Origin of the sequence: Corynebacterium tuberculostearicum (assembly GCF_046097465.1) — a bacterium.
Lineage (GTDB): Bacteria > Actinomycetota > Actinomycetes > Mycobacteriales > Mycobacteriaceae > Corynebacterium > Corynebacterium tuberculostearicum_I.
In genome coordinates this window covers 912,349-968,389 of sequence record NZ_CP175799.1, presented here as the reverse complement: position 1 = coordinate 968,389, position 56,041 = coordinate 912,349, and the positions used below count along the sequence as shown (strand labels likewise).

The 56,041-nt window shown below is 59.0% G+C and carries 50 protein-coding genes, 1 tRNA gene and 3 pseudogenes (1 of these 54 cut by a window edge); 25 read left to right on the top strand and 29 right to left on the bottom strand.

Annotated features, from left to right (window positions below; translation table 11 throughout):
- A protein-coding gene (locus ACKFRX_RS04680; RefSeq protein ID WP_250411120.1) for a GNAT family N-acetyltransferase crosses the window boundary here: on the top strand, window positions 1–290 show its 3' portion. Its footprint begins 211 nt before the window's first position; the window shows 290 of its 501 coding nt (coding positions 212–501); the start codon falls outside the window, past its left edge; it ends in the stop codon at window positions 288–290.
- A 127-nt stretch (window positions 291–417) separates the two neighbouring features.
- On the opposite strand, the gene metG is transcribed toward ACKFRX_RS04680, so the two are convergent.
- The 3 genes from metG to rsmI form a co-directional block, all read right to left on the bottom strand.
- On the bottom strand, window positions 418–2,250 hold the full coding sequence (gene metG, locus ACKFRX_RS04675; RefSeq protein WP_150850737.1) for a methionine--tRNA ligase: 1,833 nt from the start codon (window positions 2,248–2,250) through the stop codon (window positions 418–420).
- A 152-nt stretch (window positions 2,251–2,402) separates the two neighbouring features.
- A complete protein-coding gene (locus ACKFRX_RS04670) occupies window positions 2,403–4,259 on the bottom strand; it encodes a BCCT family transporter (RefSeq protein WP_408919048.1) in 1,857 nt (618 codons plus the stop codon).
- A 247-nt stretch (window positions 4,260–4,506) separates the two neighbouring features.
- On the bottom strand, window positions 4,507–5,361 hold the full coding sequence (gene rsmI / locus ACKFRX_RS04665; RefSeq protein WP_408919049.1) for a 16S rRNA (cytidine(1402)-2'-O)-methyltransferase: 855 nt from the start codon (window positions 5,359–5,361) through the stop codon (window positions 4,507–4,509).
- 24 nt (window positions 5,362–5,385) lie between these two features.
- Between rsmI and ACKFRX_RS04660 the strand changes: the two genes are divergently transcribed.
- The gene (locus ACKFRX_RS04660; RefSeq protein WP_408919050.1) at window positions 5,386–7,005 is read left to right on the top strand and encodes a dolichyl-phosphate-mannose--protein mannosyltransferase; all 1,620 of its coding nucleotides are present in this window, start codon (window positions 5,386–5,388) and stop codon (window positions 7,003–7,005) included.
- A gap of 17 nt (window positions 7,006–7,022) precedes the next feature.
- Here ACKFRX_RS04660 and ACKFRX_RS04655 read toward each other — a convergent pair whose 3' ends face one another.
- Window positions 7,023–7,724 (bottom strand): zf-HC2 domain-containing protein, encoded by a 702-nt coding sequence (locus ACKFRX_RS04655; RefSeq protein ID WP_200435998.1) that lies wholly within the window; start codon window positions 7,722–7,724, stop codon window positions 7,023–7,025.
- Window positions 7,711–8,124, bottom strand: a complete 414-nt coding sequence (locus ACKFRX_RS04650) for a DoxX family protein (RefSeq protein ID WP_049379053.1) — start codon at window positions 8,122–8,124, stop codon at window positions 7,711–7,713. Before ACKFRX_RS04650 ends, ACKFRX_RS04655 begins: the two co-directional genes overlap by 14 nt.
- Before the next feature lie 158 nt (window positions 8,125–8,282).
- Here ACKFRX_RS04650 and ACKFRX_RS04645 point away from each other — a divergent pair, with 158 nt between their 5' ends.
- On the top strand, window positions 8,283–8,999 hold the full coding sequence (locus tag ACKFRX_RS04645) for a DNA-3-methyladenine glycosylase I (protein WP_179386233.1): 717 nt from the start codon (window positions 8,283–8,285) through the stop codon (window positions 8,997–8,999).
- Between the two features lie 14 nt (window positions 9,000–9,013).
- Here the strand turns inward: ACKFRX_RS04645 and glpR are convergent, their stop codons facing one another.
- The 4 genes and pseudogenes from glpR to ACKFRX_RS04625 all read right to left on the bottom strand — a co-directional run bounded on the left by glpR (window position 9,014) and on the right by ACKFRX_RS04625 (window position 13,535).
- Window positions 9,014–10,390: a gephyrin-like molybdotransferase receptor GlpR gene (gene glpR / locus ACKFRX_RS04640; protein WP_408919052.1), complete on the bottom strand. Its 1,377-nt coding sequence runs from the start codon at window positions 10,388–10,390 to the stop codon at window positions 9,014–9,016.
- 143 nt (window positions 10,391–10,533) lie between these two features.
- Window positions 10,534–11,244 carry a GNAT family N-acetyltransferase gene (locus ACKFRX_RS04635; RefSeq protein WP_005329133.1) on the bottom strand — a complete coding sequence of 237 codons (711 nt, stop codon included), beginning with the start codon at window positions 11,242–11,244 and terminating at the stop codon, window positions 10,534–10,536.
- Window positions 11,244–12,553, bottom strand: a pseudogene (glp, locus tag ACKFRX_RS04630) (gephyrin-like molybdotransferase Glp). The gene ACKFRX_RS04635 and the pseudogene glp overlap by 1 nt, the downstream one beginning before the upstream one ends.
- Window positions 12,554–12,608: 55 nt before the next feature.
- Window positions 12,609–13,535, bottom strand: a complete 927-nt coding sequence (locus ACKFRX_RS04625; protein ID WP_408919053.1) for a UTP--glucose-1-phosphate uridylyltransferase — start codon at window positions 13,533–13,535, stop codon at window positions 12,609–12,611.
- A gap of 67 nt (window positions 13,536–13,602) precedes the next feature.
- Between ACKFRX_RS04625 and ACKFRX_RS04620 the strand changes: the two genes are divergently transcribed.
- From ACKFRX_RS04620 to mscL, 3 genes are all read left to right on the top strand, one after another.
- The gene (locus tag ACKFRX_RS04620; protein WP_005329136.1) at window positions 13,603–14,178 is read left to right on the top strand and encodes a 5-formyltetrahydrofolate cyclo-ligase; all 576 of its coding nucleotides are present in this window, start codon (window positions 13,603–13,605) and stop codon (window positions 14,176–14,178) included.
- Between the two features lie 48 nt (window positions 14,179–14,226).
- Window positions 14,227–14,934 (top strand): SAF domain-containing protein, encoded by a 708-nt coding sequence (locus ACKFRX_RS04615; RefSeq protein ID WP_373366763.1) that lies wholly within the window; start codon window positions 14,227–14,229, stop codon window positions 14,932–14,934.
- A 111-nt stretch (window positions 14,935–15,045) separates the two neighbouring features.
- Complete coding sequence (mscL, locus tag ACKFRX_RS04610; protein ID WP_040425139.1) at window positions 15,046–15,537, top strand: large-conductance mechanosensitive channel protein MscL; 492 nt, start codon at window positions 15,046–15,048, stop codon at window positions 15,535–15,537.
- Window positions 15,538–15,646: 109 nt separating this feature from the next.
- Here the strand turns inward: mscL and ACKFRX_RS04605 are convergent, their stop codons facing one another.
- The 7 genes from ACKFRX_RS04605 to ACKFRX_RS04575 form a co-directional block, all read right to left on the bottom strand.
- A complete protein-coding gene (locus tag ACKFRX_RS04605) occupies window positions 15,647–15,865 on the bottom strand; it encodes a hypothetical protein (protein ID WP_005329139.1) in 219 nt (72 codons plus the stop codon).
- Between the two features lie 16 nt (window positions 15,866–15,881).
- Window positions 15,882–16,490, bottom strand: a complete 609-nt coding sequence (locus tag ACKFRX_RS04600) for a molybdenum cofactor biosynthesis protein B (protein ID WP_005329140.1) — start codon at window positions 16,488–16,490, stop codon at window positions 15,882–15,884.
- An 85-nt stretch (window positions 16,491–16,575) separates the two neighbouring features.
- Complete coding sequence (locus ACKFRX_RS04595) at window positions 16,576–18,042, bottom strand: trypsin-like peptidase domain-containing protein (RefSeq protein ID WP_408919054.1); 1,467 nt, start codon at window positions 18,040–18,042, stop codon at window positions 16,576–16,578.
- A gap of 109 nt (window positions 18,043–18,151) precedes the next feature.
- A complete protein-coding gene (locus ACKFRX_RS04590; protein WP_236587063.1) occupies window positions 18,152–19,516 on the bottom strand; it encodes a HAMP domain-containing sensor histidine kinase in 1,365 nt (454 codons plus the stop codon).
- A 191-nt stretch (window positions 19,517–19,707) separates the two neighbouring features.
- Window positions 19,708–20,406 (bottom strand): response regulator transcription factor, encoded by a 699-nt coding sequence (locus tag ACKFRX_RS04585; protein ID WP_005323792.1) that lies wholly within the window; start codon window positions 20,404–20,406, stop codon window positions 19,708–19,710.
- 166 nt (window positions 20,407–20,572) lie between these two features.
- Window positions 20,573–20,746, bottom strand: a complete 174-nt coding sequence (gene rpmF / locus ACKFRX_RS04580) for a 50S ribosomal protein L32 (protein WP_005279913.1) — start codon at window positions 20,744–20,746, stop codon at window positions 20,573–20,575.
- Window positions 20,747–20,761: 15 nt separating this feature from the next.
- Window positions 20,762–21,031 carry a type B 50S ribosomal protein L31 gene (locus tag ACKFRX_RS04575; RefSeq protein WP_005323793.1) on the bottom strand — a complete coding sequence of 90 codons (270 nt, stop codon included), beginning with the start codon at window positions 21,029–21,031 and terminating at the stop codon, window positions 20,762–20,764.
- Window positions 21,032–21,504: 473 nt separating this feature from the next.
- Between ACKFRX_RS04575 and rpmB the strand changes: the two genes are divergently transcribed.
- The 6 genes and pseudogenes from rpmB to ACKFRX_RS04545 all read left to right on the top strand — a co-directional run bounded on the left by rpmB (window position 21,505) and on the right by ACKFRX_RS04545 (window position 24,326).
- On the top strand, window positions 21,505–21,741 hold the full coding sequence (gene rpmB, locus ACKFRX_RS04570; RefSeq protein WP_005279911.1) for a 50S ribosomal protein L28: 237 nt from the start codon (window positions 21,505–21,507) through the stop codon (window positions 21,739–21,741).
- Between the two features lie 2 nt (window positions 21,742–21,743).
- On the top strand, window positions 21,744–21,908 hold the full coding sequence (rpmG, locus tag ACKFRX_RS04565) for a 50S ribosomal protein L33 (protein WP_005279910.1): 165 nt from the start codon (window positions 21,744–21,746) through the stop codon (window positions 21,906–21,908).
- 3 nt (window positions 21,909–21,911) lie between these two features.
- On the top strand, window positions 21,912–22,217 hold the full coding sequence (gene rpsN, locus ACKFRX_RS04560; RefSeq protein WP_005279906.1) for a 30S ribosomal protein S14: 306 nt from the start codon (window positions 21,912–21,914) through the stop codon (window positions 22,215–22,217).
- 15 nt (window positions 22,218–22,232) lie between these two features.
- Window positions 22,233–22,487 carry a 30S ribosomal protein S18 gene (gene rpsR / locus ACKFRX_RS04555; protein ID WP_005279904.1) on the top strand — a complete coding sequence of 85 codons (255 nt, stop codon included), beginning with the start codon at window positions 22,233–22,235 and terminating at the stop codon, window positions 22,485–22,487.
- Between the two features lie 241 nt (window positions 22,488–22,728).
- Window positions 22,729–23,507, top strand: a pseudogene (locus ACKFRX_RS04550) (putative nucleotidyltransferase substrate binding domain-containing protein).
- 102 nt (window positions 23,508–23,609) lie between these two features.
- Window positions 23,610–24,326, top strand: coding sequence for a TetR/AcrR family transcriptional regulator (locus ACKFRX_RS04545; protein ID WP_408928192.1), 717 nt, complete (start codon window positions 23,610–23,612; stop codon window positions 24,324–24,326).
- Between the two features lie 16 nt (window positions 24,327–24,342).
- Here the strand turns inward: ACKFRX_RS04545 and ACKFRX_RS04540 are convergent, their stop codons facing one another.
- The 5 genes from ACKFRX_RS04540 to ACKFRX_RS04520 are packed head-to-tail and all read right to left on the bottom strand — an operon-like array spanning window position 24,343 to window position 29,632.
- Complete coding sequence (locus ACKFRX_RS04540; protein WP_049359251.1) at window positions 24,343–24,975, bottom strand: hypothetical protein; 633 nt, start codon at window positions 24,973–24,975, stop codon at window positions 24,343–24,345.
- A gap of 24 nt (window positions 24,976–24,999) precedes the next feature.
- Window positions 25,000–25,947, bottom strand: coding sequence for a hypothetical protein (locus ACKFRX_RS04535; protein ID WP_408928191.1), 948 nt, complete (start codon window positions 25,945–25,947; stop codon window positions 25,000–25,002).
- A 15-nt stretch (window positions 25,948–25,962) separates the two neighbouring features.
- Window positions 25,963–27,495, bottom strand: coding sequence for a bifunctional phosphoribosylaminoimidazolecarboxamide formyltransferase/IMP cyclohydrolase (purH, locus tag ACKFRX_RS04530; RefSeq protein WP_250411697.1), 1,533 nt, complete (start codon window positions 27,493–27,495; stop codon window positions 25,963–25,965).
- Window positions 27,496–27,522: 27 nt separating this feature from the next.
- The gene (gene purN / locus ACKFRX_RS04525) at window positions 27,523–28,131 is read right to left on the bottom strand and encodes a phosphoribosylglycinamide formyltransferase (protein ID WP_408928268.1); all 609 of its coding nucleotides are present in this window, start codon (window positions 28,129–28,131) and stop codon (window positions 27,523–27,525) included.
- A gap of 22 nt (window positions 28,132–28,153) precedes the next feature.
- Window positions 28,154–29,632, bottom strand: a complete 1,479-nt coding sequence (locus ACKFRX_RS04520) for a DUF6350 family protein (RefSeq protein WP_408928190.1) — start codon at window positions 29,630–29,632, stop codon at window positions 28,154–28,156.
- A gap of 647 nt (window positions 29,633–30,279) precedes the next feature.
- On the opposite strand from ACKFRX_RS04520, the gene ACKFRX_RS04515 reads away from it, so the two are divergent.
- On the top strand, window positions 30,280–31,029 hold the full coding sequence (locus tag ACKFRX_RS04515) for a M23 family metallopeptidase (RefSeq protein WP_408928189.1): 750 nt from the start codon (window positions 30,280–30,282) through the stop codon (window positions 31,027–31,029).
- Between the two features lie 632 nt (window positions 31,030–31,661).
- Window positions 31,662–32,420 (top strand): M23 family metallopeptidase, encoded by a 759-nt coding sequence (locus ACKFRX_RS04510; RefSeq protein ID WP_408928188.1) that lies wholly within the window; start codon window positions 31,662–31,664, stop codon window positions 32,418–32,420.
- Here ACKFRX_RS04510 and pcrA read toward each other — a convergent pair.
- Entirely contained in the window at window positions 32,417–34,930 is a 2,514-nt protein-coding gene (gene pcrA / locus ACKFRX_RS04505; RefSeq protein ID WP_408928187.1) for a DNA helicase PcrA, read from the bottom strand. The genes ACKFRX_RS04510 and pcrA overlap by 4 nt on opposite strands.
- A 97-nt stretch (window positions 34,931–35,027) precedes the next feature.
- On the opposite strand from pcrA, the gene ACKFRX_RS04500 reads away from it, so the two are divergent.
- The 3 genes from ACKFRX_RS04500 to pgi all read left to right on the top strand — a co-directional run bounded on the left by ACKFRX_RS04500 (window position 35,028) and on the right by pgi (window position 38,469).
- Window positions 35,028–35,351, top strand: coding sequence for a chorismate mutase (locus tag ACKFRX_RS04500; RefSeq protein ID WP_086588683.1), 324 nt, complete (start codon window positions 35,028–35,030; stop codon window positions 35,349–35,351).
- Window positions 35,352–35,398: 47 nt separating this feature from the next.
- Window positions 35,399–36,745, top strand: coding sequence for a Na+/H+ antiporter family protein (locus ACKFRX_RS04495; RefSeq protein WP_408928186.1), 1,347 nt, complete (start codon window positions 35,399–35,401; stop codon window positions 36,743–36,745).
- An 86-nt stretch (window positions 36,746–36,831) separates the two neighbouring features.
- The gene (pgi, locus tag ACKFRX_RS04490; RefSeq protein WP_408928185.1) at window positions 36,832–38,469 is read left to right on the top strand and encodes a glucose-6-phosphate isomerase; all 1,638 of its coding nucleotides are present in this window, start codon (window positions 36,832–36,834) and stop codon (window positions 38,467–38,469) included.
- A 163-nt stretch (window positions 38,470–38,632) separates the two neighbouring features.
- On the opposite strand, the gene ACKFRX_RS04485 is transcribed toward pgi, so the two are convergent.
- Genes ACKFRX_RS04485 through ACKFRX_RS04475 form a run of 3 tightly spaced genes read right to left on the bottom strand, consistent with a single transcriptional unit; the run spans window position 38,633 to window position 44,707 of the window.
- A complete protein-coding gene (locus ACKFRX_RS04485; protein ID WP_023021991.1) occupies window positions 38,633–39,046 on the bottom strand; it encodes a YccF domain-containing protein in 414 nt (137 codons plus the stop codon).
- Between the two features lie 24 nt (window positions 39,047–39,070).
- Window positions 39,071–39,889, bottom strand: coding sequence for a DNA-formamidopyrimidine glycosylase family protein (locus ACKFRX_RS04480; protein ID WP_408928184.1), 819 nt, complete (start codon window positions 39,887–39,889; stop codon window positions 39,071–39,073).
- An 18-nt stretch (window positions 39,890–39,907) separates the two neighbouring features.
- Window positions 39,908–44,707, bottom strand: coding sequence for an ATP-dependent helicase (locus ACKFRX_RS04475; RefSeq protein ID WP_408928183.1), 4,800 nt, complete (start codon window positions 44,705–44,707; stop codon window positions 39,908–39,910).
- 35 nt (window positions 44,708–44,742) lie between these two features.
- Here ACKFRX_RS04475 and ACKFRX_RS04470 point away from each other — a divergent pair, with 35 nt between their 5' ends.
- The 6 genes from ACKFRX_RS04470 to ACKFRX_RS04445 all read left to right on the top strand — a co-directional run bounded on the left by ACKFRX_RS04470 (window position 44,743) and on the right by ACKFRX_RS04445 (window position 49,722).
- Entirely contained in the window at window positions 44,743–45,501 is a 759-nt protein-coding gene (locus ACKFRX_RS04470) for a 3'(2'),5'-bisphosphate nucleotidase CysQ (RefSeq protein WP_408928182.1), read from the top strand.
- A complete protein-coding gene (locus ACKFRX_RS04465; protein ID WP_408928181.1) occupies window positions 45,464–46,309 on the top strand; it encodes a thymidylate synthase in 846 nt (281 codons plus the stop codon). Before ACKFRX_RS04470 ends, ACKFRX_RS04465 begins: the two co-directional genes overlap by 38 nt.
- Window positions 46,309–46,839 (top strand): dihydrofolate reductase, encoded by a 531-nt coding sequence (locus ACKFRX_RS04460; protein WP_408928180.1) that lies wholly within the window; start codon window positions 46,309–46,311, stop codon window positions 46,837–46,839. The genes ACKFRX_RS04465 and ACKFRX_RS04460 overlap by 1 nt, the downstream gene beginning before the upstream one ends.
- Window positions 46,839–47,120, top strand: coding sequence for a glutaredoxin domain-containing protein (locus ACKFRX_RS04455; protein WP_086588986.1), 282 nt, complete (start codon window positions 46,839–46,841; stop codon window positions 47,118–47,120). Before ACKFRX_RS04460 ends, ACKFRX_RS04455 begins: the two co-directional genes overlap by 1 nt.
- 72 nt (window positions 47,121–47,192) lie before the next feature.
- A tRNA-Arg gene (locus tag ACKFRX_RS04450) sits at window positions 47,193–47,268 on the top strand.
- 702 nt (window positions 47,269–47,970) lie between these two features.
- Window positions 47,971–49,722 carry a restriction endonuclease FokI C-terminal domain-containing protein gene (locus ACKFRX_RS04445; RefSeq protein ID WP_408928179.1) on the top strand — a complete coding sequence of 584 codons (1,752 nt, stop codon included), beginning with the start codon at window positions 47,971–47,973 and terminating at the stop codon, window positions 49,720–49,722.
- 58 nt (window positions 49,723–49,780) lie between these two features.
- Here the strand turns inward: ACKFRX_RS04445 and ACKFRX_RS04440 are convergent, their stop codons facing one another.
- From ACKFRX_RS04440 to ACKFRX_RS04430, 3 genes and pseudogenes are all read right to left on the bottom strand, one after another.
- Entirely contained in the window at window positions 49,781–51,751 is a 1,971-nt protein-coding gene (locus tag ACKFRX_RS04440) for a Dam family site-specific DNA-(adenine-N6)-methyltransferase (protein WP_408928178.1), read from the bottom strand.
- Between the two features lie 153 nt (window positions 51,752–51,904).
- Window positions 51,905–52,072 (bottom strand): annotated as a pseudogene (locus tag ACKFRX_RS04435) (helix-turn-helix domain-containing protein); the annotation flags it as partial.
- A gap of 409 nt (window positions 52,073–52,481) precedes the next feature.
- Window positions 52,482–53,072 (bottom strand): hypothetical protein, encoded by a 591-nt coding sequence (locus ACKFRX_RS04430; RefSeq protein ID WP_408928177.1) that lies wholly within the window; start codon window positions 53,070–53,072, stop codon window positions 52,482–52,484.
- A gap of 374 nt (window positions 53,073–53,446) precedes the next feature.
- On the opposite strand from ACKFRX_RS04430, the gene ACKFRX_RS04425 reads away from it, so the two are divergent.
- Together ACKFRX_RS04425 and ACKFRX_RS04420 are read left to right on the top strand one after the other, a co-directional pair.
- Complete coding sequence (locus tag ACKFRX_RS04425) at window positions 53,447–53,875, top strand: OsmC family protein (protein WP_408928176.1); 429 nt, start codon at window positions 53,447–53,449, stop codon at window positions 53,873–53,875.
- Between the two features lie 113 nt (window positions 53,876–53,988).
- Window positions 53,989–54,981 (top strand): DUF1906 domain-containing protein, encoded by a 993-nt coding sequence (locus tag ACKFRX_RS04420; protein WP_408928175.1) that lies wholly within the window; start codon window positions 53,989–53,991, stop codon window positions 54,979–54,981.
- 2 nt (window positions 54,982–54,983) lie between these two features.
- Here the strand turns inward: ACKFRX_RS04420 and ACKFRX_RS04415 are convergent, their stop codons facing one another.
- Window positions 54,984–56,030 carry a hypothetical protein gene (locus tag ACKFRX_RS04415; protein ID WP_408928174.1) on the bottom strand — a complete coding sequence of 349 codons (1,047 nt, stop codon included), beginning with the start codon at window positions 56,028–56,030 and terminating at the stop codon, window positions 54,984–54,986.
- Window positions 56,031–56,041: the final 11 nt, after the last annotated feature.

The window sequence follows — 56,041 nt, the reverse complement described above, 5'->3', positions numbered from 1 at the left end:
AGTTCGTCACCCCCGCCATCTATTACGGCACCGTGGAAGATTCCGTCTACATTTCGCCCTCCGCTCAGGGTAAAGGCGTGGGCTCCGAGCTTCTCGACGCCCTCATGGACGTCGCCGCCGACGACGCCTACGTGCAGACGATGATCACCTATATCGTCGATACCAACGAGGGTTCTATCGCCCTGCACAAGAAGTTCGGCTTCACCGAGACCGGCCGCATGCCAAATATCCATACCAAGGATGGCGTCCGCCTCGGCCTGGTGCACCTCCAGCGCGATTTCGAGCGCTAAACCACCCTTCCTGGCAAGGATTCGGGTATTTCGTACTCCTTCCTTCCAGACCGGAATACAGAAACGGCCGCGTTACGCCCTTTTCTCTGTTGGAAAAGAGGCAATAACGCGGCCGTTTTAGGTGCTATTACTTAGTAACAGGCGCCCACTCCGGGCCAGTCTCGCCCAGCTCTGGGTCAAGCTTAGAGATGAGCGGCTTCGGCTTGGCCAAGGCGGTGCCCGGCTCTACCTGGATGCGCTCCCACTTTGCCTGCTGCTGGGTGTAGTCACCCATGATGACCGGATACTCGTGGCCCTCTGGCGGCAAGCCAGCACCGACGAGCTCTACCGGGATATCGTCCTTGACATCATGGACCTCCGGCTGGGCCGCCCACACGCCCTCGCGGCCCAAGGTTTCATGGACCTTCTGCGCGGTAAACGGCAGGTACGGCGTGAGCATGACATTGCAGTCAGAAACCACTTGGAGAGCAGTCCACAGCACGGTAGCTAGGCGCTCGCGCTGGGCCTCATCCTTGGCCAACTTCCATGGCTCTTGGTCTGCAATATAAGCGTTGGCTTCGCCGACGACGTGCATGATAGCGGTAATTGCCTGCTTGAACTTGGACTGTTCCAGCAAAGAACCGGCGGTCTCGAAGGTCTCTTCCGCCAGCTGCAGGATTTCCTTATCCTTTTCTTCCAGCGCTGCTGGTGCTGGAACCTCACCGAAGTTCTTAAACGCCATAGAAACGGTGCGGTTGACCAGGTTGCCCCAGCCATTGGCCAGCTCATTATTGATACGGCGGACAAATTCATCCCATGTAAAGTCCGTGTCGTTGTTTTCCGGACCGGCCACGGCGATGAAGTAGCGCAGGGCATCTGGGCCAAACTCTGCCAAGAAGTCCTTGACGTAGATGACAACGCCCTTGGAGGAGGAGAACTTGGAGCCAGACATGGTCAAGTACTCAGAGGAGACAATTTCCGTAGGCAAATTCAGCTCGCCGTACTGGTGAAGCTCACCGCCCTTGTTGCCCTTGCCGGCATAGCCCAAGAGCTCGGCCGGCCAGATCTGGGAGTGGAAGGTGATATTGTCCTTGCCCTGGAAGTAATAGTGGCGGGCCTCCGGGTTCTGCCAGAAGTCCTTCCACGCCTCAGGCTGACCAGTGCGGTATGCCCACTCGATGGAGGAAGACAGGTAACCGATGACCGCATCGAACCACACGTAGAGCTTCTTGGCGTTATTGTCCTGCCAGCCCTCAACTGGGATTGGAATGCCCCAGTCAATATCGCGCGTCATGGTGCGCGGGCGCATATCCTCCAGCAGGTTCAGGGAGAACTTTAAGACGTTCGGGCGCCAGTCCTCACGGGTGGACAGCCATTTTTGCAGCTCGTCCTTGATGGAGGGCAGATCCAGCAGGAAGTGCTCGGTTTCAATGAACTTTGGGGGCTCGCCGTTGATCTTGGATACGGGGTTGATCAGGTCCACCGGGTCGAGCTGGTTGCCACACTCATCGCACTGGTCACCGCGGGCGCCATCCGCGCCGCAGATAGGACAGGTGCCCTCAATATAGCGGTCCGGCAGGGTGCGTCCGGTAGACGGAGAAATAGCGCCCTGGGTGGTCTCTTTGAGCATGTAGCCATTGGCATACAGGCCCTTGAAGAGTTCCTGTACCACGGAGTAGTGGTTACGGGTGGTGGTACGAGTAAAGAGATCGTAGGACAGGCCGAGGTTGGCTAGGTCAGTGACGATCTGGCGGTTGTAGCGGTCTGCGAGCTCGCGAACGGACACGCCTTCTTTGTCCGCTTGAACCAATAGCGGAGTGCCGTGCTCGTCCGTACCGGAGACCATGAGTACGTTGCGGCCACGCATTCGCTGGAAACGTGCAAAGACGTCAGAAGGAACACCAAAGCCGGCCACATGACCGATGTGGCGCGGGCCGTTGGCATAGGGCCAGGCAACATTTACTACTACAGACTCAGTCATGGGTTCTACTGTATCGAAGCCGGCTCTTGTCCACACGATCAGGGCAGACATTTACTCCGCAGGTGAACCGCAATTTCAGAACAAAGCGCCCACCGCTTCCCCACTGCTGAGGAAACGATGGGCGCTATGAAAGCAACCGTGAAGGGCGCTAGCTACTTGCGCTTCATCGGGTGCTTGAGACGCTCGTTGCGGCGCTTCTTAAGGACCTGCGTGCGCTGGTACTCGCGGTGCAAGCGGCGCTCGCGGGCCATCTTGCGCTGGAACTGCTGTGCCTCGCGGTACTCGAGGTAAATAACATCCTCGCTCAGTGCCTTGTAGATGGCGAACATCAGGCCAACGACAATGAACAAGAATGGCAGTGCAGCAACGATGGTGACGTTCTGCAAGTTAGACAGTGCGTCCTCATTAGCCAGAAGCAGGGTCAGGCCTACCAAGGCAGTCAGTGCGCCCCATGCCGCGGATAGCCACGGCTTAGCGGTAGAAGCACCATTTTGGGACATGGAGCCCATCACCGTGGATGCGGAGTCCGCAGAGGTGACGAAGAAGGTAGCCAGAAGAATTGCTGCAACAATACCGGCAATGAAGCCGCCGGGCATGGACTGCAGGAGATTGAACAGCTCTTCCTCAGCAGACTCGCCGGTGATGGATTCGCCGTTTTGCTCCATGTGGATAGCGGTGCCGCCGAAGATAGCGAACCACAGGGTGGATACGCCGGCTGGAATAAGCAGGACGCCGAGGCAGAACTCGCGGACGGAACGACCGCGGGAGATGCGTGCCAGGAACATGCCCACGAATGGGGACCAGGAAACCCACCATGCCCAGTAGAAGATGGTGTAGCCGGACAGCCACTCACCGGCGGCGCCGTTTTCGGACTCGGCCGTGCGGCCAATCATCTCGGTGAAGTAGTTGAGGTAGTTACCGATGGAGCCAGGAATCTGGTTGAGGATGGTAACGGTCGGGCCCAAGATGAACACGAAGATGGCCAGCACTGCGGCGAGGACCATGTTTGCGTTGGAAATGTACTGAATGCCCTTGCCCACGCCGGACATCGCAGACAGGAGGAATGCGAGGGTAAGGACCAGAACGATGCCAATAACCACGGAATTGGTGGGGTTATCGATGATTCCGGATGCCTTCAAGCCGGCCTGAATCTGCAGGGCACCCAGGCCCAAGGAGCAGGCGGTACCGAAGACGGTGGCGAAGATGGACAGGATATCGATGAACTTGCCCACCGCACCGTTGGCGTTACGCTCGCCGATGAGCGGCACGAAGGCCTGGCTCAATAGCTGCTTGCGGCCAATGCGGAAGGTGGAGTACGCGATGGCCAAGCCAACGATGGCGTAGACCGCCCAGGGGTGCAGCGTCCAGTGGAACATGGCATAGGCCATGGACGATCCAACGTTGCCAGTGCCCTCGCCCGGGGTGCCGTCACGGTAGTTAGCCAGCGGCTCGGAAGCGCCGTAGAACATCAGGCCAATGCCCATGCCGGCGGCGAACATCATGGCAATCCAGGATGGCGTGGAAAATTCCGGCTCCTCATTAATGCGGCCCAACTTGATGGAGCCGAACTTGGAGGCGGCAATAAAGACAACGAACACCACGAAGACGGTGCCGAAGAGGATATAGGCCCAACCGAAGTTGTCTACGACCCAGGTCAGGGCCGAAGAGGAGAAGTTGGCAAAGTTATCCGGGGCGGCCAAGCCCCACACAACGATCGCGGCAATCAGCACGCCGGCGATGCCCACGATGGACCAATCGATAGGCATATTGTCACGATCGGCCGCGATTTCCACCTCAGGATCGTCATAGCGCTCCGGGTGGAAACCATCGGAGTGAATCATATCCTGAAGCTGGCCGGTGGCAGATTGTGCGTCCAGCTGTTCGTCTACAGTCTGATAATTCTCAATAGGCTGCCCGCTCGAAGAAGCAGAGGCCGGCTGCGCCTGTGCGCCGACCGGTTCCTTTCCTTCTTCTGGCACGCCTGTGCCCATATTTTCCGAGTTTGTCATGAGCTATACAGTGGTGCGGAACTGCTCAATTATCAAACGAAGCACGTAGAAACTTCGCTGCTCAACGCCGTTTCCCAGGGATTTTCCACGATAATTTGAAAGGTTTTTACGCTTCATTTCCCCATGTAAATACCGCTTTAAGCCGCCCACACGCCCGAGCACTATAACAATTCAATTACAAAGCCCCCGTTGGTGAAGCCGTCTACGCGCGCTACGGGGTGTGACGTAATCGAATAAGCGGTGGGGACTAGCCCTCGCGAGCTGCCAAAGCGGCATCATAAAGCTCGCGGTTGGAAACCTCAGTACCTTTGGCTACCTGCTTGCACGCGTCCTTCAGCCGCATCCCCGCCTCCGCTAGCTCGAGCGCCTTGGGCACCAAGTCTGCGGCGGTAGCGGCAGCGGCTGTACCGCCCTCGATCACCACGGTGATCTCTCCCCGAGCACCGTCTACTGCCCACTCGGCCAGCTCACCCAAAGTACCGCGGCGGATTTCCTCATAGGTCTTGGTCAGCTCCCGGCACACCGCGGCCGGGCGGTCGGCGCCGAGAATTTCCGCTGCCTCGGCTAGGGTTTCGGCCACGCGGTGAGGAGATTCGAAGAAGACGATGGCTCGCTTTTCATTGCGCAGTGACTCCAGCCAGGCCTTGCGGGGACCGGGCTTGCGAGGAGGAAAGGCGTCGAAAAGGAAGTGCCCCACGCCCAAGCCGGACAGCGCCAGGGCAGTCGGCACGGCGGAGGGGCCGGGAAAACAGGTCACGGGAATATCGCGCTCGGCTGCAGCGGACACAAGGGACAGGCCCGGATCAGAAATAATTGGCATGCCGGCATCGGTGACGACGAGGACGGTGCCAGCCGCGGCGGCGTCGATAAGCTGCTGGGCCCGGTCCTTTTCATTGTGATCAAAATTGGACACCACCCGCCCGGAAATCTCGATCCCTAAGGCCTGGGCCAGATTGCGCACGCGCCGGGTATCTTCGGCCGCGATGACGTCCGCATGCTGCAAGGCATGCATTAAACGCGCGGAGGCATCTCCTACGTTTCCCAGCGGCGTGGCGGCGAGGATTACCCCGCGCGGTAGTGGATCCAGACCTAAAACAGACATGCCTCTAGCATTCCATACTCTCTAATGCGCGGTTGCGCTACGTTGTCGCCTAGACTCAACCAAGTGACTATTGCTACCGCTGCCCCATCGCGCCCCACGCACGACACCGTGGCTCCGCCAGCACCCCGCGCCTATCAGTGGGGCAAGGCTGACTGGATAAGCACTAGCGTCGTCGGCGTCCTTGCACTCATTACCCGCTTTGTCGGCCTTACCGCGCCCGTTTCCAAGGGCACGCCCGTCTTTGATGAAAAGCACTATGTTCCCCAAGCCTGGGACATGGTGCGAAGCTGGGATAACCTTTTTATCGGCGGCATTGAAACCAACCCCGGCTACGGGCTGGTGGTTCACCCACCGCTGGGCAAGCAGATCGTGGCACTTGCCGAATGGATCTTTGGTTATTCCCCAATGGGCTGGCGTTTTATGACGGCGCTTTTCGGAGCAGCCACCGTGCTCTTGACGATGTCCCTGGCCCGCCGGGTCTCCTTATCCTGGCAGGTAGCAACCCTAGCCGGCCTCATCGCCGTATTTGATGGCGTGCTCTTGGTCTCCTCCAAGTTCGGCATGCTGGATATCTTCCAAGTCTTTTTCGTAGTAGCCGCCGCCTGGGCGCTCGCCCGCGATCATAACCAGATGCGCGAGCGCCTCCACAACGCGTTTGTGAAGGACCGGATGGGCTCGTCCGCCTTCGGCCCGCGCTTTGGATTCCGCTGGTGGCGCCTCCTTGCAGGCGTCTGTCTTGGCCTTTCCCTGGGCGTGAAGTGGTCCGGGCTGTACTTCATCATGTTCTTTGGCCTGATGTCCGTCTTTAGCGACCTTGCCTTGCGCAAGCGCTATGGGGTACGCCGCTATATCCTCGGCACCCTGGTGCGCGATACCCCTGCTGCCTTGGCCTCCCTTGTGCTCGTGCCGGTACTGCTCTACGCCTGGACCTGGCGGGCGTGGTTTTCCTCCGAAACCGCCGTGTACCGCCATGCCAAGGTGGATGGCACCATCGAGGATGGATCGTGGCTGCTGAACCTGCCCGATTCCTTAGCCGGCTGGTTCTACTACCACTCCTCTGTCCTGGAATTCCACGCCAGCCTGACCTCCTCCGGCGGCCATCATCACCCGTGGGATTCCAAGCCTTGGGCCTGGCTCGTTGCCGCCCGCCCGATCTTGTACTACTCCTCCACCGACCTGCAGTGCGGTGATGGCAGTAACGAATGCCGCAAGATGCTCTACCTCTTTGGCACCCCGGCCATCTGGTGGCTGGTCATCCCGGCCGTGCTGTGGGGCCTGTGGTCGCTCATTATTCGCCGCAACCGCGCCTTTCTTATCCCCTTGGTGGGCTTTGCGGCAGGCTTTTTGCCCTGGCTCGCGGCCTTTGACCGCCAGATGTACTTCTTCTACGCCACGGCTTTTATCCCCTTTGTCATCGTGCTTATTGCGTTAGCTTTAGGCCAGCTCATCGGGCATGGCAGGCCTGTGCGGTGGGGATGGCTGAAGAGCTTGGCCGGCGGCCCCGTACGTTGGGGCACCATCGCCGCCGTGTTCTACCTAGCCCTAGTAGTGGCGATGTTCTTCTACTTCTCCCCCATTTTGTACGGCTACAAGATTCCAGATTCCTGGTACCACTCCATGATGTGGCTGCCGAGCTGGACTTAACCTGGCCAGAGCGGAGTTTATTGCGGCTGCGCGTTGAGGGACTTCCACCACGCGCGCACCAGGTAGCCCTTTTCCGCCGCCCAGGCCCACGCCAGGCTCAGAGTCGCCAGCGCGGTGGCGATAAGGAAATACACCTGCTCAATGGTTACGGTACCCAGCGCTATATCGCGCATGCCAAAGCCGAAGAGGAAGGCAAACATGGTCGCTGAGACTGGGAGCAATCCGGTGACCGCCGCGGGGCGCCAAGCGCTGAAGAAAAGACCACAGGCCATGCCAAAGCGCACTGCCGCGCCCTCCATCAGCAGGTTGGCTCGCTCCGGATCCGCAGTGGGATCCAGAACCTTTCCTTCCTCGCCCAACGGTACGAGCCCGGAGGCGTGCACGATGAGCACCACCGCCCAGATTGCAAAGATTGCACCCATAACCACCATGGCGGCGCGTGCGACCGTGAGGTTAGCTTGGCGCGCGCTCGAGGTACGCCGCCATTCCGGCTCCACGCCGGCCAAGATGACATCAGAAAGATCCGTGGGCGGCGCCATGCCGGAATCCACGGGCTCCACAAAGCTCAGTGAACGCGATAGCGCAGCCGCCTTGTCACGGAAAGCGCGGCATTCGGCGCAGCTTTCCAGGTGAGTATCGATGACGTCCTGAGATAGATCGGAATCTTCGCCGTCCATGTGCGCGGAGATAGCCGCTTGGACCTGACTATGCGTCAACATTGCTGAGCACCCCGTCCATGCTGGCTCTACCGGAGCCAAAAATTACGATCATCAGCAGGGATAACAGCAATACCAGTGGGTATTCGATTCCACCATCGGCAGCAAAAAGCCCGTGGCCCAGGTGCACGAAATACAGGGCACACCCCATGAGCAATGCGAGTGCCCCGGCGACAAAGGTGGTGAGCAGACCGACAACGAGGAATGCACCGCCGGCCATTTCTCCTATGGCGGCGATATAGCCGGAAAGCTGTGGCTGCGGCACCCCCAGGGCGGAAAATTGCCCCACGGTTTCATCCATGCCGGTCATAAACATCTTGTCCACGCCGTGTGCGATAAAGATTAATCCGAGGACCGCTCGAAAAATAAGCAGTGCGGCATCGCGTACGGCAGGTCTATTCATGCTGAACAGATTACCCTGAACCCCTCACCCGATGCGAAGGCAATGGACTACACCCATGCTCCTGGGAAATTCGCCCTTTGGTGGGGGAAGGAAAAGAACTCGGCCGCGCGGGCTGTTTCAATGGGAGCCACGCACAAAAGATAAAAGGAGAACACACCATGAGCGAACCAACTACGCAGTCCGAAGAGCGCACCACCTTGGTCTATGACGATGATGGTCTGGGCCGCCCGCCTTGGGCGATGTCCTCGCCGATGTTGAAGGAGTATTACGACACCGAATGGGGCCTGCCCATTTTCGATGAAGCTGGACTCTACGAGCGTTTGAGCCTCGAGTCTTTCCAGTCCGGCCTTTCCTGGGCGGTGGTGCTCAAGAAGCGCGAGGCTTTCCGTGCGGCCTTTAGCAACTTCGATCCGGACAAGGTCGCCCAATTCGGCGAGGCGGACGTGGAGCGTTTGCTTGGCGACGCCTCCATCATCCGCAACGAAACCAAAATCCGCGCCGCGATTAATAACGCCAAGGCGACCATCGCCCTGCGCGAGGAAGGCGGGCTGGCAGAGTTCATTTGGGCCTACCAACCTCCGGAGAACCTCTACCCCACCGTGATGGAGGATATTCCGAAAAAGAGCTACGAGTCCAAGCTCATGTCCCGCGAACTCAAGAAGAAAGGCTTTCGCTTCGTTGGCCCGGTTACCTGTTTCGCCCTCATGGAGGCCATCGGCATGATTGATACGCACCTTATCGGCTCCCATCGCCGCGGTACCTCCGGCGTGTGGCTGGAGAGCGGCGTGCCGAATTATGGCCTAGCGCAGGAATACAACGCGCTCGCGAACTCGCAGACAGCGGGCGCTGACGAGCTTCACGGCGCTGCTAGCTAGTCCGCCTCGCGCGCTTATCCAGCGCGGCGGGCCGCTAGGTCATCGCGACGGCCATAACCATCGGGCCCGGCGTGCGGGCCGTCAAAGTCGCCGTCCTCACCATCGCTATAGCTCAGCGGAAGGTGCACGAAGTCCGGGCTCTCATCGTCGATTTCCACAACCACGGCGCCTGGGCGGCGCAGATTGCGCGGAATCTTTAGCTCTTCGTCCTCGGCGTTGCGCACGCCCAAACGGGCGCGGCGCAGGTGGCGCACGCGGCGGCGCATCAGTGCCTGTTCCTGGCGTACCTGAGAGCGAAGGGCGATCAAGTAAGCCACGGTGAGCACGCCGGCGACGGCAGCCAACCACCAGGTCCAGCCACCGACCACGATTCCTAGGGCTACCGTGAGTACCACGGCCACGGCCAGCCCCAGCAGGGTGCGCTGACGGCGCTGGTAGCGCGTTGCAGACTTTTCCTTTTCCGCTACCGGGTCCCAGCCACCGCGGCCCAAGCGACGCTGGGCGAACTCGACCTCGTCCTCGGACAAGTCGGTATCCATGCCGGTTTCGTCTGCTTCCGTGGCCGCGGCTTGGTTCTCGGAGCTCTCGGCCTCGTCTACCTCGTCCGCGCTGGCAGCATCTACGGAATCATCCTCATTGACCTCGGCCTTGTCAACGGCGCCCGGATACATGAGGTCTACCGGCGAGGTATAGGTTTCGTCGTAGGCATAGGCATCGTTCGCCACGCTAGAGACAGCCGGGGCGCTAAAGACCTCAGCCTCGGCGGCGGCGACATCGGAGGCTTTGTCCTTAGTGGGCTCGTCCGCGGCGTCGTCCTCGTCCTCCAAGAGCACGTCATCGACATCGTCCGCCTCTGCGGTGTTGGCTTCCTTGTCCGCATCAGCCTGCTGGGAAGCAGGAACCGCAGCTGCCTGGGGCTCGACTGCAGACTCGTCTTCTTCTGCAATCGCTTCTTCCACCAATTCGCCGTCGATGGTTTCTGCCCGCTCCGTGGATTCTTCACCAGCGGTGGAGGCAGATGCAGCAGTAAACGCACGGCTGCCGGTACCGAATGGTTGGGCCTTGGCCCGGCGTGCGGCACCGGCAATAGTCACGGAGCGCGACGAGGACTTGGTGGCCTCGGTATCGGATTCACTGTCGGTAGCGTCTGCAGCCTCGACGACTTCGTAGTCCGCCTCGTCCTCATCGTCACGGCGGTGGACATCGCCGGCACGCAGGCGCGGACGACGCCGGCCGGCGACCTTGCCGGAATCTCCTTCAAAGAGGACCCGGGTATCTTCAAAGGCCTCACCGGTATGGCTCATTGGGCGGTTATTCCTACCCAGTAGCCACGGTGCGAGTACGAAGAGCCACACCACGATGATCGCGATAATCGGCACAGCTGTCGACACGAAAAGGACCTTCCCCTTGAATACAGATGATTACTCCACCTTAAACGGTGAAACCGCACCGTAGCACCCCAAATTCGCGCAAATTACAATGTTGTGACTTATGTGAAAAATGAGGTCGGATTCCCAGCGATTGGGACGCTATTTCACGCCAACCGTCCAGCTTGGCGGAGACGCTCCACCGCCGTAGAGGCAAAGTCTTCTTTCACCAACGCCACGTAGTGGTGGTCCTGCCACGCGCCGTCGATATGCAGATTGCGCCGCAAATACCCCTCATGCCGGAATCCGTTGGCAGCCAAGACGCGACCCGAGGCCGGGTTGTGCTCCAGATAGGTGGCGGTCACGCGGTGCAAACCCACTCGCCCGAAGGCGTGGTCCACGCCCAAGGCGGTGGCCGCCGTAGCCACTCCGGCGCCATGAACCGCGGAATAGACCCAGTAGCCAATCCAGCAATCGCGAATGCTGCCATGCTGAATATTTCCTAGGGTCACCTGCCCGGCGAACTTTCCCTCCACCTCAATGACAAGCGGGATCACCAGCGCCTCACGCGCGGCGGTGCGCAGGTACATCAGGTGATTCCACCACGCCTGCTGGCTATGCGCCGCCGCCCACGGTGCGGCTTGGGTCGGCTCGACCGGGCGGAGGAAGCATTCATCGTCGATGCGCTGACGCCGCCACTCGTGGCCGTCGGAACGCAGCAGGGGGCGCAAACGCATCCGCGCCCCCGAGGGAAAGACAGAAGAGGAGGGAAGCTGGACAATAGGAGTGGATTCCGGCCACCCCGGATGCATGTCATCGGTGGGGCCGGTAGCAGGATGGCGGAACCTATCCGCCGCATTGCCGAAAGGATCGAGCATTAGCTGCGCTGGGTCAAAAACAACACATCAACCACATCGCCCGGGCGGATTTCCGTGACCTCTTCCGGCACGCGAATCATGGCGTTGGCCTCTGAGAGGCCGGCCAAGAGGTGGGCTGGGGCACCTGCGGCACCGCCGAGGCCTTCTACCAAATAGTCCGCAGTTTCGGCATCGCGCATCAGGCGAGCACGGATGAAGCCGCGCCGGCCGGGGCGGGAATCGATGTGGTTCAACGCGCGCGCACGCACCACGCGGCGGTGCGCATTGCGCTTGCCCAGCGCCAAGCGGATAAGCGGGCGGATATATACCTCAAAGACCACGAGCGCGGACACCGGATTGGACGGCAGCAAGAAGGTAGGAATGCGCTCCTCGCCCACCAGTCCAAAGCCCTGAACGGAGCCGGGATGCATGGCCACGCGGGAGGTATCGACATCACCAAGATCGTCGAGGATCTCGCGAATGGCCTCGGCGCCAGCGCCGCCCACCGCGCCGGAGATAACCAGCACCTCGCTGCGGGCAATGTGCTTTTCCAACGCTTCGCGGATGCGGCGCGGCTCGCCCTCCGCAATGCCCACGCGGTGCACCTCCGCCCCGGCTTCACGGGCCGCGGCAGCCAAGGAATAAGAGTTCACGTCAAAACCTGGCCCAGCGCCGGTTCTTGGTCCAAGTCCACCAGTTCTCGGCCAAAGGAGATGATGGTGATGCGCGGGCGCGGATACACCAGCACCTTTGAGCGGCCCACCGCGGCCAGAAGGCCGATCTGGGCCGGCCCTAAAACGGTGCCGGAAGATACGGCGACATCGCCAGGCTGGATATCGTCGCCCACCCGGCGCACAAAGTCACCAGAGCGCACCGGGCGGTGGGCGGTAACGCGCTTGCGGCCGCGGTCGGTCCACTCGAGGGGCAGGACGGCGTCGGCAAGCGTGGGCAATGGCGCACCCGTATATACGCGCACCGCTTGCTTAGGCTGCAGGCGCAGCGGTTGCTTGGAGCCGGCCGGAACCTCGCCCACCACGGGCAGGGAACGCTCTACCTCCGGCTGCGGGGAATCCGCATCCTCTTCGCCCTCGGCGGACTGTTCTTCCTGGTCCTTGTGGCGGCGCACCCGCAGACCCCGCTCGCCGCCGATATCGACGGCGCGCACGGCGTAGCCATCGATGGCCGCTTGTGGGAAGCCTGGCAGGGGCTGGTTAGCCTGAACCTGCTCGGCGCACATCAAACCCAGCGCGTTGGAAATACCGATGCGCACCGGCTCCGGCGTCGTCGCCGCATCCGTTACCAGCGCCAACTGGTCATCAACTGAACGCATAAGGTCTATGCCCGCCCTTTCTTCGCTTCCACGTCCTTGGCCACTGGGAAAATCCCTAGGCTAGGCCGTGCTCGTCCTCATACTCGGCCATGATTTTCTTAATCGCTTTATACAGCGTGGGACCATACTTTTCATCGCGCAGGCCAAAGTCCACGTTGGCGGGGATATAGCCGCCGGGATTGCCCAAATCATGGCGCTTTCCTTGGTGGACTACCACGTGGACGGGCTCGCCTTCCTCAATGAGGAGCTCGATGGCGTCAGTAAGCTGCAGCTCGCCGCCCTTGCCCGGCTTAATACGGCGCAGGGCATCAAAGATCTTGCGGTCCAAAAGGTAGCGGCCGGTGGCCACGAGGTTAGAAGGGGCATCCTCTACCGCCGGCTTTTCCACCATGCCCACGACCTTCTTCACGCCAGGGGCATCGGTATCCTCCACGTCAAAGACGCCGTAGTTGTAGGTCTGCTCGCGCGGGACCTCGAAGGCGCACAGCACGCTGCCGCCCAATGCCGCGCGCACACGCGCCATATCCGCCATGACGATGGCGGGCAGCACAATGTCATCAGGGAGCATGACGGCGAAGGAATCCTCGTCTTCCCCAAGCACCTCTTCTGCAAGGCCCACCGCGTGGCCCAAGCCCAGCGGCTTTTCCTGCTCCACCGCAACGGGGTGAATGATCTGGTTGGCGCGCTTGACCTTGGCCACCTGCTCGTCCTTGCCGCGGGATTCAAGGGTCTCTACCAGCTCGGGGAATGCCTCGAAGTGACGCATGACTTCTTGCTTATCGGGCGCGGTAATCACCGCAAGGCGGCGCGCGCCGACAGAGGCCGCCTCCTCTGCGATGAGTTCGATGCCGGGAGTATCAACAACGGGCAGCAGTTCCTTGGGAACCGTCTTGGTGGCGGGCAAAAATCGGGTGCCCATACCTGCCGCTGGAACTACAACCGTGGTGATTCCGCGGGCGGAATCTTCGCGTTCTATAGCCATGCACAATAGCGTACAACGCCACATTATTTTCCCGTGCACCGCTACGCCGCGGGGTTATGATTTATTTATGACCTCTTCCATCACCGCCAAAAACGAGCTGCGCGCCCGCTTGGTCCAGGCCCGCCGCGAACTTTCCTCCGAGGACCACGATGCTTTCACCGCCGCCGTGCGCAAGCATCTCGAATCCGAGCTCACCGAGTCCATGACCGTGGCCGCCTACTGGCCTTTGGGCTCCGAGCCCGGCGGTGCGGACTTTGTGCCGTGGCTCAAGGCGCATGTCTCCCGCGTCCTCCTGCCAATTTCCGGCGAGAATGGCACGCTGACCTTTGCCGAATACCGCGGCAAGGAAGCCATGCACACTAGCCCATTGGGTTTGAATGAGCCCCAGGGCCCAAGCTTTGATAGCAGCGTGCTGGCCGAGTGCGATCTGGTGCTCGCCCCCGCCATGGCGGTGGATGCCAAGGGCAACCGCATGGGCAAGGGCGGCGGCTACTATGACCGCGCGCTAGAGCCGCTTCCCCACGGCAAGCCGCCGGTTTTCGCCATGGTCTACCCCTCCGAGTTTGTAGACGAGCTGCCTACCGAGGACCATGACCGCAAGGTTGATGCCGCCGTCACCGCAGAGGGCATCACCCGCTTCTAGTTTTTAGGGTGCGGGAACCATGCGCGGTTTCGGGCAGTCTAAAAGAGTATGCCCACTTCGCGTATGCCCCGCCTCGTTTCCACCCTTCGTACCCCTGGCCACCGCCGCGGCGTTGTAGTGCGCCGCGCCATTGCGGTGGCCCTTCTTATTGCCGCGCTGGCTTCGGCCTTATCTGCGGCCAAGGAACTGCCGCGCGTTCCCGTCTTTAGCCGCGATCTGCCTGCGGGCGCGGAGCTGGCGCTTGCCGACGTCGACTTGGCCCGCCTTCCTTCCTCCTCCATCCCCGATTCCGCGGTAGCGGCAAAGCCAGAAGAACTCACCGGCCGCGTTATTACCGCCGCAGCCGGCAAGGGCGAAGTGATTACCGATGCTCGCCTTCTAGGAGAAGAACTTGTCTCTAGCTTGGTGGGCGGCTCCGAAGACGCGGCCGCGCGGATGATCCCGGTCAAGCTCGCCGAGCCAGACATCATCCCCCACCTACACCATGGCGATACCGTGGACGTGGTAACCGCCGTCGATGCCGCCTCCTCCCCTTCTGATGTTGGAGAGGGCGAGGCGCCCACCGCACCCACCGCGCGCGTTATCGCCACCGGCGGGCGCGTGGTGTCAACCTCCAGCGCCGAAGGCGAGGCCTCTTCCTCGACCGTTTTGCTCGCGCTGCCCCATGACCACGCCAATGATGTAGCCGCGGCGTCGTTAAGCCAACCACTCACAGTCGTTATTGTGGGTGACCGCGCCCACCCACAGCAGAGCTAGACCTTTTCAGACACAGCAGTTGTGGTTGGTTACCGGCTGCACTAATGTTTCGCGGTGTCCATGGTTTTTAACTACCCTTAGTTATTCCCAGAAAGGTTTGTGCATATCACCATGCTCAAGGGTTTCAAAGACTTCATCATGCGCGGCAACGTCATCGAACTTGCCACCGCAGTCATCATTGGTTCTGCCTTCACCGCAATCGTCAAGTCCGTGACGGATTCCATCATCCAGCCGATCATCAATTCCCTTGGCTCCGCTGAGGTTGGTGCCGTTGGCTTCCACATCACAGATGCCGAAAACACCTTCGTGGACTTCGGCGCCGTCATCTCCGCAGCGATTAACTTCCTCATCATCGCCGCAGTGGTCTACTTCCTCATCGTCATGCCGATCAACAAGCTCACCGAGGCCGCTAAGCGCCGCCACGGTGTGGACCCTGAGGCCCCTGCCCCAACCTCCGAGGAACTGCTCGCGGAAATCCGCGACCTGCTCGAGGCCCAGAATGTCTCCGATAAGGACATCCCGGGTACCGGAATTGACGGTTCCACCCGCGGCGCTACCGACGCCGATTACGGTTCTACCGGCGGCGGCCGCCACCAGGCCTAATTCCTCCTTCGCTGCCTGCGCAGCACAGAGCCCGTGGTTTCATTCTTCGGAAGAAACCACGGGCTTTTATTTACCTCTGTAGCTACCTACCTGCGGCCGGCCTTAAGCACTAGCCGCCGTAGTGAGGGGGCTGATTTTCTCGGTAGAACTGTTCATCGCGCTGACCGGACTCCCCCTCTGCCGCCACCGAATCCGCGTCATCGACGGTAACGATTCTCTCTTCATCAACACCGTGGGAAGCGGGTACTCCGGGCTTATCAGCACTACGGTCATAGCCGGCAGCATCGGATTGGCGGAATACTCGCCGGCGATTTCTCCGCGACGTCATAGAAAATGCCCTGCTATTACTGGACGCTCGATTGCTGCAGCTGATCAATCAGGTGGTGCACCAGAGGCGCCAAGGTAGCCATGCCATCACGGACCGCAGCACGCGAGGAAGCGAGGTTGACCACGACGGTAGAGCCCGAAACACCCGATAGGCCGCGGGACGTGCAGGCATCCACCGCGCCACAGGCTTGGCCAGAAGAACGCAAAGCTTGAGCCACGCCCGGGACCATCTTGTCAATGACGGATCGGGTAGCCTCCGGAGTCTTATCGCGCGGGCCTACGCCGGTGCCGCCCACGGTGAGAACCAAGTCCACGCCACCGACCACGGCGGTCTCAATGGCCTGGCGGATCTTGGACTTCTTGGAACGCACCACGATGGCGCCATCAACGCGGAAATTAGCCTCCGCGAGCAACTCGCTTACCAGCTGCGAAGTGCTATCGGATTGCTCACCAGGATGATCGGTGACAATAACGATGAGCCCGCGGCGCGGGGCGGCAAGGCTATCCTCCTGCTCGCTTGCCAACAGGAAGGCATCATCGGGTTCGGCAACATCCATCAAGGAATCGCGCTTATTCGCGCTGTCGGGCTGCGCGGAGTCGGTCACATCGTGCTGCGAATCTGGCATTTTTCTCCTTAAGTTAAGGCAGTACGGCCTTATGGCGGGGTGAGGTACGGCGCATTCAGCACCTAATGAGGTCTTGCACAGTAATTTACTCGCCTGAGAGGGTTACCTCTACCTGACGAGAATCATCCGAGTCTTCGCGGGTAACCTCCAAGGTCACCGTCGCGCCAAAGTCCTGCGATCGCGCCGCCGCGATGAGCGCATCAGCGTTTTCAATCAGGCGATCGTTGACGCGGGTGACAATGTCGCCATCCTTCAAGCCCGCCTTATCTGCTGGACCGCCCGGCTCTACCTCGGCGATGCGGGCACCATTGCCGTCGTCGCGCGCTAGCACCTTCACGCCAAGGGTTGGGTGGGAAACTTTGCCGTCATTGATGAGCTCATCTGCCATGCGCTTGGCAAAGTTGGATGGAATTGCAAAGCCCAAGCCAATGGAGCCGCCCTCGCCGGAGGAGTCATTAGACAGCGAAGCAATCATGGAGTTCATGCCCACGATATTGCCGTCTCGATCCACCAGCGGGCCACCGGAGTTGCCAGGGTTTACCGCAGCATCGGTCTGAATGGCGTCAATCAATGAGGACTCGCCACCCTCCTGGGACGCGCGCACGGGACGGTTCTTTGCCGACACGATGCCCGAGGTCACGGTAGCGTTCAGGCCCAAAGGTGAGCCCACGGCCACCACCTCTTGACCCACGGCAACGGAATCGGAGTCGCCGAACTGCAAGAAGGGCAGGTCCTTGACGTCCTTGATCTTCACGATGGCTACGTCCGTATTCGCATCCGAGGCCACCACGTCAGCTTCATGCTTGCTGCCGTCATTCATGGTCACCTGCATCATGCCACCGTGCTCAGCACCGGCAACCACGTGGTGGTTGGTCAGTACATAACCATCTGGGGAGATGACAGAACCGGAGCCTTCAGCCCCACCAGTACGAGTCATCGTCTGGATAGAAACCACCGCCGGCAAAACCTTAGAGGCAACTTCTTCAACGGAACCCTGCTCCGGTTCCTTACCGGTGCTATTGTTGGCCGGCTCAGCCTTGAGGGCTTCATTGACTACAGAGGTATCGTTATTGCCTCCCCCGGAACTCATACCGACCACAGCACCGGCAATCGAGCCTGCGGCGATGGCGGCAACGGCCGCCAAAGCGGTGGCGGCACCCAAGCCGATTTTCTTCTTTTGCTCCGGCTGCGGAGGAAGAGGGGTGACCATCGGGCCTTCCTGTCCCTGACCGCTAAAGCTTTGGGTCTGTGGGCCGTTCGGGTACGGCCCGAGCGAACCTAGTGTTCGTGGGTCATCGCCTTGTGCGCCGCCGCGCGGCTGATTCCAGCCTTGTGAATAGGAGCCAGTCTCTTGTGCCTGCGCGTCAGCGCCACTATAAGGACCAGTGTCGCCGCTGTAGGGTCCAGCATTGCCAGCCACGGCATCTTGCTGGTTGGTTTCTCCAAAGTTCGGACCACCCTGAACCGGCTCGGCCCTACCCGGACCTTCCTGGGACACTCCCTCCGGGGAGTTTCCATCAAAGCCGCGGTAATCGTCATTCCTCATGTTCATGAGAAAACTATGCCTCACTTCGCTTGGTCAAGACTGATACTGATCTGCCAACCTACTAGGAATTCCTGAAAGGTTGCTGTATTACCTCACCAGTATAAACGCTTGTACGCTAGCCCTGATTAAACCAACGCTGCGCAAAGATTTCACCCCGGTCGCTTGGGTCTTCCTTACCACCCGGCAGCCCCTCATGCGGGTCTGCCAAACCGTCCACGAAAATCTCACCCGGCACAGGCTTGCCCGGCAAGATGACTTCCATGCGGGTGCCACCATCATTAGACTCGCGGATCTTGATCGTGCCATCGTGGCGTTCAATTACCGATTTCACAATGGCCAAGCCCAAGCCCGATCCCGGCATGGAACGCGCTTCCGCCGAACGGTAGAAGCGTTCAAAGACCTTCTCCCGCTCCTCCGGAGCAATGCCAGGCCCAGAATCATCAAAGCGCAGGCGCACCTCGTGGGAGGATAGCTGCTCCATGGATACGCGCACCGTGCCAGTTGCCGGCGACCACTTAGCCGCATTGTCCATGAGGTTAAGCGTGGCACGACCCAATGCGAAGGGGTCGCCGTCCAGCTCCCACGGGATAAAGCGCACCAAGAACTCCACATCGGGACGGCGGCGGCGCGCACGCTCCAGCGAAGCCATCATGACTTCACAAAGGTCAACCGGTTCCGGTTCGCGCTCATTGCCGTCCTCGCGCGCCAAATCAACGAGGTCTCCAATCAAGGTGGAGAGCTCATTCATCTGGGACATGACGTCATCTTCGAGGTCCTTGCGGTCCTCATCGCTCATGCCAAAGCCACCACCGGCGCGATTGAGCATCATCAAAAGCTCAATATTGGTACGCATAGAGGTCAGCGGGGTCTTTAGCTCGTGTCCAGCATCGGCTACGAACTGAGACTGCTGCGAACGGGATTCCTGCAGTGCCTCCAGCATCTGGTTAAAGGAGGTGGTCAACTGCGCCATCTCGTCGTTATTGGAGACCTCAATAGGACGCAGGTCGTTGGTCTGCGTCACGTAATCCACCGCTCGCTTCAGCCGGGCGATGGGTTGCATACCGGTTTTGGACACGATGAGGCCTGCAAAAATGGCGAGCACGATACCAAGGGCAACGATAATCAGTAGCACCGTGCCCAAGATGGCTATGAGCTCTTGCGTAGATGCGAGAGACTGAGCGACGACCACGGTAGAGCCGAGATCATGACGCTTGGCCAACACCCGCTCGCCGCCGACGGTACGCACGGAAGTTTCCGTGTAATTCTCCGTCCGGTGGAAGTCCCCGCCCACAGGAATGGTGTCGCCGTAGGAAAAGCTCATGGAGGGCGGTGATAGGGCTACACGGGTGCCAGGGTTATAGGACTTAAAGTCCTCGATTTCCTGGTCCACGTTATCCATGAACCGCGGGTCTTGGCTTTGCCGCAACAAGACATCGGCCTTGGCCTCCAAGCGGTCATCGACGGAGGCGGTAAGGGACATAGAAACTACCCAATACGTTGCCAACGTCATCAAGGCAACGGCTACGGCCACCACAAGGCCAGTAACAGTAGCAAGGCGCCACCGCAGTGGCGCCCGTGAAGCCCAACTCCCCTGACTATCAGAGAACTCGGTAAGAGGGGTGGACTGTGCTTTCCCGGAAGCCACCGCAAGGGAAGCGGGCTTCCTTAAAATCACGGATTAGACTCCCTCAAAACATAGCCCACACCACGGACGGTGTGGATGAGGCGAGCGTCGCCCTCGCCCTCGGTCTTCTTACGCAGGTAGCCGATATAGACCTCGAGAGCATTGCCGGAGGTAGGGAAATCGTAACCCCATACCTCTTCCAGGATCTTGCTGCGGGAGAGAACCTTGCGGGGATTTTCCATCAGCAATTGCAGCAGCGCAAACTCGGTGCGGGTCAAGGAAATGGCGCGGCCACCGCGGCTTACTTCGCGGGTATCGGCGTCAAGCTCAAGGTCCTCGAAGCTGAGCTTGCTTTCCACCGGGGCTTCAGCCGCGATGGAATCTGCAGAGGCACGCCGTACCAAGGAGCGCACGCGGGCCAAGAGCTCTTCCAATGCGAATGGCTTTGGCAGGTAATCATCCGCGCCGGCATCGAGGCCAGCCACACGGTCCGAAACACCATCGCGCGCAGTCAGCACGAGGATTGGACGGTCCCAACCCTCACTGCGCAGGGTGCGGCATACCTCAAGGCCATCCATGTTGGGCATCATGACGTCCAGAATCAACAATTCTGGATTCTCAGCGCGCACCGTCTCGACGGCTTCCAGGCCGTCGTTAGCGGTCAGCACTTCGTAGCCGTTAAAACGTAGGGAACGGCGTAGCGATTCGCGGACGGCTTGTTCATCATCCACCACAAGGATTTTCATAGTCCTAATTATTACTGATGGCAGTCAACTTCATGAAGTTAAGAGAAATATTTACCCCCCATAGCCCCCCAAATACGGTTAAAACATGCTTATAGGAGGTTTCTAAAGCTAAAAAATCCCCGCCCAGCCCTCTAAGGAGAGCGGACGGGGAGATTTAAGAGCGAGCTTAGAACTGCTCTACGTCAACCAGGCCCAGCTTGGCAGCCTTAACCAGGCGGCGCGGGATGCGAACGGTCTGGCCGTCGATGGTGACTTCCTGGAGGGCTACGTTGTCAGCCTTCCACTGGGAACGGCGTGCGTGGGTGTTCGCACGGGACTTCTTAAACTTAGGAGTTGCCATTTTCTACTCTCCTCCTTACGCGTTCTTCTTCTTGCGGCGTGCCATGCCACCGAAGCGCTGGTTGAAGCGCTCGACGCGGCCGGCGGTATCCATAACGCGCTGTGCACCAGTCCAGAACGGGTGGGACTCAGCGGTAACGTCAACGACGATCAGGGGGTACTCGTTGCCGTCTTCCCACTCAACGGTGCGGTCGGAGGAAGCGGTGGACTTGGTCAAAAAGGAGTGACCGGTACCAGCATCGCGGAAGACTACCGGGTGGTAATCCGGGTGAATATCTTTCTTCATATATATTCCCTCAGGGTTGGACTACGGGTCGGTTCCACACGCTTAGTGAGGATCGTGCCCGAGTTGGGACGTACAAATTTCACTCTGTTAACCGCGCGCCGCGTGGCACGGGTCAACAACCTGAATTATCCTACAGTCAACTAACCCATATACGAAATCCCCGACCAGCGGCGACCACACATTTCACTCACGTTTCTTGCATCACGCTTGGCGGCACCCCACAGGCAAACACCACCCCAGCACGGCAAACGGCTCACTTGCCACAGCAAGATAGCGATTAGGTAATTCGCGTCCGAGGCTGTAAGATTTTCCCTTGCTGTTGTCAAAATATACGTTTTACGCCCCGTCTACTGGTGTTTGACAATGGCGCCGCACCCGCTCACACCTCACTTTTGAGCACTGCCACCCTCACACGGCAGTCGGCGCTTCATTGTCTATAGCCATGATGTGGGCGGCTAGGAGAAAGAAGACCCATGTCGGCTATTTGCCAGGTAACGGGCCGCAAGCCGGAATTCGGCAAGCAGGTCTCGCACTCGCACCGCCGCACTTCGCGCCGTTGGAACCCCAACGTGCAGCGTCGTCGCTACTACCTGCCCTCTGAGGGCCGTACCATCACCCTGAATGTTTCCACCAAGGGCATGAAGATCATCGACCGCGATGGCATCGAGTCCGTTGTGGCTAAGATTCGCGCACGTGGGGAGAAGATTTAAGTATGGCACGTAACGATATCCGCCCAATCATCAAGCTTAAGTCCACTGCGGGCACCGGTTACACCTACGTGACCCGTAAGAATAAGCGCAACAACCCGGATCGCATCACCTTGAAGAAGTTCGATCCGATTGCCCGCAAGCACGTCGAATTCCGCGAGGAGCGATAATCAATGGCTAAGAAGTCCAAGATCGCTAAGAACGAGCAGCGCAAGGAAATCGTCGCCCGCTACGCGGAGCGTCGCGCTGAGCTCAAGAAGATCATTAAGAACCCGAACACCCCGGATGAGGAGCGCCTGGAGGCTCAGTTCGAGCTGAACCGCCAGCCTCGTGACGCTTCCCCAGCCCGCGTACGTAACCGTGACGCTGCCGATGGCCGCCCACGCGGTTACCTCCGCAAGTTCGGCCTGTCCCGTGTCCGTATGCGCGGCATGGCTCACCGTGGTGAGCTGCCGGGCGTTCGTAAGTCCAGCTGGTAAAGGGGTAATTGCACAATGGCTAATAAGCGCAATAACCAAAAGAAGTTCCGTATGGAGCAGAGCCGTCGCCCAAAGAAGAACCCTTTGAAGGCTGAGGGCATCGAGAAGGTGGACTACAAGGACACCAAGACTCTGCGTCTGTTCATCTCGGATCGTCACAAGATCCGTTCCCGTCGCGTCACCGGTCTGACCCCGCAGCAGCAGCGTCAGGTTGCTACCGCAGTCAAGAACGCACGCGAAATGGCTCTCCTGCCGTTCACCACCCGCTAAACAGTAGCTGGGTATCAACAGCGCACTTTTGCCGCTGGCAAGTGTGACACGGTAAAAGAACCATAAGCTTTCGCCGCCTCCCTCCTCGAGGGCAGGCGGCGAAAGTCGTTTTGGCCCTCCCACTCCTTCCACCCGGCCCACATGCCCGGATCACAGAGCCGAAGTGTTAGATTGAAAGCATTCGTGCACCCCGCAGCCGGCGGGGAGGCACCGGCCCCGCACTAGTGAAAGGCAGTGAGCAATGGCCCTGCACCAATCCCTACTCGATCTTTCCGAGCTCGCCCCGCACTGCCAGTCCCGCGCTACGGCCCGCGGACTGCTCGCAGAGGCCCAAGATATCTTGCGCAACGCGGTCGCCCACCAGGACAATGAGATTGAATTGGCCCACTGGTATTCCCGGCTGATTACGGATATTGTTCGCTCCCCGGGGGTCAACTCCCCAGTCCGCCTCAGCGGCGCTGCGGCCCGCGGCGACCAGCTGCCGTCCATGCCTGTGGAGTGGATGGGCGACGATGCCGATCTCCAAGACGTCTTCGCCGATGTCGGTCTCCAAGCTCACGCAGCCGCCGATTCCATCGCCGCGCGCGTCGACGCCGGCCTGCCCCTCGGAAACGGCGGAGAACAAGCACTACTGGAAGAAGCCTTGGCCCAGCGTCCGCCTGCCCTCAAGATGGTCGATGGGCTGCCGGACCGCGATGCAGCGGTAGACATCAAGGCCACGCTGCTCTCCCCCATTGCAGCTATCGCGCGCTGGGCGGCACCGGGGCCGCGCCCGACGGTGGATCGCCTGGCGATTGGCGTGGAACGCGATCTCCTCAGCGCCGCAGACGCAGAGTCTTTGGACCTAGCGTGGCGCACCGGTTATGCGTTAGAGTTGCGCCGTTGGTATGAGGGCGTTAGCGATCGCCCGGCCACGCTGCGCGATCTCCCCCGTTGGACCGCACTGCTTATGGCTCCGCGTGCCGCATTGTCTCGGCGGCGTTTGAGTCTATTTCCCGGCGGGCGGAAGAATATAAATAGTCTCTACGGTGCGGATTCGGAAGCAGTACCTAGTCGGGCATAAGATTGTACAGTTGATTATTAAAAGCGATTTCTCTTTTGTGAAAGGAGGCGTCCCACCGCATGGCAGGCAATGTCGGTAGGCCGCGTAAACACAGCCCGCGGCGCAGGGGCAATAGCGCCCGTGAGGAGATTTTGGACGCCTCCTCTGAGCTTTTCACTACTCAGGGTTTTGCTACCACGTCCACGCACCAGATTGCAGACGCGGTGGGCATCCGTCAGGCGTCGCTGTACTACCACTTCCCGTCCAAGACGGAGATTTTCCTGACGCTGCTCAATTCCACCATCGAGCCCTCCTTGGAGTTGGCCGATGAGTTGGCGGGCACCGACGCGGACCCGGCACAGCGCCTGTGGTCTTTGGTCGCCGCAGAGTCGCGTCTGTTGCTCACCAGTGGCTGGAACGTGGGCCGCCTGTATCAGCTGCCGGTGGCCAATTCCCCGGAGTTCTCCGAGTATCACGAGTCACGCGACCGCCTGCAGAACCATTTCCGCTCCACCGCCGCCGCCATCGTGGGCGAGGATGACCCCCGCGTGGAGCTGCCCTTCCACATTGCGCTGTCCGTGATTGAAATGCGCCCCAATAACGGCACACCTCCGTTCGACGCTTCCCAGTCGGTTCCGGAGACTGCCGCCATGCTTGCCGACGCCGCCTTGACCGTCCTCGGCGCCTCCGTCCCCGAAAACGCCGAGGAAACTACCTTGGAGCTGCTGAAGAATCGCAACGACTCCATCTCTGCGGCCGCCGCTGCTGCGGCCGACCGCAAGAAGAAGTCGCGCTAGCCCCTCGTTTTCCGCGTTAGCGCTGCCACGACTCCGTGAACTCGCCCGTGGCGGCCAATCCGCCGCCCTCGCGCACGCTTACGCCACTCGGCGTCACCACAATGATCGACGGATCCGCATTGACGTAGTAGTTATTGCCGTCTTGGGTAACGTCACCCGATTCAAACTGGCCATCAAACATCGACGAGCGATAGAACTTGTAGCCACCTCCGGTCTCGCAAATGATAACCCTGCCGTCAGGACCAGACCCAGCGAACAAGGCACGCTCAAAGCGCTGACAGTTGGCGTAGCCGCCATCGAGCCATCCGTACTCATTGAAGTCAGAAATGTAGTTTCCCACACCAGTCTTCTGACCCCCACCGGTGGACGACGGGGCCTCCTGCTTTTCCGTCTGCGTGACCGTGACTACCGGCGGTTCCTCTGGGGCTTCCTCTTCCTTGGTTACGGTCTTTTGGGCGGCCGTAGTTTCCTCAGCGTTCTCCTCTTCTTTGTCGGAGTTATTCACCGTGGTCATGCCGCTACCCTCGCCTTTGAAGCTCGGGGCGTTTTCGTCCGTGGAGTCGCTGCAACCGCTCAGCGCGAGGCTGGCGGCCACGAGCGGAACGACGCCTGCGGCAATAATCGGGCGGAGGCTTAAGCGAGAAGTCATGAGTTTTCCTTTCTACTGACAGGCTTAGCAGGCGGGGCTGGGCCACTGGGTTTCGGCCTGCGCTAGGGCTTCGGCCATGGAGGTAAGCACCGTTTGGGTGGAGGCGTACTGGCCATCAGGAGACGAGGCAATCAGCGCCACGGCGACGTCGTGCCCGCCCAGCTGCACAATGCCCATCTGCCGCACGTCGTAGGCGCCGGCGGGGCTCGGGCCCCAGCCGCCCTTCATCAAGGCGCCCGGTAGGGTGCGCAGGCCGTAGGCTTGGGCGGGATCGGCGACACCCATGGCGTCGATAATCGGCTGGGCTCCTTCAACGCAGCGCACCCCGGCCATGAACTTTGCTTGGTTACCCACGCTCCACATGGTTTGGCCAAAGGCCGTAAATTCCGGACGGGTGACCTGGGATTGAACTTGGGTGGCGGTATCGCCCGCCTCCGCGATGACGCTTTGTGCGGCCTGCGCGGCTGCGGTGCCCTCCCCTAGCCCCGCCCACGCGGCCTTGGCGGCCTCGTTATCGGAGTAGGTGATTGCAGAGGACACTAGCTGGCTATCGGCCGCACCCGTGCGATTCGCCGCGATGAGGACGGGCACCTTGGAGGTTGACCACGCGGCTTCGGGAGCGGTGCGCCCCGCTTCGACGGTGGTCCTGCCATCGGAGACCGCGATGCCCACATCGCCGTGTTCGGCCACGATGCGGTCAAGCACGGCTTGGACATCACCGGAAGGGGCCGCGGCCGGTGGCTCCGTGGAGGAGGAAGGCGCAGACGAGGCAGCCGGTGGTGCGGGTGAGGCCGCGGGCGCTGCGGATGTGGTCTCTTTTCCGTAGAGGGGATCTGCCGTGCCGCGGGCCTCGGTGTTGACAAAAGTAGGGGAATTATTCGCCGCGTCCTCGTCGCCGCAGGCGCTCAGGGTGAGCGCGCAGGCGATAAGGGCGGCTGCCGGGCCCCAGGCTCGGCGGATAGGGAATGTCATGGCATTTAGCTTAGGCTAGTGCGCGAAGTGGCGGGTACCGGTCAGGTACAAAGTAACGCCGGCTTCCTTCGCTGCCGCGATGACTTCTTCGTCGCGGATGGAGCCGCCGGGCTGGACAACGGCCTTAACGCCGGCGTCGAGAAGCACCTGCAAACCATCGGCGAATGGGAAGAAGGCGTCAGAAGCGGCGAAGGAGCCCTCGGTGCGGTTGGCACCATCGGCCAAGGTGTTGGCGCGCTCGACGGCCAGCTTGGCGGAGTCAACGCGGTTGACCTGGCCCATGCCCACGCCCACGGTGGCATTGTCCTTGGCCAGCAAGATGGCGTTGGACTTCACCGCGCGCACGGCGCGCCAGGCGAACTCGAGCTCAGCCAAGTCGGACTCGTTGAGGGCCTCGCCCGCAGCCAGGGTCCAGTTGGCCGGGTTATCACCCTCGGCCTGGTAGGTGTCTGGCTCTTGGGTGAGCACACCGCCGGAGATGTACTTGCGCTCCTCGTGCTGGTCTTCGTGCTCTGCCTGCAGCACGCGCAGGTTCTTCTTGGCCTTAAGCACCTCGATGGCGCCGTCCTCATAGGAAGGCGCGACGATGACCTCGGTAAAGATCTCCTTGACCTGCTCGGCCATCTCTACGGTGACCTCGCGGTTGACGGCAATCACGCCGCCGAAGGCGGACATTGGGTCGCACGCGTGGGCGGCGCGGTGGGCGGCGGCGATGGACTCCTCGGACACGGCAATGCCGCAGGGGTTGGTGTGCTTGATAATCGCAACGCAGGGGCGCTCGTGATCCCATGCGGCGCGCCACGCGGCATCCGCATCCTGGTAGTTGTTGTAGCTCATCTCCTTGCCATTGAACTGGGTGGCATTGGCAAGGCCCTTGGAACCGATGCGGGTGACGGTCGCCGCCTGGTGAGAGTTCTCGCCGTAGCGCAGCGGGGTGGTTTGGCCCTCCTCGCTGAGCTGATCCACGAACCACGCGGAGACGGCCGCATCATAATCCGCGGTGTGCAGGAAGGCGTCGCGCGCCAGGCCGCGGCGCTGCTCTAGGGTAAAGCCACCGTTGTTCACGGCCTCCACGGCCTCGTCGTAGCGGGAAGGATCCACGACGACGGCAACAGACGGGTGGTTCTTGGCGGCCGCACGCACCATGGATGGGCCGCCGATATCGATCTGTTCCACGCAGCCATCAAAGTCCGCGCCCGAGGCCACCGTCTCACGGAAGGGGTACAGGTTGACCACGACGAGCTGGAAAGGCTCTACCTCGAGCTCGGAGAGCTGGTTGAGGTGATCTTCCTTGCGGGTATCGGCCAAGATGCCGGCGTGCACGCGCGGGTGCAGCGTCTTGACGCGGCCTTCCAAGCACTCCGGGAAGCCGGTGAGCTTTTCTACCGGAGTGACCTCGATGCCTAGGTCAGCGATCTTCTTCGCGGTGGAGCCGGTGGAGACGATTTCCACGCCAGCCTTATCGAGGGCGCGGGCTAGATCCTCCAGCCCGGTCTTGTCGTACACGCTGATAAGGGCGCGCTTTACCTGCTTGCGGTCTTCGCTCATGAGGAGGATTAAGCCTTTCGAAAAGTCTTAGTCTGCGAGTTGAATAATAAGTTCCTCATTGTGGACGTCTGCTGCGCGCAGTACCTCCACGATGAGATCGCGCTCTACTTGTTTGATGCGCTCGTGGAGAGTGGACTCATCATCGTCCGCCATGATGGCTACGGATCGCTGCGCGATGATGGGTCCGGTATCCACTCCCGAATCCACAAAATGGACGGTAGAGCCGGTGATCTTCACGCCATAGTCCAAGGCGTCGCGCACGGCGTGCGCTCCCTTGAAGGCAGGCAGCAGCGCCGGGTGGGTATTGATGGTGCGGCCTTCGAAGCGGTCGAGAAATTCCTTTCCCAGGATCTTCATAAAGCCCGCAGAAACAACAACGTCTGGCTGCACAGCATCTACTGCGTCAACCAGACGTTGATTCCATTCGGCGCGATCGGCACCCAGCGCCACGACCTCGGTATCGATCCCGTGGTCCTGTGCGCGCGAAATACCGTGGCATTCCTTATCCGCCACCACCTTTACCACTTGGTAGTGCCCTGCTTGGGCATCCACGATGGCTTGCAGCAGGGAACCCGTTCCAGAAACGAGCACCACCACTCGGAGGCGTTCAGGGTCAGCGGTATAGCGCGGAGGCATCGGTGAAGTCACGCGCTATAGCCTAGCCTCTCTCCCCTTCCGCGGAGGAATTTTCGCTCGAGGAAGCCTGCTCGCTCTCCCCCATTTGGCCCTTGAGCTGTTGGCTAACCGGCTTGGCGACGCCCCTTTTCTTCTCCTCAGCGTCCTCAGGTTCGTCCGATTCCTCGTGTTTCTCAGATTCCTCCGGTTCCTCCTGCTGCTTCGCCGCATCCTCAGCCGGGGTGCCTTCTTCCCCATCCGCGGCTGCGTCAGGGGCGGCGTCATCGGGCTCGTCCTCAACTACTTCGGCGTCAACGATCTCCGGATCGGTAACGGGCTCGCGCTCCGGTTCAACTGGGGTCTCGTCGGCTTCAGCGACGGCCTCAGGGGCGTCGTCTTCAGCGGCATCCGAATCGGGAGTATCAGGGGCCGTGACACGTGCCGTGCGCGCCGCGCGCCATGCCACAAAGGCAAAACCTGCGGCAACGGCGCTGCCGAAAACGGCCATCCACAGGGCGGTTAGGCCTGCGGCGGTCCATAGATTCGGGCCGGTGGCGCCGTAGTAGCCAAGGTCGCCGCTGACAAGGTAGCAGGCAATAAACATGACTACCGCGGAGGCCACCGTGGCTACTAGTACGTCCTGGAAGCTTGGCCGCTTTTTATATAAGGCGTAGATTGCGGCGCCGAGCGGGACAAGTAGAAGCACTACGGCCCAGCTAGGCGCGGAGGCCGGGATTCCACCGGTAATCGGCAGCGGTGGCAGCGGCACGAGGTGGGCACTAAAGAGGCTGACCGAACCTTCGCCGATGGAAAACTCTGAGCCCACCACCACCGCAGCGGTGCTGACGATGGCATTGGGAATGTATAGCAGGCTCACTAGCACTAGCCCGGCCACACCTAGACCGGAGACCCTGGGATATTCGTCCATCATCTCGCCCTGGCGAGAAATATTGAGGAGGAAAACCACCACAAAGACTACGGCGGCGCCAATGGCTAGGTAGCCGAGGTAGCGAAGGGCGATCTGAGTGGCGTCGACAATCTGGCGCGGCACCCCATAACGCTTGGCCAATGCCCGCCACAAGCGCGAGCCCATACCGGCTGCCATGGCAGCAAGATGTAGGACGATAACCCGCAGCAATGCCTGTGCCAGGTTAGGCGGGGAGACATCATAGACCTTGCCCGCGTCCCAAAGCATCAGCCAGGCGATGATGGTAAAAACCGCTGGCACGCCAAGTACGCAGCTGAGAAGAATAAGCAAGTCTTTGACGCTGACCTTGTGCTTAACCGCGTTGCGCACGCGGACCGCCACCACCGCAGCCAAGATGAGCGCGGGTAAGGCGGGCAAGAAAGACATGTGCACTTCGGCCGCCGAAACTGGCGCGAGGTTAAAGACCATCCATGACTCCGCCACGATGGTGTACCACCACGCCATGGGTGAGCCGGCCAGCATAAGACCACCGAGGGCAATGGCCATAATGATAAGGACAATGACCACGTTGGGCACTGCCGCCGTGATAAGCATGCGTCGGATGCGGCCTGCCCTAGTCAGCGGCGCAGGAGTACGGCGCGCTTTGGCTTTAGATCCGGCCTTTCGGGCGACACGTTGCGCCGATCCAGAGGGCTGGCGGGCCCCGCTGGGATGGGGCGCGCGTGGGGTGCGCTCCGTGCGCACCGTCCTGCCCCGCGCCTGGCTACGCGGGCGGGGCGTTGACCGAGAATGGGGGCTGGTGTTTTTGTTCATCGGCGTCCACTTTGCCACTTTCCGGCAGCAGATCTGGGGTGGCGCGACGAGGTAGCCATAAAATCACCGGCGACACCCCTGCACCTTGACCACACATATATATTAGGAGTATAAAATCTACCCTGGTTTCACACCTTTAACTCTGGCTGCAGTAACATGAATGGAAAGTCATCGGTTTTATATGACCCACACGCAGCCCGAGTGGGATCTTGGTCGCAGTAATAATATGCCATTCGGATTATGTTGCCTGCTCGTGGGCAATTCCCTCGAGCAACGCCTAAAAATTTCTTAATTTGGGTTGCTGTTATCTTTTCGAGACGCTACTGTTACATCTCGTTGGTAACAAGAAGGTCACAATCTCGTAACTAACTCGGTGGGGACGTAACACTCAGATTGCGCAGATTGTGAAAAAGACGAAAGAAGACCTAATGCGAAGCAAAGTTCAGCGTGGCGCCGGTCGCCATCGCAAGATTGTCACCTCGCAGACCGCGAAGGGCCGCATCGCCGTAATGACGGTTGCGGCAGGTGCCATATCCACCGCCGGCGTAGGTGGCGCAGCCGCCGCAAACATCCAGTCTGATGACGCGGCCACCACCAAGACGCAGTCCGTTGACTTCGAGCTCGCCTCTGATTCCACCCAGGTTGAGGATGCTGCTGAGGCCCCCGTTGATACCGCTCCGCAGATCCTCAACGTAGCTGAAGCAAAGCCGGTTGCAGATCTATCCGATCAGCTCAACAAGGCCATCCAGGCTTCCGAGGAGCGCGCCGCCGCTGACGAAGCCGCTCGCGCACCTTCCGTTGCCCGCCCTGCCGAAGGCGCATTCACATCCCCATTCGCTATGCGCTGGGGCACCTTCCACAAGGGCGTCGACATCGCCAACTCTCCCGGCACCCCAATCCTTGCCGTCATGGATGGTACGGTCATCGACTCCGGTCCAGCTTCCGGCTTTGGCCAGTGGATCCGCATCATGCACGACGACGGCACCATGACCGTTTATGGTCACATGCAAACTCTTGACGTGGCCGTTGGCGAGCACGTGCATGCCGGCCAGAAGATCGCCGGCATGGGCTCGATGGGCTTTTCCACCGGCTCCCACCTCCACTTCGAAGTTCACCCGAACGGTGGCGAGGCAATCGATCCGCAGCCTTGGCTGGCTGAGCGAGGCATCGACCTCTAAGGCCCCCACCCCAACACCTTCTTGTTAAGCGCCGCAGTGGCTTTCCTGCGGCGCTTTTTCATGTCCACAATTGCCCTAAAGACACCAGCGACGGCTCCCGACCACCGCGGCTGCAGCCAACCTTCCCCAAGACGACTCAAGTGCGTTGCAGCCTTCCCATTGCGCCTCCAACAAAGGGCAAGCCCCGTCGAGACAAGCGCTCCACCACCGGACCTAGACACAAATTGCGCCGCACAGGCAAGTCCAGCGCGCAGCCTTGTCGCAGGTAAATGCACATTTTCCGCTAATCACTGGGTTTGAACGCAACACGCCATTTCCAGAGCGACATACCCACCCCCGAAGTCTACCCCCAGTCCCTAAACCAACACTTTACACACGCCACTCTAGCCACATTCGTAACACGCGCAACAAGCTGGCATGTTCGAATAATTTCGAATTTTTCCCGCTGTTACCAGCGTTTTTTAAGATTGCGCAGGCCGTTCAGGCGGGCTAACTTTTAACTCGTTGCCACGAGCGATTTCGAACGCAAGCATTTCAGCTTTCGGCGTGTCGCGGTTGGCAGTTGCAAGACGCCGCCCTCAGTAGGGCGCAAGCGTCCCGAGACCATGCAAGCCATGAAAAGGACTAAAGATATGAAGCGCATGAACCGCGCACGCAAGAACGTGGCGCTGAGCATCGTTACGCTCGGCACCGTACTTGCTACCGGCACCACCGCTTTTGCTGCAGAGCCAGTGGCTAGCGTGGACGTATCGGACGGCTCTTCTGAGCCCTCCGCTACGAACGTAGATAACGCCGGTGTGGTCGACGCCCTCGTTGGCTTGGCCACCACTACCGTAGGCGTTCTCAACGGCGAGGCTACCCCGCAGGTAGATGGAAACGAATCCGGCGGAGTAAATATTGTCTTGGATCCGGGTTCTGTACCGGGATTGAAAGAAGCATTCGCTCCCCAGGGAAATCACTCCGGACTCACCACGAAGCGCGGCAAGGACTCCGCGGGCAATACAGTGGTCTTTCCTACCTCCGGCACCCTTACCTCCGGCTTCGGCCAGCGTTGGGGCACGATGCACAACGGCATCGATGTGGCCAACTCCGTGGGTACCCCGATTCACGCGGTCATGGATGGCACCGTCATCAACTCCGGGCCAGCACAGGGCTTTGGCAACTGGATCCGCATCCAGCACGATGACGGCACCATCTCCGTCTACGGCCACATGTCTGCAGACCAGCTCAAGGTAAATGTGGGCGACCACGTTACCGCGGGCCAAGAAATCGCCGGCATTGGCAACGACGGACACTCCACCGGCCCACACCTCCACTTTGAGATTCACCCAGGTGGAGGAGCACCCGTTGACCCAGTCTCCTGGTTCAACGAGCGCGGCATTACGGTCTAGAGCTTTTCCATCGGCACTCCGCCGATGAGCATCAGCCGGACCTTACCGGAAGAACCAAAGTCCACGGTGACCGTGGCACGCTTACCGGTGCCGGACGTCTCAATGACGGTACCGAGCCCGTACTTAGCGTGATTGACACGGTCACCCACGGCCAGGTTGAGGTTATTGTTCTTAGGCATTGAGGTTGCCGCCGGCTTGCTAGTGCGTTGCGATGGGGAAGACGCAGCGCGCTGGCCACCGCGGGATCCACCTCTGCCCCACCCAGACCAGTCGCGGCCGTAGGAACGACCATATTGGTAATCGTCCTCGCCCCACGCACCGGTTAAGGAACTATCGGAGTCTTCGCGCTGCCAGTTGATGAGGTCTGCAGGGACCTCGCCGAGGAAGCGGCTGGCAGGATTAGTCACCGGGTTGCCCCAAGCCGAGCGCAAGATGGCACGGGTGAGATACAACTGTTCACGGGCACGAGTAATGCCCACATAGGCTAAGCGGCGCTCCTCGCTCAACTCCTTCGGGTCACCGAGTGAGCGCATATGCGGGAATTGGCCATCCTCCCAGCCGGTCAAAAAGACCACGGGGAACTCGAGGCCCTTTGCGGTGTGTAGAGTCATCATAGTGACCACGCCGGTCTCAGAATCCGGAATTTGGTCAGCATCAGCCACCAGCGACACCTTTTCCAAAAAGGCCTGCAGCGAGCCCGGCGCGGCCTCACCCTCCTCCACTAACTCGGAAGGATCCACTGCATCTGCACCAGATGCGGCCAGCTGGTTCGCGGCCTCTGAGGTAAATTCGCGTGCCACCGATACCAGCTCGTTTAAGTTATCGAGGCGCGCGCCATCTTGCGGGTCGTTGGAGTTTTCCAATTCCGCCTTGTATCCCGTGGCATCCAAAATGGCGGTGAGCAGCTCACCCAAATCCGGCTGGCCAGTAACCTCATCGCGCATGGACGGGATCTGATTGCGGATACCCTCCATCATCTCGTTGAATTTGGTGACCGCGTTAATGGCCCGGGTGCCAAGGCCAGGAACCTCGCCACGAGGGACATCGGCAAGCGCCTTGCCAAAGCTAATGCCGTGGTTTTCTGCATGGAGGGCAATGTGCCCTTGTGCTTTATCCCCAATGGCGCGCTTGGGCACATTGATAATGCGGCGCAGGCTCACCGTATCGTCCGGGTTATCCAGGATGCGCAGGTAGGCCACCATATCGCGGATTTCACGCCGCTCATAAAAGCGCGTTCCACCGACCACCTTGTAGGGAATTCCGGAGCGGATGAAGATATCTTCCAGCGAACGGGAGGCGTTATTGGTGCGGTACATGACCGCGATATCGGAATAGCTGCGCCCCTTATCCGCCAAGGAATCAATCTCGGAGGCGATGAACCGTGCCTCATCGTGCTCGTTATCGGCAACGTAGCCCACGATCTGCTCGCCCTCACCATGGGCGGTCCACAGGTTCTTCTCGCGTCGGTTCTCATTTTTAGCAATAACGGCGTTGGCCGCATTGAGAATGGTCTGGGTGGAGCGATAGTTCTGCTCCAGCAAGATGGTATGCGCCTGCGGATAGTCGCGCTCGAACTCCTGAATATTGCGGATGGTCGCGCCACGGAAGGCATAAATGGACTGATCGGAATCGCCCACTACACACAGCTCGGGCGCGTCAGGGCCGAGCTCTCCCCTGCCCACGAGCGCGGCAACCAGCGCATACTGGGCGTGGTTGGTGTCCTGGTACTCGTCGATAAGCACGTGCTTAAAACGCCGCCGATAAAACTCCACCACCTGCTGGTGCTGGGTGAAAATCCGCACCACCTCACCGATGAGATCATCAAAGTCTACGGCGTTGGCCGCGCGCAGGCGGCGCTGGTATTCGGCATAGACCTGGGCCACGGTGGTCTCAAAAGGGTTTTTGGTCTGCTGCGCCTTCTCCAGCGCGGATTCAGGACCGATGAGTTCGTTTTTGTGGTTAGAAATCTGATTGGCCAGCACGCGCGGGGTGTATTTTTTCAGATCCAGCTGCATGTCCTTGGCAATCATGGACAAAAGCCGGCGGGCGTCATCGCCATCGTAGATGGTGAAGTTGGTATTAAGGCCTGGCACAAGCTGCGCGTTTTGGCGCAGGATGCGCACGCAGATGGAGTGGAAGGTAGATACCCACATGCGCTCGGCCACAGGGCCCACTAATCCGCCCACGCGCTCCTTCATTTCCGCGGCGGCCTTATTGGTAAAGGTAATGGCGAGGATCTCCCACGGATTCACCCCACGGTGGCGCATGAGATAAGCAATACGCCGGGTAAGCACGGCGGTTTTGCCGGAACCGGCGCCGGCCACAATGAGCAGTGGGCTGCCAGAGTGGGTTACGGCCTCAAGCTGCTGTGGGTTAAGGCCCTCGGTCAAAGCATCAGAGGATTCGGGGTGCGGGCTCGCCCCGCGCGGTGCGCCGAAGCCACCGAAGGGGCTTGGGGCGGGTGCACCGCCGGTAGACGGGGAAAGACTAAAAGGAGAGTTTTCGTTCATAATGCCTACCAACCTACTAGCCCCACTGGACACGCCCCGTATCCGCCGTGCGAGCTGCTATTTCCTTTTGCACGAGCGGGTGGCACAATATGGTTTTATGACCGCAGAAGATAAAAAGGACATCGTCAATAATGGCTTGGATATCCGCACGCCTTCAGGCACGGATGATCCCCTTTCTGATGCGGAGATCCAGCAGTATCGCGAAGAAATCAACCGCATGGACCGCATCATTTTGGATGCTGCCAAGCGCCGCACGGAAGTCTCCCAGGCCATCGGCCGCACCCGCATGAGCTCCGGCGGCACCCGCCTCGTCCACACGCGCGAGATCGCAATTTTGAATCAGTTCCGCGATGAACTCGGGGAAGAAGGCCCCACTATTGCCTCGGCGCTGCTGCGCATGGGCCGCGGGCGGTTGGGCTAGCCGAATAATTACTGGCCAGCCGATACTATGCAGTATCCTGGCTAAGCATGAATGCAGTTCTCATCGCCGTCATAGTCATGCTCGTGCTCGCCCTTGTGCGCGTGCACGTGGTGGTGGCTCTCTTCTTGGGTGCCATCGTCGGCGGGCTCATGTCCGGCATGGGACTCGATGCCACCATGGTTGCCTTCCAAGATGGCTTGGGCGGCGGCGCCAAGATTGCGCTGAGCTATGCCCTCTTGGGCGCTTTTGCGATGGGCGTGGCCTCAGCCGGGCTGCCGCAAATCCTGGCGAACTTCCTCATTCGCAAGCTCGGCGGCAGCGGCGAAGCGGATCCCAAGGCGGCCCTAGCCACAAAGTGGATGCTCATCCTCGGCCTCATCGCCATGTCCGTGATGAGCCAAAACCTCATCCCGGTTCACATTGCTTTCATTCCACTTATCGTTCCGCCGCTGCTTAAGGTGATGAATAAGCTGCGCCTAGACCGCCGGCTCATTACCACCTGCCTGACCTTTGGTCTTATTACCACCTACATGTTCATCCCGGTGGGCTTTGGCTCCATCTACCTAAACGACATCCTGTTATTTAATATCCAGCAGGCAGGGTTGGATACCTCGGATATCAATATCATGCAGGTCATGGGAGTGCCAGCGCTCGGCATGCTCGCAGGCCTGCTCATCGCTATTTTCTTTAGCTACCGCAAGCCGCGTGACTATAAGGACCTACCCATCGCCGCTGCGGAGCACCAAGAGACCCCTTCTACCTATAAGGTCTGGGTTTCCGTCGTGGCCATCATTGCCACCTTTGCGGTGCAGATTGTCATGCAGGCGCTCGATTTCGAATCCGATGGCCTCATGGTGGGTGCGCTTACCGGCCTGGGTATTTTGCTGCTTACCGGCGCGGTGGATTGGAAGCATGCCGATGACGTTTTCACCAATGGCATGAAGATGATGGCGCTCATCGGCTTCATCATGATCACGGCCCAGGGTTTTGCCTCGGTCATGACGGCCACCAATGAGGTCGGCCCACTGGTGGATGCCACCGCTAACCTCTTTGGCACCAATAAGGTCCTTTCCGCCGGTGCCATGCTGGTGGTGGGCTTGGTAGTCACCATGGGCATCGGCTCGTCTTTTTCCACCCTGCCCATCATTTCCGTCATCTACGTGCCGCTGTGCATGTCGCTAGGTTTTAGCCCCGCGGCCACCGTTGCGCTCATTGGCACTGCAGGCGCGCTTGGCGACGCCGGTTCTCCCGCCTCCGATTCCACCCTCGGCCCCACTGCCGGCTTGGGTGCGGATGGCCAGCACGACCACATCCGCGACTCGGTCATACCCACCTTTATCCACTTCAATATTCCGCTGCTCATCGCCGGCTGGGCAGGCGCACTCATCCTCTAGAAGGGCCCGACGCGGTTGCCCTTTCTGGACTACGGTGGGAGAGGTAAATGTTGCCAATGCGCTAGTTGCCAGAAAGGCCAACCATCATGGATATCACCGCATCTGCCCAGTGGAGCGAGCTCGCGAAGGCATATGAGGACAAAAAGGACCTCAACCTCCGCGAGCTTTTTGCCGCCGATGCAGACCGCGCCCGCAACTTCACTTTCGACGCCGCCGGATTGCACGTTGATCTGTCGAAGAACCTGATCGACGGGGACGTCGTCAAGCAGCTGGTGGAAGTAGCCAAGGCCGCCGACCTGGAGGCCCGCCGCGATGCCATGTTCGCCGGCGAGCACATCAATAACACTGAGGATCGCGCAGTGCTGCATACCGCGCTGCGTATTCCGGTCGAAGAGGACTTGACCGTTGACGGCCAAGACGTCGCCGCCGATGTCCACGAGGTCTTAGGCCGTATGCGTGACTTCGCCACCGCGCTGCGCTCCGGCTCCTGGCTGGGACACACCGGCCACACCATTAAAAAGGTAGTCAATATTGGCATCGGTGGCTCCGACCTCGGCCCAGCCATGGCGGCCAAAGCACTGCGCTCCTACGAGGTCGCTGGCATCTCCGCAGAGTTCGTTTCCAACGTCGACCCGGCCGATATGGCCGCCACCCTCGATGGCCTGGATGCAGAATCCACCCTATTCATCATCGCCTCCAAGACCTTTACTACCCAAGAGACGCTGACCAACGCGCACGCCGCGCGCCGCTGGCTTATCGAGCAATTCGATGGCGATGAGTCCGCCGTGGCAAAGCACTTCGTCGCTGTGTCTACCAATGCGGAAAAGGTAGCCGAGTTCGGCATCGATACCGAGAACATGTTCCCGTTCTGGAATTGGGTTGGCGGCCGCTACTCCGTGGATTGTGCCATTGGCCTGTCCCTTATGTGCACCATTGGTCCGATGGACTTCATGCGCTTCCTCGAGGGCTTCCATGCCATGGACGAGCACTTCCGCACCGCACCGCTGGAAGAAAACGTCCCCGCGCTTATGGGCCTCCTTGGTGTCTGGTACACCAACTTCTTCGGCGCCCAGACTCACGCCGTGCTGCCCTATTCGCAGGATCTCGGCCGCTTCCCGGCCTACCTGCAGCAGCTGACCATGGAATCTAATGGCAAGTCCGTGCGTCGCGACGGCACCGCGGTCACCGTCCCGTCCACCGGCGAAATCTACTGGGGCGAGCCAGGCACCAACGGCCAGCACGCTTTCTTCCAGCTCATGCACCAAGGCACCCGCCTCATCCCGGCGGACTTTATTGGGTTTGCCCGCCCGAAGCAGGACTTCCCCACCGCCGATGGCTCCGGGTCCATGCATGATCTGCTCATGGGCAATTTCTTTGCCCAGACCAAGGTCCTGGCCTTTGGCAAGACCGCGGAAGAAATCGCGGCGGAAGGCGTAGACGAGGCCGTGGTGCCGCACAAGGTCATGCCAGGCAACCGCCCGACCACCACCATCCTGGCCGAGGAACTCACCCCGCAGACCCTCGGCGCACTCATCGCACTCTACGAACACATCGTGTTCACCCAGGGCGTTATCTGGGACATCAACTCCTTCGACCAGTGGGGCGTGGAGCTGGGCAAGCAGCAGGCTAATGACCTGGCGCCGGCCGTCTCTGGTGCTGCCACCGCGGATTCCGGCGACCAATCCACCGACGAGCTCATCGGTTGGTACCGCTCCAACCGCTAAACGCCCACTTTTAGCCGCGTTAACCTGCTTTCGAACCTTCCGCGGGCGGATAGCGCGGCTACTTTATGGTCTTTCTCCCCAAGGCGTTATAAAACAAGCACGTTCTGCCCATAATCAGCACGAAATTGGGCAGAACGTGCTTGTTTTGTCTGCGGTCCGGCGCTTAAAGTTTGACCATCGGCTCCCAGCCGAAGGGAATCTCTTCCGAGTTCACAATTCGGCGGCCAAATGGGAAGCAGGTCACCGGGATCATCTTCAGGTTGGCCAGCGCGGCCGGGATGCCCACGATGGTCACTACCTGTGCCGCCGCGGTGGTGACGTGACCAATGGCCAGCCACAGGCCGGCGACCACGAACCAGACGACGTTGGAGAAGGTGGACATGGAGCCACTGCCCTTGACTGGCTGCACCACCGAGCGGCCAAATGGCCACAGGGCGAAGTTGGCCATGCGGAACGACGCCACGCCCGCTGGGATAGTAACGATGAAGATGCAGGCAATGATGCCAAAGAGGAAATAGGCAAGGGCTAGGAGGAACCCACCGGTGATAAACCAAACGATGTTAAGAAAGGTACGCATGTCCCCCACACTAGCGCGGGAATCTTATTTCGCGGGGTGAAGCGGCTGGCAATGCGGGCACCACCAGATGATGCGCTCGAGTTCGCCTTCATCGCCGCCGGCATCCACGCCGCCGAGAGCGCCCTTGGTAATGAAGGTGCCGCAGCGGCGGCAGCGTTTGCGATTGCGGCCGAAGACGTAGGTCGTCTCCCCGGCGCGGCGCACGCCGGTGGTCACGCGCACCGGGGAGGTGCGATTAGCCCACATAATGCGCCGAGAAATGTCGAGTATGCGGGAGGTATCCACCTCGGCCACCGGTGTGGCCGGGTGGACCCCCGCTAGGAAACAGGCCTCAGCGCGGTATTCATTCCCGATGCCGGCGACGACCTTCTGGTCGAGCAGCGCCGCGCCGATGGCGCGTTGGGGACGGTTATTTAGCCGCCGCAGGACTTCTTCGCGATCCCAGTCGGGGTCAAGAATATCCGGTCCGAAATGGGCGATGCGCTGATGATATTGATCGGCGGGATAGATATCCACGAAGCCCAGCTGGTGACCAACGACCTCAATATCGCGCGGGGCATTGGCGAGCTGCAGCACGATGCGCGCGGTATGTCCGGGCTTGCGCCAGCGGTCGCCTGCAAAGTGGATGGCCCAGGTACCTTCCATCTTGAGGTGGGTGTGCACGATGGTCTGGTCGAATTGCATGAAGAGGTGCTTGCCATAGGGCCAGACGCGCTCGCACACCATGCCGTCTAGGTGCACGGTGGCATAGCGCGGCACGCGCACGGAACAGCCGGTGACCTCACGGCCGGCCATAAACTGCAGGCGGTTGGATAGCTGCAGGACGGAATCGCCTTCGGGCATAACACCTCCAGTGGATCTTTAGCGACGGTACCCGCCGCGCGGGCGGAAGCCACCATTATTGCGCGGTGCAGGCGGCGGATCATCAAAGCTGAGTTCTTCGATGGCCTCACTGACGCGGCGTCCGGCGCGTGGGGTGCGCGGAGCAGCGGCGCGAGCGGAGATGCGCACGCCCTTGGGAGTAATCCCGGCGCCGGCTTCGCGCAGGTGGGAGGCGGCATCGGTCTTATGAATGGGACTGCCATTGCACTTTTCGATAACCAACGGGGACAGCACTCCCCTTGCCACCATGTCTGTAAGCGCGCTTACCAGGCGGGGATATACCTCCGCCGGGTCGATGCCACCCGGCAGCGATTCCAGGAAGGTAGTGAGGGTTTTCCCGCCGCGGGTGAGGTGGGCGATGGGTAGGCCGTCGATAAGCACTACCAAAGCGCCGGCCGAGCGGGTGGGGCCGCCGGTGGCTTTGCCGTCGGCGTCGTCGCGCTGCGGCCAAGGTAGGGCCGCACCGTAGGGATTGGCCGGGTCGCAGGCGGCGAGCACAAAGGTCTCGGGCTCGGTGGTACCAGACGGCCAGCCGGTAACATCCGGGGAATCGGCCAGGCCGCGCAGGCGGTCAATGATGGCGGGGGTAGAAAACTGGGCGGCGCCCAGCCCATCGATGACATAGCCGCGCATGGCCTTGCCGGATTCCTCAAAACCGGAAAGCACCTTATAGGCCAGCGCAAAGCCACCGAGCACGTCCTCGGCCACGACGGAGCCGCGGGTGAGCACGCCGTAGCGGTCGAGCCACGCCTCGCCGTGTGCCACGGACCGAGAGGTGGCATCGGTGGCGGCAGACACAGCCAGCGACCATCGGCCCATGACATCGGGCGGGGTCTGCGCGGCCGCAGCATTGTGTGCTTGGGCAAAAGAGGTACGCCCCATGCGCAGGCGAGAGCGGGTGGGCCGCCGCTCCGAGCGATGCGCGGTGCGGCCTGAGCGCGAGCCGCCGGAAGACAACCGGGTACGCAATGGCGCGAAGGAATCGGGGCTTACCAAGCCCATCTCCACTAACCCCCAGAGGGCCTCGCGGGTCTCCTCGGTGGTACCGGGGACCTCGGCGGCGATATCGGCAAAGAGGAAACCGCCGCCGCGGCCCAGGACATCGAGGATGGCGCGTTGCAGCATGCTCACGCCCTCGGCGTCGGTTTCTGGGGCAAGCTGGGCCGCGTAGTCCGAGGGCAGCAGCATGATCCAGGGATCAGCGGCGCCGGCCTTACCAGCGCCCACAATGAGCACCTCGCCATTGGAGGTGAGCTCATCGAGCATGGTGGGTGAATAATCGCCCACCCGGGCGGGCAGGATGAGCGATTCCCACGCGGAGGCCGGCAGGCGCACCCCGGCGAGCTGCTCGATGACGGAAAAGACGCCATCGGCACCGCGCAGGGCCGGGCGCTTTCCGGCCGGTGCGATGCTATGCCACTCCGGCAAAAAGCGGGCGAAGGTAGCACCCGAGACCGGCTCGGTAGCAGCCCGCGCGGCGGCGAGCGAGCGCGAGCGAATGGTCTTGAGCACCGCTGCCGCGCAGTATTCCTGCTCGTCGACGCCCTGGCGGTAGCGGCCTTCTACTACCCCATCGAGCGCGCCGAGGACGGTGTGCGCGGCAGAGACGGAAATGCCGAAGGCCGCGGTGAGATCGCGCAATACGAAGGGCCCGCGGGTGCGTGCCCACCGCGAGACCAGCTGCGGCAAGGCATCAGAAATGGTAGCCACTTGGGCGGGGATGCCGGGAGGAATGGGGATACCCAGGGCGTCGCGAAGCAGGGGTGCGTCCTGGGCCTGGGCTAGGTGCTCGCGCCCGCCAATGCGCACGCGCATAATCCGAGTGCCCAGCTGGTCCAGGGTGGAAAGCGGCACGTCGGTGTGCTCGCCCAACTCGTCTACGGGAATCGGCCCGAGCACGCGAAGCAGGTCCGCTACCTCCTCGGTGGTACGAGCCCGGCGCGAGGGATCGGTGCGCTGCAGCTGGGCATGGACCTCGGCGATGATCTCCGGATCGAGCAGCTCGCGCAGCTCCACCGTGCCGAGCAATTTGGCTAAAAGCGCTGGGTCGAGGGCCAGGGCGGCCGCGCGCTTTTCCGCTAACGGGGAATCGCCCTCGTACATAAACGCGCCGGTGTAGTTAAACAGCAGCGAAGAGGCAAATGGCGAGGGCTGTTCGGTGGTGACCTCCGCAATGCGGATGCGGCGGTGGCCCAGCTCCCGCATGACTTCCTTAAGCGCGGGGACATCGTAGACGTCCTGCACGCACTCGCGCACCGTCTCCAAGATGATGGGAAAGGACGGGTACTTACGGGCAACGTCCAAAAGCTGCTCGGCGCGCTGGCGTTGCTGCCACAACGGCGCGCGCTTACCGGGATTGCGCCGCGGCAAGAGCAGCGCGCGGGCCGCGCACTCGCGGAAACGGGAGGCAAAGAGCGCGGAGTTGCCTACTTGCTCGGCCACGATATCGGCGATCTCATCGGCGTCGAAGGCGAAGATGGACCCATCGGGTTCGGATTCGGCTTCTGGCAGGCGCAGCACGATTCCATCATCGCCAGCTACTGCCTGCGGATCCATGCCGGTGCGCTCGCCTACCCTGGCCCCCACCGCTAACGCCCACGCGGAGTTGACCGGCCGGCCAAACGGGGTATGCAGCACCACGCGCCAATCGCCTAGCTCATCGCGGAAGCGCTCGAGCACCAAGGTCTTTTCATCCGGGATGACACCAGTGGCTTCATTTTGCTCCTGCAGATAGGCCACGATATTAGAGCGCGCATTATCATCGGCATCCGCAATGATCTCCGGCGAGGAAAAGACCTCGCGGCGATACTCACCTAGCGCCTTGCCCAACTCATAGGGACGGCCCGCGCCATCGCCATTCCAAAATGGCAGGCGCCCGGTATGCCCCGGCGCGGGCGTGACCAACACCTGGTCGCGCGTGATGTCTTCGATGCGCCAACTGGTAGCGCCCAAGGTGAACACGTCGCCTACCCGGGACTCATAGACCATCTCCTCATCCAGCTCGCCTACCCGGCGCGGGGCGCCCGCGGAGCCCTCGCCCGAACCGGTATAGAGGAATACGCCAAACATGCCCCTATCCGGAATCGTCCCACCACTGGTGACGGCTACCCGCTGGGCACCAGGCCGCGCGGTCATCACTCCCGTCACGCGGTCATAGACCACGCGGGGCTTAAGCTCCGCAAAGTCCGTGGACGGATACACACCGCTTACCAAGTCCAGTACGGAGTCATAGACTTCCCGCGCCAGATCGCGGTAGGGCTGGGCCCGGCGGACCATTTCGTACCACTCATCGGCATCAAGCCCGTCCTCGCCGGCCGCGGCCACGGCCGCCACCGTCTGCTGCGCCAGCACGTCCAGCGGATTGCGCGGGGTATGCATTTCCTCAATCAGCCCGGCGCGCATGCGCGATACCGTCAGCGTGGACTGCACCAGATCCGCGCGGTGCTTGGGATAAAAGGAGCCATGCGATACCGCGCCCACAAAGTGCCCGGCGCGGCCCACTCGCTGCAGCCCGGAGGCCACGGAGGGCGGCGATTCCACCTGTACGACTAGCTCCACTGCACCCATATCAATGCCCAGCTCCAACGAGCTTGTGGCCACCACGGCCTTAAGCGTGCCTTCTTTCAGCATGGTTTCAGTCATCGCGCGCTCATCCTTAGACACTGAGCCGTGGTGGGCGCGGGCGATAACCGCCGGGGCCTTGCCGGCGACGTCGACCTGCTTCATCAGCTGGGCTGGGTCCCGGCGGGTCTCGGGCGACAGCGAATCCGGATCATGCTCTTGTGCATAGAGCTCGTTGAGCCGGCTGGTCAGCCGCTCGGCGGTGCGGCGGGAGTTGACAAATACCAGCGTGGAGCGATGCGCCATGATCTCCGCATAGAGGTCATCCTCAATAAACGGCCAGATGGACTTGGCCGTGGGCAGCGCGGACTCATCCACGGAAGGAGAGCTGATGCCAATCGCATCATCCACCGTCATTTCGCCGATCGTGGAACCCTGCTCCGGCGTGGGGAGATCGGACATATCCTCCACCGGCACGTGCACGTCCAGCTGCCACTTCTTCTCCGCGGCCGGCGCCACAATTTCTACTGGGCGGTTGCCACCCAAGAAATTCGATACTGCAGACAATGGCCGCACGGTGGCGGAAAGCCCGATGCGCTGGAAGTCCCCTGCCACCTGTTGCAGGCGCTCCAAGGTCAGCGCCAGGTGCACGCCGCGCTTGGTGCCAGCCAAAGCATGAATCTCATCGATGATGACGGTATCCACCGTCTTTAAAATCCCCGCTGCCTTAGAGGTCAGCATCAAATAGGCGGACTCCGGGGTGGTGATCAAAATATCCGGCGGCTTGCGCACCTGCCGCGCGCGCTCCGCGGAAGGCGTATCGCCCGAGCGCACGCCTACCGAAATATCCGGCACATCCAGCCCTAGGTTTTCCGCGGTGCGCGCGATGCCGGTGAGCGGGGCGCGCAGGTTATTTTCCACGTCCACACCCAGCGCCTTCAGCGGCGAGATATACAGCACCTTCACCCCGGCGGCGGATCCGGTAGTCCCTGAGCCCACCGGCAGCGCCAGCTGTCCCTCGCGCTCAACCAAATTATTCAGCGCCCACAAGAACGCGGCGAGCGTCTTACCGGAGCCGGTAGGAGCCACCACAAGGGCGTGCTCACCGCGGGAAATCTTCTCCCAGGCCTGCGCCTGCACGGCGGTGGGGGCGGCAAATACATCCCGAAACCACTGCGCTACTTGGGGCCGGAAGCGGTCGAGGATGTTTTCTGGCATGCCCACACTCTAGTCCGCGTTGTAATGTGGGCACCATGACCGTCGAGATTTCTGATTCCCGCCTGACCAATTCCCTCGCCCAGGGCTGCGGCGAGATCCTGAAAGGCGTGCGCAACGGGGGCCTGCTACGGGGCCTTTCGCTTGGCGACGCCGGCGATGAAGCCGCCCAAGAATGGATCGCCCGCGTGCTTGAACAGCACCGCCCCCAGGACGGCATGCTCTCTGAGGAAGCCGCCGATGACCTGGCCCGTTTGAAGAAGGACCGCGTGTGGATCGTGGATCCGCTCGACGGTACTAAGGAATTTGCCACCGGCCGCCAAGACTGGGCCGTGCACATCGCCCTGGTAGAAAATGGTATCCCCATCCACGCGGCGGTGGGCCTGCCGGATCTCGGCGTTACCTTCAAGTCCTCGGACGTCCGGGCGGTCACCGGCCCGCTGTCTAAGAAGTTCGTCGTCTCCCGCAATCGCCCGCCCAAGGTAGCCGGCTATATTGCGGAGAAAATGGGCTATGAAGTCGTGGGCGTCGGCTCCGCGGGCGCCAAGGCCATGCACGTGCTGCTGGGCGATTATGACGGTTATATCCACGCCGGTGGCCAGTACGAGTGGGATCAGGCCGCTCCGGTGGGCGTCGCCCAGGCGGCCGGCCTGCACTGCTGCCGCCTCGATGGCTCCGAAATCCGGTTCAATAATGAGGACACGTTCATCCCGGATATCCTCATCTGCCGCCCCGAGCTCAAGGATGAAATCCTGGAGCATGCCCAGGCCTTTGCCGCAGAGCACGGCGGATTCTAAACTAGTGCGCATGATTGAGACCCCGTACGAGGATCTGCTGAAGAAGGTCCTAGAGACCGGCACCCCCAAAGGCGATCGCACCGGCACCGGCACGCGCTCCATCTTTGGTGCGCAGCTGCGCTATAACCTGGCCGAGTCCTTCCCACTGCTAACCACCAAGAAGGTTTACTTCCATGCGGTGCTGGGCGAGCTTTTGTGGTTCCTCAAGGGCGAATCCAATATCAAGTTCCTGCAGGACAATAAGGTCCGCATCTGGAATGAGTGGGCAGATGACAATGGCGAGCTGGGCCCGGTCTACGGCGTGCAGTGGCGTTCCTGGCCCACCCCGGGCGGCCAGCACATTGACCAGATTCAGCAGGCGCTCGATACTCTGAAGAACAATCCGGACTCGCGCCGCAACTTAGTCTCCGCATGGAACGTCGCGGAGCTAGACAAGATGGCGTTGATGCCCTGCCACCTGCTCTTCCAGCTCTACGTGGCCGATGGCACCTTGTCCATGCAGGTCTACCAGCGCTCGGCGGATATGTTCTTAGGTGTTCCTTTCAATATCGCCTCCTACGCGGCGCTGACCCACATGTTTGCCCAGCAGGCCGGCCTCAAAGTGGGCGAGCTCATCTGGACCGGCGGCGATTGCCATATTTATAACGACCACGTGGAGCAGGTCAAAGAGCAGCTGTCCCGCGAGCCGCGCCCCTACCCGCAACTCAACCTTCACAAGGCGGAAGACATGTTCTCCTATGACTTCGCCGATTTTGAGATTGAGGGCTACGACCCCCACCCCACCATCAAGGCACAGGTGTCCGTTTAATGTTGGGCGCAATCTGGGCACAGTCCCTGGACGGCATCATTGGCGATGGCGAGCAGATGCCCTGGCACGTTCCGGAGGATCTCAAGCACTTCAAGGACGTAACCATGGGCGCGCCGGTCATCATGGGCCGAAAAACCTGGGAGTCGCTGAACCCCAAGTTCCGCCCGCTTCCCGGCCGCGAGAACTACGTGCTCTCCTCCCGCACACCCGGCCAGTGGTCCGCCGGCGCGCAGGTCATCACCGCTATGCCCCCGCTTTCCGACGCCTGGGTCATCGGCGGCGGCCAAATCTACACCGCCACCTTGGACCAAGTCGACCGCATTGAGGTCACCCTCATGGGCGTCAATATCGGAAGCACCTATGGCGATAAATCCATCTACGCCCCCGAAATCCCCGAAGAATTCGGCCTCGCCCACAGCACCGACTGGCTCACCTCCGCCAAGGGGCACCTCGCCCTACCCGACCAAGAAGCCAGCAATCTCCCCATCAAATACCGCTTTTTAACCTACGACCGAAAGGATGCAGCCTAATGTCCGTTGCTACCCCAGAAACCAACTCCGACGTCACCATCTTCTACGCCGACTGGTGCCCCTTCTGCGCCAAGCTCATCAAAAACCTAGACCGCACCGAAACCCCGTACGAGCTTGTCGACGTCGAGGCCGACAACACCGAGGACATCAACGCCTGGATTGAGTCTGTCAACGACGGCAACCGCATCATCCCTACCGTCCTCTACTCCGACGGCACTCACGAGACCAACCCACCAGCTTCCTCCGTGCGCAATAAGCAGAAAGAACTAGCGGAGAGCTAACCCAAGCCCCAGCCATTTCGGGGCGCCCCTGCCCCACTGCTATGATTAGCCAAGTTGCACACGCAACTCCCCGCCCCAGTAGCTCAGGGGATAGAGCACGGCTCTCCTAAAGCCGGTGTCGGTGGTTCGAATCCACTCTGGGGCACCATGTGAAGTCTCGAGATTTTTCGTTTTTGTTGTGCCCTGGGTGCCGGTTTCTTCGATCGGACGGACAGTGCAAGGGGCCATTGTTCCAAGCAGCAGTACCAAGACGCTGTAAAGAACACTTACGCCCAACAGTCGGGGCACTTCTCTCTCAGGTTTTAGAAGGGGCCTTAGGTCCTAAGTGTCCACACTTTGTGTCGGCGCCACTAGGCTGCGGTCTTGAAGACGTACAGCTTTGACCATGGCCATATCTCGGTTAGAACTATTCATAGTGCCAAACATGTCCCGACTCATCAGTCAAGCGTCACCCAACACGGCAAGGCAACCATAAGCGTCAAATATCATGAACTCAGACACTGCTGGGGCACCATGCGAAGCCTTCCAGCATAATTCTCGCAGCATCGTGGATGCATGCTCCTTAGACTGGTGGCCTTCAACCAGTTTTAATCCAAGAAAGTTTCTCGCCAATTTCTTCTCGCTACTGGACAGTGCCGATCTGCCCCTAGATCCCCTTCCATTTCCATACGTTCAGCAAGTCGTCAGAAATTGACTATTTCCAAAAGCATTGTGCTGAAACCACCCGAAGCTGGAAAGACTATGCGAAAAGTCAGTATCTACAATTAGTTTGCACTAAGATTAGAGTCTTAGAATATTTAGTAATGCTCCTATCCTTCCGCGTGAGGATCGGCAAGACGCAGGAGACTTGATGCCCACTAGAACTTATGGCTGGGTACAGAACCCATCGAATTTTTCCAGTTTGAAGCGTACAACTCAAATCTTCGATCCAGAATCGAAGCACTATCATAATTTACGGAAGCACCTGGTCCCTGAGCTAATCCCCTTTGAAGAAACAAAGCAAGAGTTGCTTGGATTATTGGAGAAGAGAGCAAAGCAGTTCTCCTATTCAGCGCTCGTGGGTTCCAAACGAGATAAAAACGGAAAAAGAAACATATCCCGAAAGGCTGCTGTTGCCGATGCACTCATACAGGTCTCTATCCAATCTCAATCAGCTAAAACCACGGGAAAGACCTGGACAGACAATTGGACAGCAGCAGGGTATCTAAGCTGGGCACTTAGCTTGGATTTCCTTCGTCATGATCGAGATACTGACACGTGCACGATAACGGACAGGGGACTCCGTTTTTCGCGAGTCGAAGAAGGAAGTCTAGAAGAAAAACAAATTCTACAAGAAGCCTTTTTACGGTATCCCCCGGCCGTCCAAGTCTTGAGAATCCTTTCAGAGTCTCGAACTCCTGCAACCAAATTTAAAATTGGCAGCAAGCTCGGTTTCAAAGGAGAAAAAGGTTTCACGTCGTACCCAGAAGATTTGATGATGGAATGGATTGAATCTTGCTCTGACAAAGCCGAAATCAAAAAGATTCGACAGGACATCGAAGGAACGAGCGACAAATATGCACGAATGATCGCAGGGTGGCTCAAGAAAGTAGGTTTCGTAAAGACTTCCCGATCCTATTTCCTAAACAACTTGGGCGAAAAGTGTACTGGATTCCCGAGGTATTCAATTACGGGGGCCGGAGAACATGCTCTACGTAAAGCTCAGGGCAGTTCGAGCAATAGCGTAGTAGAGAAATATCTCACCTGGGAATTTCTAGCAGTAGGCTCTGCAGAAAGCGATTACACCCGCTCACGTAGAGCAGAAATTCTCACCTCTCTCAACAAAAGCTCGTCAAAGAGATCCCTCTTTCAGTACCTCGAGTCTAAGGGGTACACTGACGACATTGCGGTTATCAAGAACGACATCAAAGGTCTAAATACATTCGGACTTAAGATTGTAGAGACCCCCTCTCATTTCGAACTAAAGGATAATTTCGCCCCCTTCTCAATCCCTACGGTTGTACATACCCCCGTGCAAAGAGAAGCAGAGTTCCTGCGGCTCAAGGAGAAGATAATGGCACAGACTGACCTAGAGCCAAAATATTATGAGCTAATAGATATGGCCTACGACGGAAATCGAAATCGAGACTTTGAAATGATGACCGTCGATTTATTTACAAAAGTCTATGGTTTTCAAGGAAAATTTTTGGGAGGCTCCCGAAAACCAGACGGAATTATCTACACTAATGATTTCGGCATAACCATTGACACCAAAGCCTACAGCGGTGGCTATGGGAAGAGCATTAGCCAAGAAGACGAAATGGTTCGATATATTGAAGACAATCAATTGAGAGATGATGAGCGGAACCCCACCAAGTGGTGGGAAAATTATGCTGCAGGAATCCCCAGCGATGCACACCATTTTCTTTGGGTCTCTTCAAACTTTAAAGACTCTTTTAGCCCTCAGCTCCTAAGCACTTCGCACCGAACAAAATGTACGGGCGGTGCTTTGGATGTAGAACAGCTACTCATCGGAGCCGACTTGGTGCAAAAACACAAGCTAGAGTTGAGTGACGTTGAAGCAGCTCTGCAAAATCAAATCATTTTTTGGAATCAGAAGTGATACCAGCCCCGATGATTCAGTCTCTTAGTGCTCCGCTTCGAGGAGCACTAAGAGACGTTTAATCTACTGCACTATAATTCGTCACCAATACCTCGGCGCTCCCTCCCTTCGAAGTATTGTAGGAAGAATTTCCATATCCGAAGTTCAGCCTATAAACGTTAGCATTTTGCGATTCAATAAAGTCTAGCAAAAGCTGGTTTCTCCGCCCCTTATGTTCCGTGACATTGCTCAATGCCCAGCGCACACCCTGATGAGAGAGCCTTTTTAAGAGCGAATAAAGTTCAGCCTCTTCGACCTCACCCCAATTTCGAAACCCCCTGTTCCCGTCATTATAGCTACCAGTAGTAATGAGATACGGAGGGTCACAATAAACGAAATCTTGGGGCCCATATTTCGAAAAATCCATTTCCTGGAAATACCTGTCAGTAAACTGAACATTCATTTCGTGCAATCTGGCAATGAACCGTCTTAGGTTTCTCTCTGTCTTTGAGGTAAAGGAACTTCGGTTTCGGCCAAAAGGATTGTTGTACTCCATCCGACTGTTAAACCTCAACTGATAGTTGTAGCTGTAGCACGTCAATATAAAAAGGTCGAGTGGATTCGGGGCCGAATTATATTTTTGCCTAAAAGTTTTAAAGGCTTCTTCATCTGTTTTACTGAGTCCCGCTTCGGAAATCCTTCTCCAAATGGTAGCAATTAGCTGATCAGCATCTTCAACAGACGCAAAATAGCGAAACATGGAGTTCAGTCGGCTATTCATATCATTTAAGACATGCTTCCTTGCCGGGACATTGATCCCCACATTCGCAGCACCACTAAAAGGCTCGACAAACGTTTCAATACCAGCGGGTATGCGTGGGAGGATTTGTTTCAACAGTCGATACTTACCACCAACATAGTTCAGCGGACTCTTAAGTAGTCTCCCCTCAGCTGGAATCCAGGACGTTAACTCTTCATTTTGTCCCCTCCCATCGGAGGATAAGCGTGACATATTCAGGCCTGTCCTGGGTTTACAATAAGCTAGAATCTCGTACAGCCCATCCCTCCCAGATATTTTTTTGGATTTATACTTTCGGTATGGAATTCTCCTAACTTCCAAGCTGCCAATTACTGAAATCTCTTCAAGAAGCCCTAGAAGATCGCTCTCGGGAATAATCCCCTCATTGTTGTAGCTCAAGACTAAATGCTTAGAGTGCACATTCTCCAGAAGACGACGCATCGCGGAAAAAGCCCCTCTTTGCGTTGCAAAATCGCTTTTAAGATCGGACCAGTCGAAGATCTTCGTTTTTCCCCTCAATTCGGGATGCCCGTTACGGGCTACGTTCTCCAGCACATGGTAATTGGATGCATATTGACGATTATTATATGGAGTATCGATGTAGACTACATCTGTTTGTATTCTCGCAACTAGATCCTCGGCGTTCTCGTTGAAACTCTTGTTAGGCTTGGAGTTGTCCCATACTTGCAAGGGTTCCAACTCCAAACATTTCAACGCTCTCTTATCCCACCGCTTAAGGTAAGCGCCATAAGTCCCGGTAATATTACTTACCTGCGGAAGAGCTTGAACTAAGGATGACACTAGATAGGCATTTTCCACTTCGCCCAATAGCGCATTTTCATGCCAGTAATCGATCGTCTCACGAATCGCATCAATTCGTTTTGCGTTATCGACAGTAAAGTAGTTTGCCCCACCAGTAGGAGAGTATGCCATCTCATAATATCCCACCTCATGGGATTCTAGCCTCTTCTCGGCAAGCGATGAAAGCACTTCCAGCGGTTTTTCTACGCCGCTTGCCTTTAACTTGCTAAAGCTGGGTTTCGTATTGTTTTCTAGAGTTGCTTTTCCATGCAGATAGCTAAAGTAGAGCAAATCGTTGCTGTATATGGTGAACTTTTTTTTGAACGCATTTCCTACCACATTGGTTCCACCAAACAGATCGAGAAAGGACGATTCATCCCCCGTTAGGTGTCGGCACAATATGTCGTCAATTTCGTCAATTAGCAGCCTTTTAGAACCAATATATCTCATACTTAACCCCTACATCCGTTTACATCCTTCTGGAATATACATACTAGCGCTCTTGGTGTCTCCTTTTCTAAATCGCCCCTCCCGGAGGACATAAGGCAAACTCGGCTCCAATCAATACTTGCTACCCCGAATCATTTCGCAGACTCCATCAACACCGCCTTTCCACCATTTTCGCGACCAATATCCGACCATTTGATCCGGCGACAGACCAAACTCACGGGCAAGATCCATCTTCGACTCGCCAGCTAGATGGCGTTGAACAACTTCCTTTTTAATCTCGAAGGAGTACTGCTGCTTTGAAGGCTTTTCCACAAGACATAGCTTGCCATGGAGCAAGAACCGACGAAACAAAGCACGGACTGGATAAACACCAACACCAACACGATGAGCTGCGGCCCAGTAACTACAACCCTGCTCGAAAAGAGCCACCAATTCTTCCCGCTATCCCGCCGACAACGAACTACATATATAAATACAACTGCTCCCCACTAGTGGGTAACTGATTTCTCAGTCCAACTATGGGGAGCAGTTCAATCGACGCTGTCAGACTAGGCCCCACCAAAGTTCGGGATAAAAATCCTCTCGAGAGCGAATCCAAATTTTGAAAGCAGAACTTTCCATAGGATTTATTAGAAATCGCTACATGAGCCTAGGAACGAGATTCGGTGCAACTCAACTGGCTAAAGAATCCCGTTACACGGTTCCTAAAAGATTGCACTGTAACCGGGGATTATTCGTCCAGAAAAACAGGCCGGTAATCTGGCATTGAAAAAAATGGCGAAACAGGAAAAAACTCTTCCAGGCTGGGGTCTCCATTGTTAAACCTATACGCTACGAGCACCTCATCCGCGCCCTCAACCAATCCATCCACTTTGAACTCAAGGCTTTTTTGAGTCGATAGGCCTCCCGGCTTCCACCGTCCGGAGCTCTCGTCGCTATCTGAGACAAACGCTGCATGAATAAGCGCCCCGTGCCTGTCTTTTTCAACAAGCCACTTTGTCCGAAAGCCAAAATCCTCGGTAGAAGCTCTATAACGAAAGGCTACGCGCACTGACTCAACCTTCTGATAAAGGTCTTCCTTGAAGCCAATTGACATTATTGGACTTGCTGTACCATCGATCAAGGGCTTTCCTCGGCGTATTTTCATGGTTGCGGAGCGCACCTCATCATCACTCGAAATATACATTCCCAACCTATACAAAAATAAGCCCAGCTTCTTCCTTTCTTCCCTTTTTTGGTTTTCCCCTCGTCTCTCGAAAAGGTAGGCGACAAAATAAGATAGAACCGCACCTATAAATGCGCCAAAGATTGTTGAGATCAAAATTCCTCCAATTAACTATTCAATTCGTTTAAGTTAGCTATTCAATTCGTTTAAGTGAACATTCCCTATATTACGGAATTTAGCGGCCCCCACAAGGCTTTTGGTTTTCCGTTTATAGTCCATGAACCATGTGCATACACTGGCCCCAATCGATTACCTTTAATGCCTGAACTAGCCACACCACCAAGGCAGTTCACTTCGAGGCCACGCGCATGAGTACAGTGAAAATCAGCTTAAGCTCTACATCATTGAAGTTGACCTACCCCATAAAAGAAAACGCGTCGACAATCACCCCGTGGACACTGGGCTTTCACACCTAAACAACCGGCATTCAGCTCAAATAAATGTCATGTTCTTTCCCCTAAGCTGACCCCATGTCTGAAGTAACGAAGCAATATGCCATAGATCTCACCCGCCTTGATACAGCTAAGTATCGAGCTACCAATTCCGCGGGAGCAAGCATTGAGTTTGGCAGTGGTGAGGGGCGCCTCTCCCCTGTTGAGCTCTTGCTTGCGGCCGTTGCGGGGTGCTCCGCCGTAGACGTGGACGTGGTGACATCCCGGCGCGCGGAGCCGGATTCTTTTGATGTGCATGTGGAAGGCGACCGCGTAAATGAGGACGGGGCATCGCGCCTGTCGGAGGTTCGCGTGGGGTTCGATCTATCGTTCCCGGATACACCCGAGGGCAACCAAGCACGCAAGCTCGTGGACAACCTGATTCGCATCTCCCATGAGAAGGACTGCACGGTATCGCGCACGGTTGAGAATCCCACACGAGTGTTGTTTAGCAATGACTCGAAATAGCACTACTAAGTAAAAGCGCGACATGCGGTTGCGCTCCGGCTGGGGCGCTAGACCTCTTGCTATGGTGCAATTGTTAACTATTGTGGCAAATGTGATTACTGCAGGAGCTCAACATGTCACCATCTTTCTCCCGTCGCGGCCTTTTTAAGGTCGGCGCTCTCGCCCTGACCGCAGGCGCCATCGGTGCTGCCGCTCCGAATGCGGCAGCGCTCGGACCGGTGCGCGGCACCATCATTGATTATTCTGCCGGTGTTCCTTCCCCGCAGGCGATTAAGAAGGCCGGCCATATGGGTGCGATTCGGTATGTCTCCGACAAACGCCCAGACGCAGCGTGGATGGCCGGCAAGCCGGTGACCTTGAAAGAGACCAAGGCCAATGCGGCAGCAGGACTGCCCACCGCATCCGTATACCAATTCGGCCGCGCGGAGACCGCGGATTGGAAGCAGGGCGCAGCAGGTGCAGCAGTCCATGCACCGAAGGCGATTGCGCTGCACAAGAAGGCAGGCGGCCCAACCAACCGCCCTATCTACATTGCTATCGACGATAACCCCACCCGCGAGCAGTACACCCGCCAGATCCGCCCATACCTGCAGGCGTTTTCCAAGACGCTGGAGCTGGCCGGCTACCAGACGGGCATCTACGGCAACTACAACACCATCGAGTGGGCAATCCAGGATGGCATCGGCAAGTACTTCTGGATGCATGACTGGGGCTCTAACGGCAAGATTCACCCGCGCACCACTATTCACCAGCTGCCGCACGGCAAACAGCAGACCATCGGCGGCGTCATCGTAGACGTTAACGAGGTTTACGCCGATGACTGGGGACAGTGGACACCGGGCAAGTCCGCAGCACCTGCATCGGCGAAAAAGCCAGCCACTAAGAAACCACAGCCAAAGACTCAGCCGCAGGCCACGGCGCCGAGCAATGGCTCGTCCGACCTGGTAAATCAGCTGAGCTCGCAGCTACAGAGCAAGCACCCGGAGCTGCCGGAGCTACCGCAGGTAACTGCGGATGGCGTAATTTTCAATGGCAAAACCTTGAGCAACGATCAAATTAGCCAGCTAGCGAAGATCGTCGCAGAAACGGTTGCTAAGGCGAGGTAGTACTACTTTTTAGAGGGCTCGGAGGTTTTCTCTGAGTCTTTCTTTTTATCTGCGGACTTCTTATCGGAGCTGCCTTTATCCTTCTTTTTGGACGTAGTCGATTCGCTGGTGGGCTCCTTGGACGAGGTCTTATCCTTCTTCCCCTTGTCGGACTTTTCGTCCTTATCCTTCTTGTTGGAGGACGTGGCGGAGGTCTCCGAGGTAGTGGTTTCAATCGGCGACACATCCTCGCCGTCTTTGTACTTGAGGAAACGCTCGGTAGCCTTGCCCAGAGCCTTTCCGGTGACCTCATCTTTTACATAATCAGTAAGCTCATCGGACGAGCCATTGATTGAGGCTGCGGCTACGAAGTTCTCGCCAAAGGAGACGGAAGAGTTGATGGACTTATCATTGGACCAGCCCCACTTGCTGCCCACCACGTTAGAGAGCTTGGCGGTGCCATAGTTTTGTTGGTACCCATCCTCAGAGATGGGATCGGCATGCGCCATGGCTACGAGCACTGGGTGGGTTTCATCGCGCTCGATGAGCTGCGAAATGAAGCTGGCGACGTCATACGTAGAGGTCTGCGAGTAGCCCCACTTCTCGCCGGCTTTGGTAGATTCCAACTTGAATTCATCAGCAATGGTGTCGATGGACTCTGGGTATTTTTCAAAAAGGTCCTCGGCGGACTTATCGGAGGAGCTAGCGATCATATCCAGCGCCTCATACTTATCTTCGTACTCGCCCTTTTCCATGACGTAGGTGGCGATATAGAGCTTGATGAGGCTGAGTGCCGGACGGGCCTCGTGCTCTGAGGCAGAACCCATATGCATGCCATCATGCAGGCGAATATAGGTAACGGAGCGCCCCTCATCGCCTTCTAGAAACTCATTGATTTCTGGTGGGACGTCGCGGTTGGTGTCTGTTGCGCCCGAGGGGGCGTCGGCAAGCGCGCCGCTATCGCTTTCGCTGGTGCTGCACGCGGTGGCGGTCAAGGCGAGCATACATACGGCTAAAGCGGCACCAGCCTTGGCTGATGCCGCCTTGCGAGTCAACGACGTTCTAAACACGTCGATACATG

Excerpts from the sequence above, each read along its gene's own strand:
- metG (WP_150850737.1), bottom strand. The coding sequence starts at position 2,250 with ATGACTGAGTCTGTAGTAGTAAATGTTGCCTGGCCCTATGCCAACGGC.
- ACKFRX_RS04670 (WP_408919048.1), bottom strand. The coding sequence starts at position 4,259 with ATGACAAACTCGGAAAATATGGGCACAGGCGTGCCAGAAGAAGGAAAG.
- rsmI (WP_408919049.1), bottom strand. The coding sequence starts at position 5,361 with ATGTCTGTTTTAGGTCTGGATCCACTACCGCGCGGGGTAATCCTCGCC.
- ACKFRX_RS04660 (WP_408919050.1), top strand. The coding sequence starts at position 5,386 with ATGCGCGGTTGCGCTACGTTGTCGCCTAGACTCAACCAAGTGACTATT.
- ACKFRX_RS04655 (WP_200435998.1), bottom strand. The coding sequence starts at position 7,724 with ATGTTGACGCATAGTCAGGTCCAAGCGGCTATCTCCGCGCACATGGAC.
- ACKFRX_RS04650 (WP_049379053.1), bottom strand. The coding sequence starts at position 8,124 with ATGAATAGACCTGCCGTACGCGATGCCGCACTGCTTATTTTTCGAGCG.
- ACKFRX_RS04645 (WP_179386233.1), top strand. The coding sequence starts at position 8,283 with ATGAGCGAACCAACTACGCAGTCCGAAGAGCGCACCACCTTGGTCTAT.
- ACKFRX_RS04635 (WP_005329133.1), bottom strand. The coding sequence starts at position 11,244 with ATGCTCGATCCTTTCGGCAATGCGGCGGATAGGTTCCGCCATCCTGCT.
- ACKFRX_RS04625 (WP_408919053.1), bottom strand. The coding sequence starts at position 13,535 with ATGGCTATAGAACGCGAAGATTCCGCCCGCGGAATCACCACGGTTGTA.
- ACKFRX_RS04620 (WP_005329136.1), top strand. The coding sequence starts at position 13,603 with ATGACCTCTTCCATCACCGCCAAAAACGAGCTGCGCGCCCGCTTGGTC.
- ACKFRX_RS04615 (WP_373366763.1), top strand. The coding sequence starts at position 14,227 with ATGCCCACTTCGCGTATGCCCCGCCTCGTTTCCACCCTTCGTACCCCT.
- mscL (WP_040425139.1), top strand. The coding sequence starts at position 15,046 with ATGCTCAAGGGTTTCAAAGACTTCATCATGCGCGGCAACGTCATCGAA.
- ACKFRX_RS04605 (WP_005329139.1), bottom strand. The coding sequence starts at position 15,865 with ATGACGTCGCGGAGAAATCGCCGGCGAGTATTCCGCCAATCCGATGCT.
- ACKFRX_RS04600 (WP_005329140.1), bottom strand. The coding sequence starts at position 16,490 with ATGCCAGATTCGCAGCACGATGTGACCGACTCCGCGCAGCCCGACAGC.
- ACKFRX_RS04595 (WP_408919054.1), bottom strand. The coding sequence starts at position 18,042 with ATGAACATGAGGAATGACGATTACCGCGGCTTTGATGGAAACTCCCCG.
- ACKFRX_RS04590 (WP_236587063.1), bottom strand. The coding sequence starts at position 19,516 with ATGTCCCTTACCGCCTCCGTCGATGACCGCTTGGAGGCCAAGGCCGAT.
- ACKFRX_RS04585 (WP_005323792.1), bottom strand. The coding sequence starts at position 20,406 with ATGAAAATCCTTGTGGTGGATGATGAACAAGCCGTCCGCGAATCGCTA.
- rpmF (WP_005279913.1), bottom strand. The coding sequence starts at position 20,746 with ATGGCAACTCCTAAGTTTAAGAAGTCCCGTGCGAACACCCACGCACGC.
- ACKFRX_RS04575 (WP_005323793.1), bottom strand. The coding sequence starts at position 21,031 with ATGAAGAAAGATATTCACCCGGATTACCACCCGGTAGTCTTCCGCGAT.
- rpmB (WP_005279911.1), top strand. The coding sequence starts at position 21,505 with ATGTCGGCTATTTGCCAGGTAACGGGCCGCAAGCCGGAATTCGGCAAG.
- rpmG (WP_005279910.1), top strand. The coding sequence starts at position 21,744 with ATGGCACGTAACGATATCCGCCCAATCATCAAGCTTAAGTCCACTGCG.
- rpsN (WP_005279906.1), top strand. The coding sequence starts at position 21,912 with ATGGCTAAGAAGTCCAAGATCGCTAAGAACGAGCAGCGCAAGGAAATC.
- rpsR (WP_005279904.1), top strand. The coding sequence starts at position 22,233 with ATGGCTAATAAGCGCAATAACCAAAAGAAGTTCCGTATGGAGCAGAGC.
- ACKFRX_RS04545 (WP_408928192.1), top strand. The coding sequence starts at position 23,610 with ATGGCAGGCAATGTCGGTAGGCCGCGTAAACACAGCCCGCGGCGCAGG.
- ACKFRX_RS04540 (WP_049359251.1), bottom strand. The coding sequence starts at position 24,975 with ATGACTTCTCGCTTAAGCCTCCGCCCGATTATTGCCGCAGGCGTCGTT.
- ACKFRX_RS04535 (WP_408928191.1), bottom strand. The coding sequence starts at position 25,947 with ATGACATTCCCTATCCGCCGAGCCTGGGGCCCGGCAGCCGCCCTTATC.
- purH (WP_250411697.1), bottom strand. The coding sequence starts at position 27,495 with ATGAGCGAAGACCGCAAGCAGGTAAAGCGCGCCCTTATCAGCGTGTAC.
- purN (WP_408928268.1), bottom strand. The coding sequence starts at position 28,131 with ATGCCTCCGCGCTATACCGCTGACCCTGAACGCCTCCGAGTGGTGGTG.
- ACKFRX_RS04520 (WP_408928190.1), bottom strand. The coding sequence starts at position 29,632 with ATGCTTATCACGGCGGCAGTGCCCAACGTGGTCATTGTCCTTATCATT.
- ACKFRX_RS04515 (WP_408928189.1), top strand. The coding sequence starts at position 30,280 with ATGCGAAGCAAAGTTCAGCGTGGCGCCGGTCGCCATCGCAAGATTGTC.
- ACKFRX_RS04510 (WP_408928188.1), top strand. The coding sequence starts at position 31,662 with ATGAAGCGCATGAACCGCGCACGCAAGAACGTGGCGCTGAGCATCGTT.
- pcrA (WP_408928187.1), bottom strand. The coding sequence starts at position 34,930 with ATGAACGAAAACTCTCCTTTTAGTCTTTCCCCGTCTACCGGCGGTGCA.
- ACKFRX_RS04500 (WP_086588683.1), top strand. The coding sequence starts at position 35,028 with ATGACCGCAGAAGATAAAAAGGACATCGTCAATAATGGCTTGGATATC.
- ACKFRX_RS04495 (WP_408928186.1), top strand. The coding sequence starts at position 35,399 with ATGAATGCAGTTCTCATCGCCGTCATAGTCATGCTCGTGCTCGCCCTT.
- pgi (WP_408928185.1), top strand. The coding sequence starts at position 36,832 with ATGGATATCACCGCATCTGCCCAGTGGAGCGAGCTCGCGAAGGCATAT.
- ACKFRX_RS04485 (WP_023021991.1), bottom strand. The coding sequence starts at position 39,046 with ATGCGTACCTTTCTTAACATCGTTTGGTTTATCACCGGTGGGTTCCTC.
- ACKFRX_RS04480 (WP_408928184.1), bottom strand. The coding sequence starts at position 39,889 with ATGCCCGAAGGCGATTCCGTCCTGCAGCTATCCAACCGCCTGCAGTTT.
- ACKFRX_RS04475 (WP_408928183.1), bottom strand. The coding sequence starts at position 44,707 with ATGCCAGAAAACATCCTCGACCGCTTCCGGCCCCAAGTAGCGCAGTGG.
- ACKFRX_RS04470 (WP_408928182.1), top strand. The coding sequence starts at position 44,743 with ATGACCGTCGAGATTTCTGATTCCCGCCTGACCAATTCCCTCGCCCAG.
- ACKFRX_RS04465 (WP_408928181.1), top strand. The coding sequence starts at position 45,464 with ATGCCCAGGCCTTTGCCGCAGAGCACGGCGGATTCTAAACTAGTGCGC.
- ACKFRX_RS04460 (WP_408928180.1), top strand. The coding sequence starts at position 46,309 with ATGTTGGGCGCAATCTGGGCACAGTCCCTGGACGGCATCATTGGCGAT.
- ACKFRX_RS04455 (WP_086588986.1), top strand. The coding sequence starts at position 46,839 with ATGTCCGTTGCTACCCCAGAAACCAACTCCGACGTCACCATCTTCTAC.
- ACKFRX_RS04445 (WP_408928179.1), top strand. The coding sequence starts at position 47,971 with ATGCCCACTAGAACTTATGGCTGGGTACAGAACCCATCGAATTTTTCC.
- ACKFRX_RS04440 (WP_408928178.1), bottom strand. The coding sequence starts at position 51,751 with ATGAGATATATTGGTTCTAAAAGGCTGCTAATTGACGAAATTGACGAC.
- ACKFRX_RS04425 (WP_408928176.1), top strand. The coding sequence starts at position 53,447 with ATGTCTGAAGTAACGAAGCAATATGCCATAGATCTCACCCGCCTTGAT.
- ACKFRX_RS04420 (WP_408928175.1), top strand. The coding sequence starts at position 53,989 with ATGTCACCATCTTTCTCCCGTCGCGGCCTTTTTAAGGTCGGCGCTCTC.